The 57671-nt window shown below is 66.1% G+C and carries 40 protein-coding genes and 1 pseudogene (1 of these 41 running past the window's edge); 22 read left to right on the forward strand and 19 right to left on the reverse strand.

The window, feature by feature from the left end; all coding sequences use genetic code 11:
• Together ACLQI9_RS27715 and ACLQI9_RS27720 are read left to right on the forward strand one after the other, a co-directional pair.
• Window positions 1-615 (forward strand): aminoacyl--tRNA ligase-related protein (locus ACLQI9_RS27715; protein ID WP_442392451.1); only part of this gene is annotated, 615 nt, incomplete at its 5' end.
• Window positions 616-1025: 410 nt separating this feature from the next.
• Window positions 1026-1622 carry a GGDEF domain-containing protein gene (locus tag ACLQI9_RS27720; protein ID WP_442385013.1) on the forward strand — a complete coding sequence of 199 codons (597 nt, stop codon included), beginning with the start codon at window positions 1026-1028 and terminating at the stop codon, window positions 1620-1622.
• On the opposite strand, the gene ACLQI9_RS27725 is transcribed toward ACLQI9_RS27720, so the two are convergent.
• A complete protein-coding gene (locus ACLQI9_RS27725) occupies window positions 1619-2098 on the reverse strand; it encodes a DUF2834 domain-containing protein (protein ID WP_442385011.1) in 480 nt (159 codons plus the stop codon). The two genes, ACLQI9_RS27720 and ACLQI9_RS27725, sit on opposite strands and share 4 nt — an antisense overlap.
• Before the next feature lie 69 nt (window positions 2099-2167).
• Here ACLQI9_RS27725 and ACLQI9_RS27730 point away from each other — a divergent pair, with 69 nt between their 5' ends.
• A complete protein-coding gene (locus ACLQI9_RS27730; RefSeq protein ID WP_442385009.1) occupies window positions 2168-2794 on the forward strand; it encodes a TetR/AcrR family transcriptional regulator in 627 nt (208 codons plus the stop codon).
• Window positions 2795-2843: 49 nt separating this feature from the next.
• Window positions 2844-4406: a phytoene desaturase family protein gene (locus ACLQI9_RS27735; protein ID WP_442385007.1), complete on the forward strand. Its 1563-nt coding sequence runs from the start codon at window positions 2844-2846 to the stop codon at window positions 4404-4406.
• Window positions 4407-4414: 8 nt separating this feature from the next.
• Here the strand turns inward: ACLQI9_RS27735 and ACLQI9_RS27740 are convergent, their stop codons facing one another.
• Window positions 4415-4759: a hypothetical protein gene (locus ACLQI9_RS27740; protein WP_442385005.1), complete on the reverse strand. Its 345-nt coding sequence runs from the start codon at window positions 4757-4759 to the stop codon at window positions 4415-4417.
• A complete protein-coding gene (locus ACLQI9_RS27745) occupies window positions 4756-6318 on the reverse strand; it encodes a Rieske 2Fe-2S domain-containing protein (RefSeq protein ID WP_442385003.1) in 1563 nt (520 codons plus the stop codon). The genes ACLQI9_RS27740 and ACLQI9_RS27745 overlap by 4 nt, the downstream gene beginning before the upstream one ends.
• A 152-nt stretch (window positions 6319-6470) precedes the next feature.
• Between ACLQI9_RS27745 and ACLQI9_RS27750 the strand changes: the two genes are divergently transcribed.
• From ACLQI9_RS27750 to ACLQI9_RS27765, 4 genes and pseudogenes are all read left to right on the forward strand, one after another.
• On the forward strand, window positions 6471-7253 hold the full coding sequence (locus ACLQI9_RS27750) for a lysophospholipid acyltransferase family protein (RefSeq protein ID WP_442385001.1): 783 nt from the start codon (window positions 6471-6473) through the stop codon (window positions 7251-7253).
• Window positions 7254-7257: 4 nt separating this feature from the next.
• Entirely contained in the window at window positions 7258-8019 is a 762-nt protein-coding gene (locus ACLQI9_RS27755) for a lysophospholipid acyltransferase family protein (RefSeq protein WP_442384999.1), read from the forward strand.
• A 96-nt stretch (window positions 8020-8115) separates the two neighbouring features.
• Window positions 8116-8903 (forward strand): annotated as a pseudogene (locus ACLQI9_RS27760) (lysophospholipid acyltransferase family protein).
• A 34-nt stretch (window positions 8904-8937) separates the two neighbouring features.
• A complete protein-coding gene (locus tag ACLQI9_RS27765) occupies window positions 8938-9753 on the forward strand; it encodes an HAD family hydrolase (RefSeq protein ID WP_442384997.1) in 816 nt (271 codons plus the stop codon).
• On the opposite strand, the gene ACLQI9_RS27770 is transcribed toward ACLQI9_RS27765, so the two are convergent.
• On the reverse strand, window positions 9750-11354 hold the full coding sequence (locus ACLQI9_RS27770; protein ID WP_442385112.1) for an N-acetylmuramoyl-L-alanine amidase: 1605 nt from the start codon (window positions 11352-11354) through the stop codon (window positions 9750-9752). The genes ACLQI9_RS27765 and ACLQI9_RS27770 overlap by 4 nt on opposite strands.
• Window positions 11355-11553: 199 nt before the next feature.
• Window positions 11554-12531 carry a PirG gene (locus tag ACLQI9_RS27775; RefSeq protein WP_442392452.1) on the reverse strand — a complete coding sequence of 326 codons (978 nt, stop codon included), beginning with the start codon at window positions 12529-12531 and terminating at the stop codon, window positions 11554-11556.
• A 298-nt stretch (window positions 12532-12829) separates the two neighbouring features.
• Here ACLQI9_RS27775 and glf point away from each other — a divergent pair, with 298 nt between their 5' ends.
• The 12 genes from glf to glgX all read left to right on the forward strand — a co-directional run bounded on the left by glf (window position 12830) and on the right by glgX (window position 34517).
• Window positions 12830-14035 carry a UDP-galactopyranose mutase gene (gene glf, locus ACLQI9_RS27780; RefSeq protein ID WP_442384993.1) on the forward strand — a complete coding sequence of 402 codons (1206 nt, stop codon included), beginning with the start codon at window positions 12830-12832 and terminating at the stop codon, window positions 14033-14035.
• 79 nt (window positions 14036-14114) lie between these two features.
• On the forward strand, window positions 14115-16016 hold the full coding sequence (locus tag ACLQI9_RS27785; RefSeq protein WP_442384992.1) for a glycosyltransferase: 1902 nt from the start codon (window positions 14115-14117) through the stop codon (window positions 16014-16016).
• The gene (locus ACLQI9_RS27790; protein ID WP_442384990.1) at window positions 15997-16545 is read left to right on the forward strand and encodes a phosphatase PAP2 family protein; all 549 of its coding nucleotides are present in this window, start codon (window positions 15997-15999) and stop codon (window positions 16543-16545) included. The genes ACLQI9_RS27785 and ACLQI9_RS27790 overlap by 20 nt, the downstream gene beginning before the upstream one ends.
• Entirely contained in the window at window positions 16542-17465 is a 924-nt protein-coding gene (locus ACLQI9_RS27795; RefSeq protein ID WP_442384988.1) for a decaprenyl-phosphate phosphoribosyltransferase, read from the forward strand. The genes ACLQI9_RS27790 and ACLQI9_RS27795 overlap by 4 nt, the downstream gene beginning before the upstream one ends.
• A 1-nt stretch (window position 17466) precedes the next feature.
• On the forward strand, window positions 17467-19431 hold the full coding sequence (gene zomB, locus ACLQI9_RS27800) for a flagellar motor control protein ZomB (RefSeq protein WP_442384986.1): 1965 nt from the start codon (window positions 17467-17469) through the stop codon (window positions 19429-19431).
• 322 nt (window positions 19432-19753) lie between these two features.
• Entirely contained in the window at window positions 19754-20809 is a 1056-nt protein-coding gene (locus ACLQI9_RS27805) for an esterase family protein (protein WP_442384984.1), read from the forward strand.
• Between the two features lie 159 nt (window positions 20810-20968).
• Entirely contained in the window at window positions 20969-21865 is an 897-nt protein-coding gene (locus ACLQI9_RS27810) for an esterase family protein (RefSeq protein WP_442384982.1), read from the forward strand.
• 173 nt (window positions 21866-22038) lie between these two features.
• Window positions 22039-23061, forward strand: coding sequence for a carboxylesterase Culp6 (culp6, locus tag ACLQI9_RS27815; RefSeq protein ID WP_442384980.1), 1023 nt, complete (start codon window positions 22039-22041; stop codon window positions 23059-23061).
• A 310-nt stretch (window positions 23062-23371) separates the two neighbouring features.
• Window positions 23372-25267, forward strand: coding sequence for a long-chain-fatty-acid--AMP ligase FadD32 (fadD32, locus tag ACLQI9_RS27820; RefSeq protein WP_442392453.1), 1896 nt, complete (start codon window positions 23372-23374; stop codon window positions 25265-25267).
• Window positions 25268-25353: 86 nt separating this feature from the next.
• Window positions 25354-30630, forward strand: a complete 5277-nt coding sequence (gene pks13, locus ACLQI9_RS27825; RefSeq protein ID WP_442385110.1) for a polyketide synthase Pks13 — start codon at window positions 25354-25356, stop codon at window positions 30628-30630.
• Window positions 30631-32184, forward strand: coding sequence for an acyl-CoA carboxylase subunit beta (locus tag ACLQI9_RS27830; RefSeq protein WP_442384976.1), 1554 nt, complete (start codon window positions 30631-30633; stop codon window positions 32182-32184).
• A 170-nt stretch (window positions 32185-32354) separates the two neighbouring features.
• Window positions 32355-34517 carry a glycogen debranching protein GlgX gene (glgX, locus tag ACLQI9_RS27835; protein ID WP_442392454.1) on the forward strand — a complete coding sequence of 721 codons (2163 nt, stop codon included), beginning with the start codon at window positions 32355-32357 and terminating at the stop codon, window positions 34515-34517.
• 55 nt (window positions 34518-34572) lie between these two features.
• On the opposite strand, the gene mbp1 is transcribed toward glgX, so the two are convergent.
• The 3 genes from mbp1 to ACLQI9_RS27850 form a co-directional block, all read right to left on the reverse strand.
• Window positions 34573-34803: a microaggregate-binding protein 1 gene (gene mbp1, locus ACLQI9_RS27840; protein WP_442384972.1), complete on the reverse strand. Its 231-nt coding sequence runs from the start codon at window positions 34801-34803 to the stop codon at window positions 34573-34575.
• Window positions 34804-34946: 143 nt separating this feature from the next.
• Window positions 34947-38192, reverse strand: coding sequence for an arabinosyltransferase domain-containing protein (locus ACLQI9_RS27845; protein WP_442392455.1), 3246 nt, complete (start codon window positions 38190-38192; stop codon window positions 34947-34949).
• Window positions 38189-41470 carry an arabinosyltransferase domain-containing protein gene (locus tag ACLQI9_RS27850; protein ID WP_442392456.1) on the reverse strand — a complete coding sequence of 1094 codons (3282 nt, stop codon included), beginning with the start codon at window positions 41468-41470 and terminating at the stop codon, window positions 38189-38191. The genes ACLQI9_RS27845 and ACLQI9_RS27850 overlap by 4 nt, the downstream gene beginning before the upstream one ends.
• 330 nt (window positions 41471-41800) lie before the next feature.
• On the opposite strand from ACLQI9_RS27850, the gene ACLQI9_RS27855 reads away from it, so the two are divergent.
• The gene (locus ACLQI9_RS27855) at window positions 41801-43216 is read left to right on the forward strand and encodes an MFS transporter (protein ID WP_442392457.1); all 1416 of its coding nucleotides are present in this window, start codon (window positions 41801-41803) and stop codon (window positions 43214-43216) included.
• Between the two features lie 6 nt (window positions 43217-43222).
• Here ACLQI9_RS27855 and ACLQI9_RS27860 read toward each other — a convergent pair whose 3' ends face one another.
• The 11 genes from ACLQI9_RS27860 to ACLQI9_RS27910 form a co-directional block, all read right to left on the reverse strand.
• Window positions 43223-46534: an arabinosyltransferase domain-containing protein gene (locus tag ACLQI9_RS27860; protein WP_442381548.1), complete on the reverse strand. Its 3312-nt coding sequence runs from the start codon at window positions 46532-46534 to the stop codon at window positions 43223-43225.
• Entirely contained in the window at window positions 46535-48451 is a 1917-nt protein-coding gene (locus ACLQI9_RS27865) for a galactan 5-O-arabinofuranosyltransferase (RefSeq protein WP_442381550.1), read from the reverse strand. It abuts the gene before it with no gap.
• Window positions 48452-49228: a decaprenylphospho-beta-D-erythro-pentofuranosid-2-ulose 2-reductase gene (locus ACLQI9_RS27870; protein WP_442381552.1), complete on the reverse strand. Its 777-nt coding sequence runs from the start codon at window positions 49226-49228 to the stop codon at window positions 48452-48454.
• Entirely contained in the window at window positions 49229-50599 is a 1371-nt protein-coding gene (locus tag ACLQI9_RS27875; protein WP_442381554.1) for an FAD-binding protein, read from the reverse strand.
• Window positions 50600-50631: 32 nt separating this feature from the next.
• Window positions 50632-51051, reverse strand: coding sequence for a GtrA family protein (locus ACLQI9_RS27880; protein WP_442381556.1), 420 nt, complete (start codon window positions 51049-51051; stop codon window positions 50632-50634).
• Window positions 51052-51088: 37 nt separating this feature from the next.
• On the reverse strand, window positions 51089-51574 hold the full coding sequence (locus ACLQI9_RS27885; RefSeq protein WP_442381558.1) for a GreA/GreB family elongation factor: 486 nt from the start codon (window positions 51572-51574) through the stop codon (window positions 51089-51091).
• Between the two features lie 120 nt (window positions 51575-51694).
• The gene (wzm, locus tag ACLQI9_RS27890) at window positions 51695-52525 is read right to left on the reverse strand and encodes a galactan export ABC transporter permease subunit Wzm/RfbD (protein ID WP_442381560.1); all 831 of its coding nucleotides are present in this window, start codon (window positions 52523-52525) and stop codon (window positions 51695-51697) included.
• A gap of 126 nt (window positions 52526-52651) precedes the next feature.
• Window positions 52652-53557, reverse strand: coding sequence for a galactofuranosyltransferase GlfT1 (gene glfT1 / locus ACLQI9_RS27895; protein ID WP_442381562.1), 906 nt, complete (start codon window positions 53555-53557; stop codon window positions 52652-52654).
• Window positions 53550-54374, reverse strand: a complete 825-nt coding sequence (gene wzt, locus ACLQI9_RS27900) for a galactan export ABC transporter ATP-binding subunit Wzt/RfbE (RefSeq protein ID WP_442381564.1) — start codon at window positions 54372-54374, stop codon at window positions 53550-53552. Before wzt ends, glfT1 begins: the two co-directional genes overlap by 8 nt.
• Window positions 54375-54385: 11 nt before the next feature.
• Complete coding sequence (locus ACLQI9_RS27905) at window positions 54386-54928, reverse strand: bacterial proteasome activator family protein (protein ID WP_442381566.1); 543 nt, start codon at window positions 54926-54928, stop codon at window positions 54386-54388.
• A gap of 4 nt (window positions 54929-54932) precedes the next feature.
• Window positions 54933-56906, reverse strand: coding sequence for a DUF6541 family protein (locus ACLQI9_RS27910; RefSeq protein ID WP_442381568.1), 1974 nt, complete (start codon window positions 56904-56906; stop codon window positions 54933-54935).
• A gap of 108 nt (window positions 56907-57014) precedes the next feature.
• Here ACLQI9_RS27910 and ACLQI9_RS27915 point away from each other — a divergent pair, with 108 nt between their 5' ends.
• Window positions 57015-57671 carry the 5' portion of a cysteine desulfurase-like protein gene (locus ACLQI9_RS27915; RefSeq protein WP_442381570.1) on the forward strand. Its footprint extends 540 nt past the window's final position, so only the first 657 of its 1197 coding nucleotides appear in the window; its start codon is at window positions 57015-57017; its stop codon lies beyond the right edge, outside the window.

Consider the following 57671-nt stretch of genomic DNA (forward strand, 5'->3'; position numbering starts at 1 on the left):
CGGGTGGAGGCCGACGACCTCTATCTCGTCGGCACCTCGGAGGTGCCGCTGGCCGGCTACCACGCCGACGAGATCCTCGACCTGTCCGGTGGGCCGTTGCGCTACGCCGGCTGGTCGTCGTGCTTCCGTCGCGAGGCCGGCAGTTATGGCAAGGACACCCGCGGAATCATCCGGGTGCATCAGTTCGACAAGGTCGAAGGATTCGTTTACTGCACGCCGGACGACGCTGAGGCCGAGCATCAGCGGCTGCTGGGCTGGCAGCGTGAGATGCTGGCCCGCATCGAAGTGCCCTATCGGGTAATCGACGTGGCCGCAGGCGATCTCGGCTCGTCGGCGGCCCGCAAGTTCGATTGCGAGGCCTGGGTGCCGACGCAAGGGACCTACCGCGAGCTGACCTCAACGTCCAACTGCACCACCTTCCAGGCCCGCCGGCTGGCGACGCGCTACCGGGATGTCGCCGGCAAGCCGCAGATCGCCGCGACGCTCAACGGCACGTTGGCCACCACCCGCTGGCTGGTCGCCATCCTGGAAAACCACCAACGGCCCGACGGCAGTGTGCGGGTTCCCGACGCGCTGGTGCCGTTCGTCGGTGCCGAATTGCTGGAGCCGGTATAGGTCCGGCCTTTGCTGCCGCCGTCGGAAGCAAAGACCGGGTAGCGTTCTTTCTGCCTTATCATCTTTTGACCAACGTCCCGCGGGTGGCGCGTTGTTATGGGCCCTGCGCTGGTCGACCCGCGCGATGGCGATTCGGTTCGCCGTGGCGGCCACCGCCTGCGTCGCACTGATCGCGCTGGCCCAACACCACACCGTTATCGGCATGCTGACCTGTACCACCTTCGCGGCCACGGCCAGCTAAATTGCGCTGTTTCACACCGCACCCTTGATGGCCTACAACTTTGCGATCGCCGGCTCGGTCGGCGCCGTCGAAGCCATCCGTATGGCGGCCAGGTATAACATCGTCACGGGCGCGTGCGCTTACTTGCTGCTGCTAATCCTCAATCTGGTTGTGCCCCTTAGGTATCCAGGTGGTTGTGCACATTCTCGGCTCCGACGCCGTGCGGGCCGAACGCGACGAGCTCACCCGACTGCTGACCCGGCGCGCCTTTCGTCGGCGCGCGAAGGACCGCCTAGAGCAGGGTCGCGCCGAGCCGGCCCATTTCGTCATCGCCGTGATCGACTTGGACCGCTTCAAGCAACTCAACGACAACTACGGGCACGGCACCGGCGACGATGCGCTGGCCTCGGTGGCACACGCGCTGCGTGACACCACCCCCGCCGGCGCAGTCATCTGCGGTTCGGGCGGCGAAGAATTCGTCACCGCCGACATCTGGCATCCAGACGAGGTGGAGCCGCGATTACAGCACCTCTGCGATGTGATCGCCGCACTCCCGTTCGGCATCACCGCCAGCATCGGCACCGCCGGCATTCACCCTGCCCACCGGGCCGGTGACAGCGTCGACTTACTTGCGGAGTTGATCACGGCCGCTGACGGCGCCATGTATGCCGCCAAACGACGCGGTGGAAACCAGACCGGCCACCACCACCACTGGCCGCTTCCGCCGCGGCTGGACAGCTTCGATGCTGACGAAAGTGAACACCGCAGCGACGGACTCACCGCTTAGGCGGGCACCTTCTCGAGGGCGTGTTGGTGACGGCGCTGCCGTTCGATGGTGGCGAAGTAGAAGGCAAACGGAAAGGCAAAGCTGGTGAAAAAGCTGGCCGCAAAGAACAACCACGGGCGCCGCAGACCACGCCGATAGCCGTCGATGATGGTAAACACTGGCATGAGAATGACATTGGCGATGATGTAGTCCTGGCTGCCCGAACCGCAAGCCGGGTTGGCGAACTGCATCCGCACGAAATGCGTCCAGCTGCCTGGCCCCGAGACCAGGTTCCCCTGCCCGTGCGCGTCGAGCATGTAGTGGATGTTGAAGTAATAGCCCAGGGCGATCGACGCGATGCCGGCGGTGTAGTACACGCATTCCAGCGGCGAGAGCCACGGCCCGTCGGCCGGTCTCGCGTAGACCTTCGGGTTGGACGCGATGATCCAGCCGATGCAGGCAAGCCCGAGTAGAAAGTGGACGATGATGGAGATCATTGGCGCAGTCTCACTCCCACCATAAAGTTTTGTCAACATTGTCAAAACAACTCTTGGTACCTTCCTGCCATGGTCCGGCCGGCGCAGACCGCGCGCAGCGAGCGCACTCGCGAGGCGCTGCGTCAGGCTGCGCTGGTCCGATTCCTGGCCCAGGGCGTCGAAGACACCTCGGCCGAACAGATCGCCGCCGACGCCGGAGTGTCGCTGCGGACGTTCTATCGCCACTTCCGGTCCAAACACGATCTGCTGTTTGCCGACTACACCGGACTGCACTGGTTTCGCGCGGCGCTGGACGACCGGCCAGCCGATGAACCGGTCATCGACTCGGTGCAGTCAGCAATCTTCTCGTTTCCGTATGACGTTGAGGCAGTGACGAAAATCGCCGCGTTACGGGGCGGCGAGCTCGACCCGGGCCGCATCGTCCGGCACATCCAAGATGTCCAAGCCGACTTCGCGGAGGCCATCCAGGCACAGCTGCAACGTCGTAGCTGTGCAGCGGACGCGACGCCGGATGAGCGGCTGCGCACGGCGGTGACCGCGCGCTGCATCGCCGCGGCGGTCTTCGGGGCGATGGAAGTGTGGATGCTGGGTAACAACCGGTCATTGGGCGAGCTGGCGCGGGTCTGCCATGTGGCGCTGGAATCGTTGCGCGCCGGCATCACCGACGCCTGGGCACCCGACCCAGTTTCGTCATAATTGACAAAACTTTGGGCACATGCCAGCCTGCATTTCTGGAGGGCAGGACATGAGTGACTACGATGCGATAGTTATCGGCGCCGGACACAACGGGCTGGCCGCGGCGGTGCTGCTACAGAAGGCCGGCCTGCGGACCCTGTGCCTGGAGTCCAAGCTCTACGCCGGCGGGATGGCGTCCACCGTGGAGCTTTTCGACGGGTACCAGTTCGAGATCGCGGGCTCGGTGCAGTTTCCGACCGCACCGGTGGTCAGGCAGGAGCTGGGCCTGGACACGCTGCCGACGATCGACTTGGACGTGATGTCGGTGGCGCTGCGCGGCGTCGGTGACGATCCGATGGTCCAGTACAGCGACCCGATCAAGCTGTTCACCCACCTCAACGAGGTGCACGGTGCGGACGCCGTCAACGGCATGGCGGGGCTGATGGCCTGGGCGCAGGCGCCGACCCGGGCGCTGGGCCGGTTCGAGGCCGGTGCGCCGCCCAAGACGCTCGATGAGATGTATGCCTGCGCGACAAATGAATTCGAACGCTCGGCCATCGATGACATGTTGTTCGGCTCGGTCACCGACGTGTTGGACCGCTACCTTCCCGACCGCGAGAAGCACGGTGCCCTGCGCGGCTCGATGACCGTGCTGGCCGTCAACACCCTCTACCGCGGGCCGGCCACCCCGGGCAGCGCGGCCGCGCTGGCCTTCGGGCTCGGCGTTCCCGACGGTGACACCATGCAGATGAAGAAGCTGCGCGGCGGCATCGGCGCCCTCACGGCGTATTTGGCAGATTCGCTGGTGAGCGGTGGCGGCGAGGTTCGGCTGCGCACCAAGGTGACCGAGATCGTCGTCTCCGACGCCCATGTGACCGGGGTTCGCACCGAGGCGGGTGAGACCCTGACTGCCCCGATCGTCGTGTCCGGGATCGCACCGGACCTGACGCTCAACGCCCTGATCGACCCGGCCGCCTTGCCCGCCGACATCCGCGAACGATATGCGCGGATCGACCACCGCGGCAGCTACATCCAGATGCACTTCGCGCTGGACGAGGCCCCCGTGTTCGCGGCACCGTATGAGGCGCTCAACGACCCGAGCATGCAGGCTTCCATCGGCATCTTCAGCACGCCGGAGGAGGTCCAACAGCAGTGGGAGGACTGCCGGCGCGGGATCGTGCCCGCGGACCCGACGGTGGTCTTCCAGATCCCCTCGCAGAACGATCCTGACCTGGCGCCGCAGGGTAAGCACGCTGCGTCGGCATTCGCGCTGTGGTTCCCGATCGAGGGCGGCGCGGATTACGGTCAGGCGAAAGTTGAGATGGGCCAACGGGTGATCGACAAGATCACCCGGCTGGCGCCGAATTTCGAAGGCAGCATCAGCCGGCACACCACCTTCACGCCCAAACACATGGGCGTGATGTTCGGCGCCCCGGGCGGCGACTACTGCCACGGCTTGTTCCACGCGCAACAGATCGGCCCCAACCGGCCCGGCCCGAAAGGCTTTATCGGGCAGCCGATTCCGGTCGACGGGCTGTACCTGGCCAGCACCGGCTGTCACGGCGGGCCGGGGATCACGTTCATCCCGGGATACAACGCGGCGCATCAAGCGCTCGCCGACGCGGGCCGCTGATCGGCCCGCTAGTCCCGCTGATCTAGCAGCCGGTCTAGCAGCGCGGTGAACTCCTCCGGGTCCGCCGGTGTGAACGCCGGTCGCGGCCTGGTTCCCGGAACGTCCAGGGTGATCAGCGTTGACCGTAGCGGCCGCCGCATGTCCAGCGGCAGCCAGCGGCGCAGGTCCGAGCTGCCCCAGATGCGGAACCGGTGCACGAACAGCCCCAGCGGTTGGGCCCGGTACCCATGGATCTTGTCCAGCGCGATGATCTTCGATGTGCCAGACGGAAAGTGGTAGCGGCGCAACGTGATCGCCTCCCGGTCCAGCTGGACCAGGCCATCATCGTATGAGCCGTAGCTAGACACGCTCATAGCCGGGAGCGCCGAAGCTCGTGGCCGCGCGTGGTGAGGCAGCGGCCGTTCTCCAGGTTCCACTGCCACCCATGCAGATTGCAGGTCAGCGTGGTGTCCTCGACGACGCCGAACCTGGACAGGTCGGCTTTCAGATGCGGGCATCGACGCTGAATCTCCCAGCCGTCCATGGTGATCGACGCGGTATCGTCGTGTGCCTCGCCGAACCAGCCGTCGGCGTAGGCGATCCGCTCATCGGTCAGGCATTTGAAGAACGTATATAGGTACTCGTTGTAGCCGCCGACCCGCCACGCCTTGAACCGGGTGGACAGGAAGATGGTGTTGACCCAGTCGGGCTCGTTGTCGCGCAGCACCGTGCGCACCAGTTCGGGCGGGATGGCAAAGCCGTAGCGGAATTTCTCATCGGGGATCGCTTCCCGCACGGTGCGTTTGGGAAAGTCGAGCACAATTCTTTCTTGATGCGCTGCGGACCGTAGTACCAGTTCGACGGGGTAGCCGATACCGTCGCAGATCTCGTCGCCGGCCAACATGATCGGCTCGAACACCGCTCGCAGCGGCTCGAGCAGCGACTCGCCGGTGGCGGGGGCCCAGCTCGCTTTCTCCGCCTCCAGCACGGGTTGCATGCGGGCGGCATAGTCGGCGATATAGGCCGCCTTGCCGGTGGTGAAGATGGCCTCGACTTGGTCGGTGGGCAGCGGATGGTGCAGCGAGTTCAGTTGTGCACCAGAAAAATCAGCTGTCGACCCGGGCATCATCAGCAGTCCCCGGTCGTGTCCGTGCGTGCGCATCTGGTCGAGGAACACCATCTGGTCGGGGAAGATGTTGGCCGGGTCGTCGTGGTCGTCGTTGAGGTCACGCAGCTCGGGGTCCAGAAAGCACGGTGGGCCGGCCGACGGGATCACCCACGTCGCTGCGACCTGCGCGACGTACTGGCGGGCCCGGTCCATCTGGCGTTGCCGCTTCTGAATGCCGAACGACTCCTTGGCGCGTGACGGCATGTCGTAGACCATCGGGTACCAGATCGCGCCGGAGTACTGCAGCATGTGCACGTCGATGTGACCGAACTCGGACGCCAGCACGTCTAAGTCGACCGGGCGGGCGTCGTTCATGTTGAACGCTGTCGTCACGCCGTCGGAGACCACCAGCGCGGAATCGCCGATCGGGCCGTCGGCAGGTGCCCGCAGCGCGATGACCATGACGTCGAGGTCGCCTTTCGGCCCGCTGATCCGGTGTTTGACGGAGTCGGTGGTTTCGAAGAACCGGTGAAACCCGAGCATCTGCAGCGCATTTTTCAAGTCGGGCACCGGATAGTCCGGTAGCAGCACGACGGCGTCTTTGTTGACGTGCTCAGCCAGCAGTTTGGCGTCGAAGTGGTCCTTGTGCAGGTGCGAGACGTAGAGATAGTCGCAGTTCCCCAGGCTGTCCCAGTCCAGCCCGCTGTTGTCCGGGAAGGGGAACCAGGACGCGAAGTAGGCCGGATTGACCCAGGGGTCGCACAGGATGCTGCCTGCCTGGGTCTCGATGCGAGACCCGGCATGGCCGACACTTGTGACCTGCACTGATGCCCTTCACTAGCTATTTCCGCGACTCGATCTGTCGCCGATTCGCCGCCCCCGAGCTTAGCGGGAGGGCCGAGGGGAACGGTCGCGCGCGGATATCTGTGCACGGACGCGCCGCGCCGGCCCAGCCGGAAACACTAGGGTTGATCACCGTGGAACCGGTATACGGGACGGTCATCCAACTCGTGCGGCTGACGTGGCGTGTGCAGGGTTTGCGCTTCTCGGTCGTCGGGCAGGAGAACGTGCCTGCCACCGGCGGCGCCGTCATCGCCATCAACCACACCAGCTATTTCGACTTCACCCTCGCCGGGTTACCCGCATACAGGGAGCACCGCGCGCGCAAAGTGCGGTTCATGGCCAAGCAGGAGGTCTTCGACAACAAGATCACCGGGCCGATCATGCGGGGTTGCCGGCACATCCCGGTGGACCGGTCCAGCGGCACCGCGTCGTTCGAAGCGGCCGTGCAGCGGCTCAAGGACGGTGAACTGGTTGGCGTCTATCCCGAAGCGACGATCAGCCGCAGTTTTGAAATCAAGGAATTCAAGTCCGGCGCCGCCCGGATGGCGATCGAGGCCGACGTGCCGATCATCCCGCACATCGTCTGGGGGGCCCAGCGGATCTGGACCAAGGACCATCCCAAGAAACTGCTCCGTCCAAAAGTGCCGATCGCGATCGCGGTCGGCGAGCCGATCCTGCCGACGCTGCCCGCCCCCGAGCTGACCGCGTTGCTGCACTCCCGAATGCAGCACCTGCTGGAGCGGGTGCAGGATTCATACGGGCCGCATCCGGCCGGCGAGTTCTGGGTGCCGCACCGGCTGGGCGGCGGCGCCCCCACCCTGGCGGAGGCTGCCCGATTGGACGCCGAGGAAGCCAGTCAACGCGCGGCCGCCAGGACGGCGCGCGACCGGGCGGATTCGACGGGCGCGTCGGAGTAACGGCATGGAGCCGGTCTTCCGAACTCTCGAGATCGCGGCCAAGGCCCTGGTCGCGCTCACCGGCACCGAGATCACCTACCAGAACCTGCAGAACATTCCCCGCACCGGCGGTGCAGTGATGGCGATCAACCACACCAGCTACGTCGACTGGCTGCCGGCCGCCCTTGCCGTGCATTACCGAGGACGGCGCATCCGCTACATGATCAAGGCCGAGATGCAGCAGGTGAAGATCGTCAACTTCTTGATCAAGCACACCAAGACCATCGCGGTCAACCGTGGAGCCGGGTCCGAGGCCTACGCCGACGCTGTCCGGTTACTCAAGGCCGGCGAGGTGGTAGGCCTGATGCCCGAGGCGACGATCAGTCGCAGTTTCGAGCTCAAGGAGTTCAAGACCGGCGCGGCGCGGATGGCGCTGGAGGCAGGAGTCCCGATGGTTCCGTTGATCGTCTGGGGCGCACAGCGGATTTGGACAAAAGACCACCCGAGAAATATCGGCCGCCAAAAGATCCCGGTCATCGTGGCGGCGGGTCAGCCGGTGTTGCCGGCGGGCGACGTCGAGCAGCTTGACGCGGCGCTGCGCGACGAAATGACGTCCTTGTTGCACCGCGTGCAGGAGGAGTATCCGCACCCGGAGGGTGCGTACTGGGTGCCGCAGCGCCTTGGCGGCAGCGCACCTACGGTGGCGGAGGCGAAGATTCTCCAGGACACTGAGAACACCAAGCGAAAGACCGAGCGTGCCCGCAAGCGGGCGGAACGCGGTGGGTGACACGGCCAGCAGCTGAGGGCATCCGGGGCGCGCTTCGGGGAGGATAAAGCGAAGAGGGCACGTGCGGGGCCGGGCTGCACGAAAGGAGCGCCGAGCATGGCAGAGCCGTTCTACCGGTTTGGTGAGTGGATCGTGCCGTCCGTCGTCGCCGTGAATGGAACCAAGTTCACGTTTCGCGGCCTGGAGAACATTCCGGAGCGGGGCGGCGCGTTACTTGCCCAGAACCACACCAGCTACCTGGACTGGCTTCCGCCCTTGTTCGCCGTCCGTGTGAACGGGGCCGGCGGATGTACTTCATGATCAAGGCCGAGATGGCGGATGTGAAAGCGGTGAACTACGTCATCAAGCACGCCAGGCTCATCCCGGTGGACCGCAGGCAGGGACACGACGCTTTCGATGTCGCTGTGCAGCGGCTACGCGAGGGCGAACTCATCGGGATGCATCCCGAGGCCACCATCAGCCGCAGTTTCGAACTGAGGGAGTTCAAGACCGGGGCGGCAAGGATGGCCCTGGAGGCACAGGTGCCGATAGTCCCGCTGATCGTCTGGGGCGCCCATCGCATTTGGCCGAAAGACCACCCGAAGAAGGTGTTGCGCAACAAGGTTCCGATCACCGTGGCCGCCGGCCGGCCACTGCCCCCGGACGGCACCGCCGAACAACTCAACGTCGCTCTGCGTCGGGCGATGAACGAACTGCTGTACCGGGTGCAGGAGGAGTATCCGCACCCGGAGGGCGAGTTCTGGGTGCCGCGCCGGTTGGGTGGCGCAGCACCGACCCGGGAGGATTCCCAGGCGATCCGGTTGTCCGAATTGCAAGAGCGCCTGGACAGGTACGGAACCGACGGCGTGACGCGGCCGGGGCAGAGCCAAAGCGGAACGCATTGATCATTCCGGCCTGCTGCAAAGGCGGATCGGCCCAATGACTTTGCCCGCCCTGATCGCCTGCGATGTCGATGGCACCCTGATCGGCGACGACGAGAAGATCACCCCGCGTACGCGCAATGCAGTGCGCGCCGCCGTCGAGGCCGGTGCGCTGTTCGTGCTGGCCACCGGTCGCCCACCACGCTGGGTGCGGCCGGTGGTCGACGACCTCGGGTTCGCGCCGATGGCGGTGTGCGCCAACGGCGCTGTGATCTACGATCCCGCGACCGACCGCGTGGTGTCCGCCCAGACGCTGTCCGTCGCCACTCTGGCCGAACTGGCGGAGATTGCCGCGCGTGCCATCCCGGGCGCGGGGCTGGCCGTCGAGCGGATCGGCGCCAGCGCGCACGACACGGCGACGCCGCAGTTTGTCAGCTCACCGGGCTACGAGCATGCCTGGCTCAATCCCGACAACACCGAGGTATCCATCGAAGACCTGCTGAGCGCCCCGGCGGTTAAATTGCTGATCCGCAAGGCCGGTGCCCGCAGCGCCGATATGGCCGCCGAGCTCGCCAAGCATGTCGGCATCGAGGGCGACATCACCTACTCCACCAACAACGGTCTGATCGAAATCGTGCCGTTGGGCGTCAACAAGGCCACCGGTATCGCGCAGCTCGCCCGGCCGCATGGCATCACCGATGACGACGTGGTCGCGTTCGGGGACATGCCCAATGACGTGCCGATGCTGCTGCGGGCCGGCCACGGGGTGGCGATGGGCAACGCGCATCCCGACGTGCTAGCCGCCGCCGATGAGGTGACCACGCCCAACACCGACGACGGGGTGGCGCGGGTGCTGGAACGCTGGTGGCTTTAGCCGATCGGCGGCGAGAACCGCTCGAGCTGTATCGGCGGACCACTCGGCGGCGACGGCGGCAATTCCTGAGCGACACCGTCGATCACCCGGCTGACGCGACCGCTGAGCCGGTCGAAGTTCAGCGTCCCGTGCTGGAAGTTCTGCTTCACCCACTGCGGCTCCTGGAACTCGCCGCTGGTCGGCAATCCCAGGGCACCCCGCTCATAGCCGAGCAAGGCCCATGCGTCGTAGATGGCGCCGGTGACCGGTTCGGCACCGGTCTCCGGTGACCAGTACATCGCGCCCTTGTCGAAGGTCGCGTAGCGCGCCGAGCCCGCCCCGGTTGCTTCCGGTGATGTCGGCGCGCCCAGCGCGCTGTTGACGCCGCCGATCGATTGCCACCGGTCATAGATCGCGCCGCCCTGCAACGACAAGGCCAGGTCTTCGGGTCTGGGCGGGCCACTGAAGTGGGCCGCGGTATCGCGAATCTCGTCCAACAGCGCGTAGGCGACGTTGCCCGGGCAGTCGGTGGCGCCGACGTCGCGGTGGCTGAAGATGGTCGGCAGCGTGGCAGGGGCATCAACGGGATAGTTCGTGTTCTCTCCGCCGGCCGAGGCCAAAGTCACTGTCCCGTTGGGGTCGACGCGATCCAGTCCCAGCCGCCAGCCGAGCAACCGGCCGACATTGTGAAGCTGGATCGGCGTCGGCGCCACGTCGTCGAAGTTGCCGATCATCGCCACACCCCAGGTCTCGCGGTTGAAGCCGCCGGTGTGGTCACCCTGCACCGGCCCAGTCAGCGCGCCGGCCCTGCCCTCGAACACCTGGCCGTACTTGTCGACCAACGCGTTGTAGGCGATGTCGCACCAGCCGAGGATCTGGGTGTGATAGGCGTAAATGGACTGGACGATCGCCGCCGAGTCCTGCGGCTGATAGTCGTTGCTCTCGGCGGTGTGGTGGACGACCGCGGCGCGGATAGGCGCATTGAACGGCCGGTTGCCGCAACGCACCAATTCGTCGGCGCCCCATTGCGCGCGACCGATGATGCTGGGCGGCTGACCCGCCGCGATGACCGCGGTCGGCGCTGTCCACTGGGTGTCGGCCGGCGCTTGTGGCGGGGAGATGAGGACGGCGGAGATGTTCTGTGCCAGCGGTTGCTCCGCGGTGGCGGGGAGATAGCCCAGGCCGGGTGTGGTCGGCGTCGGGCCACTCGGCCGTGAGGTCAGCGGTGCGCCGGGCGGGCGGCTGACCGCGATTTGAACGGTCGTGGTCTTGCCTACGAACACCGGATCGGTGCCGTTTGGACCCGGTGTCGAGCCGTGGCCGGCCGGGGCCTGCAGCGCCTCGGTCTCGTACCACGGACCCCACGAGCCGTCGGTATGCCGGGCGCGTACCCGCGTGGAGGTGCCGCTGAGGTCTCCGCCGGTCACCGCGACCATGGAAAACGGTGTGGTTTGGCTGATTTCGCGAACCGTGACGCCTCCGCCGAGACCGACCAAGGGTTGTTGGGCGAGCTGGGTATCGGCGGGGCGGGCCGGCTGATGCCGCTGGTCCCGATGTCCGGTGGCCGGGTCAGTCGCCCACGGCAGGATGACCACGGTCGCCACGATGGCGGTGAAGAACATCGTCGGCGCGGCACGGCGGGGCGGCACGACCCGATGTTACGTATGTGTCTGATGTTGTAGATGATTCAACACGCTACGCAAGTGAATTAAGTCGACGAACCCGCCGAACGGCACCGCAGAGATTGGGCTGCGCAGATCGCGCTCGGTCCCACTTCTGCGGTGCCGTTTCGGGTGGCAGGTCGTTGCGGCCGGGCTCCGATCAGGGCGTCGGCACCGGCGGGGCCGGCAAGGCCGGTACGGCAGCAGCCGGAGCAGCGGCGGCCGGGCTGGCGCCGTGCATAGCCTGCGTCAGGCCCGGCATCACCAGGCCCTTGAGCAGGTCGATGGCCTGACCGGCGCCGAGCTGGTTGGCCGCGCTCATCATGTCGCTGACCAGCCCGCCGCTACTTCCGCCGGACGGCGCAGCGCCGAGCGACGGGTCGCCGAGGATCGGGTAGGTGCCGCCGGCGCCCGGGTCCAATCCGATCGGGTCGCTGATCGGATACTCACTCGGACTGGCGCCAAGACTCGGGCTGGTCAATGACGGATCGGAGCCGGTCGGGTTGGTCAGACCTGGCGTCGGACCGCCAGGGCTGGTCAGTCCGGGACTGGTCAGACCGGGGGTCGCGCCCGGCGTGAGACCTGGCGTCGTGCCCGGCGTCAGACCCGGAGTCGCGCCCGGCGTCAGACCTGGCGTCGTGCCCGGCGTCAGACCCGGAGTCGCGCCCGGCGTCAGACCCGGAGTAGCGCCCGGCGTCAGACCTGGCGTCGTGCCCGGGGTGAGACCCGGGGAAGTCAGACCCGGCGACGTCAGACCCGGCGACGTCAGACCCGGCGACGTCAGACCGGGGCTGGTGAGGCCTGGTGAGGTCAAGTCGGGCGAGGTGAGACCGGGCGAGGTCAGGCCAGGTGACGCCAGGCCGGGCGAGGTAAAGCCGCCCGGGCTGGCCGCACCGGTCAGGCTAGGCACTGGCGGGAGGGTAACCCCGAACTGCGACAGTCCCTGCGACAGCGCAGACATCAACTCGCCGGGCAGGTCGCTCATCCCCGCGGCCTTGACGAACTCGTGGTGCTCGACCGGGGGCTTGTGGTCGGTCAGCAGACCGCTGACGGCTTCGTAAGCAAATGGACTCGCGACCGCCAGAGCGGCGACTGCGCTCATGGCTGTCGAGAGCCTGCGTCGACGTCGGTTCGGCACGGAAGTCTCCTCAATACCTGGGCTATGTGGTCTGTCGTTTCATGCGCGCTCAGCACGCGCAAGGTGCCTGGAGAGGTGCTACTCGGGGCACGTGATCGATGGTACTGGCGTGATTGATGGGACTAGAGTGGCGAGATCGAATTGTGAGCCAATCGCGACCTTCGTCACTGAAATGCGCTCAACCGCCAGCACCGGCGCTGGTGTCCATGTCGTTGGCCTGCGCCGCACATAGAACACCCCGGCCGAACGCCGTTGCCAAGCGGGCTACGGTCGCGCGGTCGGATACCCTAGGCAACCGATGACCACTCGTTTCGACCTCTTCGTCGTTGGCTCCGGATTCTTTGGCCTGACGATTGCCGAACGCGCAGCCAGCCAGCTCGACAAGCGCGTGCTCGTCATCGAAAAGCGTCCGCATATCGGCGGAAACGCCTACTCCGAGGCCGAGCCGCAGACCGGCATCGAGGTGCACAAGTACGGTGCGCATCTCTTCCACACCTCGAACAAGCGGGTGTGGGACTACGTCCGGCAGTTCACCGAGTTCACCGGCTACCAGCATCGGGTCTTCGCGATGCACGACGGACAGGCCTACCAATTCCCGATGGGACTCGGGCTGGTGGCGCAGTTCTTCGGCCGCTACTTCACCCCCGACGAGGCGCGGCAGCTGATCGCCGAGCAGGCCGCGGAGATCAAGAGCGCCGACGCACAGAACCTCGAAGAGAAGGCCATCTCGCTGATCGGCCGTCCGCTCTACGAGGCGTTCGTCAAGGGCTACACCGCCAAACAATGGCAAACCGACCCCAAGGAATTGCCGGCGGCGAACATCACCCGGCTACCGGTGCGCTACACCTTCGACAATCGGTACTTCAACGACACCTACGAGGGGCTGCCGGTCAACGGCTACACGGCGTGGTGTCAGAACATGGCGGCCGACGACCGCATCGAGGTCAGGCTGGACACCGACTGGTTCGACGTGCGCGACGGCTTGCGAGCGGAAAGTCCCGATGCCCCGGTTGTTTATACCGGCCCGCTGGACCGCTACTTCAACTACGTGGATGGACACTTAGGCTGGCGCACTTTGGATTTCGAGGTCGAAGTGTTGCCGATCGGTGATTTCCAGGGCACACCGGTGATGAACTACAACGACCCCGACGTGCCCTACACCCGCATCCACGAGTTCCGCCATTTCCACCCCGAGCGGGACTACCCGACCGACAACACGGTGATCATGCGGGAGTACTCCCGGTTCGCCGACCATGACGACGAGCCCTATTACCCGATCAACACCGAGGCCGACCGCACCGTGCTGGCCGCCTACCGGGCCAGGGCCAAAGATGAAACCGCTTCGTCGAAAGTGCTTTTCGGCGGGCGGCTGGGCACCTACCAGTATCTGGACATGCACATGGCCATCGCCAGTGCGCTGAACATGTACGACAACATCCTGGCGCCGCACCTGCATGACGGTGCACCGCTAGACGAGAACAACAAAGGAACGATCCGCGGATGACGAAGACCACCGGCGACGATGCAGCCAGGGCAACGGCCAACGCGGGCGCCCGACCTCGCAAGAGCTTGGCGGTAAAGCCGTGAGCCTGCTGGCCCGCGTCATCCTGCCGCGTCCGGGCGAGCCACTCGACGTGCGCAAGCTCTACCTGGAGGAGTCGACGACCAACTCCCGTCGCGCGCATGCGATCAATCGCACCTCACTGCAGATCGGTGCCGAATCCGAGGTGTCATTCGCCACCTATTTCAACGCATTCCCGGCCAGTTACTGGCGGCGGTGGACGACGTGCACGTCGGTGGTGCTGCGGGCCGAGCTGACCGGCACCGGACGCGTCGACGTCTACCGGACCAAGGCCACCGGCGCGCGGATCTTCGTCGAAGGACGCGAATTCGCCAGTGCCGAGGACCAGCCGGTGACGGTCGAGTTGCAGGTGGGACTTCAGCCGTTTGAAGACGGCGGGTGGATCTGGTTCGACATCACCACCGACAGCAAGGTGACGCTGAGTAGCGCCGGGTGGTACTCCGACAAGCCCGCGCCGGGTGTGGCGAACATCGCTGTTGGCATCCCGACCTTCAACCGACCCAATGACTGCGTCAACGCCCTGCGGGAGCTCACCTCAGATCCCTTGGTGGACAAGGTTATCGGTGCGGTGATTGTGACTGACCAGGGCACGTCAAACGTGCGCGACCACCCCGACTTCGCCGCCGCCGCCGCGCCACTTGGCGATCGGCTTTCCATCCACGACCAGCCCAACCTCGGCGGCTCCGGCGGATACAGCCGAGTGATGTACGAAGCGCTGAAAAACACTGACTGCCAGCAGATCCTGTTCATGGATGACGATATTCAGCTGGAGCCCGACACCATTCTGCGGATACTGGCGATGAACCGCTTCGCAAAGGCGCCGATGCTGGTCGGCGGCCAGATGCTCAACCTGCAGGAGCCGTCGCACCTGCACATCATGGGCGAGATGGTAGACCGGGCCAACTTCATGTGGACCTCCGCGCCGTATACCGAATACGACCACGACTTCGCCGAATACCCGTTGAACGACAACGAACCTCGCAGCCAGCTGCTGCACCGGCGCATCGACGTCGACTACAACGGCTGGTGGACGTGCATGATCCCGCGGCAGGTCGCCGAGGAGCTGGGCCAGCCGTTGCCGCTGTTCATCAAATGGGACGACGCCGATTACGGGTTACGCGCCACCGAGCATGGCTATCCCACCGCCACGTTGCCCGGTGCGGCGATCTGGCACATGGCATGGAGCGACAAGGACGACGCAATCGACTGGCAGGCCTACTTCCACCTGCGCAACCGGCTGGTGGTCGCGGCCGTGCACTGGGACGGCAACGTGTCCGGACTGGTCCGCAGCCACCTCAAGGCGACGCTCAAACACCTTGCCTGCCTTGAGTATTCGACAGTAGCCATTCAGAACAGGGCGATCGACGACTTCCTCGCCGGCCCAGAGCACATCTTCTCGATACTGGAAACCGCGCTGCCCGAGGTGCACCGCATGCGCAAGGCATACCCGGACGCGGTGGTGTTGCCGTCCTCCGACGAGTTGCCTGCGCCGTCGGAGCGTAACCGTGAGATGAAGCCGCCGGTGCACCCGCTGGCCGTCGGGTATCGGCTGGCGCGTGGGACACTCCATCAACTCAAGCGGGCAGACCCGACGCACCATCAGCGCCCTCAGCTCAACGTGCCGACCCAAGACGCCCGGTGGTTCCGGCTGTGCACTCTGGACGGCGCCACGGTTACGACGGCTGACGGACGCGGGGCCGTCTACCGGCAGCGGGACCGCGCGAAGATGTTCGCGTTGCTGTGGCAGTCGCTGCGGCGTCAGCGGCTCCTGCTGAGCCGCTTTGACGAGATGCGCCGCGTCTACCGCGAGGCGCTGCCGGTGCTGTCCAGCAAGGAGAAGTGGGAGACGGTGCTGCTGCCGGCTCAAGACAACGTGTCCGGCAATGGCCGACATCGCAGCTGATTCGGCGCCGCCACGTGGTGAAGTGGCTGCCCTGGTAGCGATTCAATCGGCGTTGGGCGAACACCCCGGCGCGCTGGCTGCGGCGCGGGCCCTCTCCCACTTCGGTGAGCACAGCATAGGCTGGTTGGCGGTATCGGCGATCGGCGCGATCCTGCAGCCAGCGCGGCGCCGGGCCTGGCTGGTGGCGGGCGCCGGAGCCTTCACGGCGCACGCAGCCGCGGTGCTGATCAAGCGACTGGTGCGACGTCCACGGCCGCACCATCCGGCGGTCGCGGTGAACGTCGGAACCCCGAGCAGTCTGAGCTTCCCGTCGGCGCACGCCACCTCGACGACGGCGGCGTCCATTCTGCTGGCCCGTGCCACCGGAGCGCCGCTGCCTGTCATGCTGGTGCCGCCGATGGCGCTCTCCCGGGTGCTGCTCGGCGTGCACTATCCCAGCGACGTGGCCACCGGCGTGGCCGTCGGCGCGGCTGTCGCGGCCATTGCCGCTCGAATCGACGGCGCGATCACACGTGGAGCGAGCGAATGAGTGAGGACATCGAGGACAAAGTGCCGGTGACCGGACCGCCGGCCAACTTGATCGTCGGCGTGGTCAAGGCAATGCGCCCGCGCCAATGGGTGAAGAACGTCTTGGTGTTGGCGGCGCCGCTGGCCGCATTGGGCACCGACGTGCACTACAACTACCTCACAATGCTGGGCCAGGTCGTGGTGGCGTTCGTGGTGTTCTGCCTGGCAGCCTCCTCGGTCTATCTGGTCAACGACGTTCGCGACGTCGAGGCCGACCGCGAGCATCCCACCAAACGGTTCCGGCCGATCGCCGCCGGTGTGGTGCCCGAGTGGCTGGCCTACACGCTGGCGGCGGTGCTCGGGGTGGCCTCGCTGCTTCTTTCGTGGTGGCTCACGCCGAACCTGGCGCTGGTGATGGCCGTCTACATCGGCATTCAGCTGGGTTACTGCTTCGGTCTGAAACACCAAGCGGTGATTGACATTTGCATCGTCTCGTCGGGATTTTTGATCCGCGCCATCGCCGGCGGAGTAGCCGCCGGTATTTATCTATCGCAATGGTTTTTGCTTGTGATGGCTTTCGGGTCGCTGTTCATGGCGGCCGGCAAGCGGTATGCGGAACTGCAACTGGCCGAGCGCACCGGGGCCAGCATCCGCAAGTCGCTGGAGAGCTACACCAGTACCTATCTGCGCTTCGTCTGGACGATGTCGGCCACCGCGGTGGTGGTGTGCTACGGGCTGTGGGCGTTCGAGCGCGACCACGGCAGGGCTGGCTGGTTCGCGGTATCGATGGTGCCGTTCACGGTCGCGATCCTGCGGTACGCGGTGGACGTCGACGGCGGCCTGGCCGGGGAGCCCGAAGACATCGCGCTGCGCGACCGGGTGCTGCAACTGCTGTTCTTGGCCTTGATCGGAACCGTTGGTGCTGCGGTTATCCTCGGCTGACGTGGCCTCGAAGATCCCGGCCCCAACGCGCCGGCCGGTGGCCGTGGCGGTAGGCCGGCCGTCGTTCCCGTACGACGCCACGGTCCGGGTCAGTCTTTGGGCCAGTGTGGCCGTGGTCGCCGTGTTGTTCGGGTGGGGTGCCTGGCAGCGGCGCTGGATCGCCGACGACGGACTGATCGTCCTGCGCACAGTGCGTAACCTGCTGGCCGGCAACGGGCCGGTGTTCAACAAGGGCGAGCGGGTAGAGGCCAACACCTCGGTGGTGTGGACCTATCTGGTGTACGCGGGAAGCTGGCTGAATTGGCCGATGCGCCTTGAGTATGTGGCGCTGGTGTTGGCTCTTCTGCTCAGCGTGGTGGGCCTGGCCATGCTGATGCTCGGCACCGGCCGGCTGTTCGCGCCCGGCTTGCTGGGCCGCCGGGCGGTGATGCTGCCGGCCGGCGCACTGGTTTACATCGCGGTCCCGCCGGCGCGTGACTTCGCTACCTCCGGCCTGGAAAGCGGGCTGGTGATGGCCTATCTAGGGCTGCTGTGGTGGATGATGATCTGCTGGTCGCAGGCGGTGCGGGTGCGCCCGTCCGGGCGAGTATTCATCGCGACGCTGGCCTTTGTCGCCGGGTGCAGCGTGTTGGTGCGCCCTGAATTGGCTCTGGTCGGCGGCTTGGCGCTGATCATGATGCTGATCGCCGCAAAGGGCTGGCGGCGTCGAGTGCTGATCGTGGTGGCCGGCGGGCTGCTTCCGGTGGCCTACCAGGTCTTCCGGATGGGCTACTACGCGTTGCTGTTCCCCGGGACCGCCCTGGCCAAGGATGCGGCCGGCGACAAATGGTCGCAGGGCGTGATCTATCTGTCGAACTTCAACCAGCCCTACGCGCTGTGGGTGCCGGCGGTGTTGCTGGCGGGGCTGGCTCTGGTGGTCTCCGCCGGCCGCCGGAAAGGAATTCGGTATTCCCCCGCACCCACCCACGGACCGCTGGCCCGCTCGGTGCAAAGCCCAGCCGCCGTAGTGGTTTTCATCCTCGTCAGCGGGCTGCTGCAGGCGCTGTACTGGATCAGGCAGGGCGGGGATTTCATGCATGGCCGAGTTCTGCTGGCGCCGCTGTTTTGTTTGCTCGCGCCGGTGGCGGTGGTGCCCGTGGTGTTTCCCGACGGAACCAGGCTGTCCCGGGAGGCCGGCTACTGGTTGGCCGGTGCGGTGAGCGCGCTGTGGATGGCGCTCGCGGGCTGGTCGCTGTGGGCGGCCAATTCGCCCGGAATGGGCGACGACGCCACCCGGGTCACCTACTCGGGCATCGTGGACGAGCGCCGCTTCTATGCGCAGGCAACGGGTCACGCGCATCCCCTGACGGCCGCCGACTATCTGGACTACCCGCGGATGCGTGCAGTGCTGGTGGCGCTCAACAACACGCCGCAGGGGGCCTTGCTGCTGCCGTCCGGCAATTACGACCAATGGGATCTCGTCCCGCCCATCTCGCCGAACACACCGCCGGGCCCACCGGGCCCACCGGGCCCACACACGGTATTTTTCACCAACCTCGGCATGGTCGGCATGAATGTCGGACTGGATATCCGGGTGATCGACCAAATCGGATTGGCCAACCCGATAGCCGCGCACACCGCCCGTTTGCAGCACGGCCGGATCGGCCACGACAAGAACCTCTTTCCTGACTGGGTGATCGCCGACGGGCCCTGGGTGAAGTGGTATCCGGGCGTTCCGGGCTACCTGGACGCGCAGTGGGTCGCTCAGGCCGAGGCGGCTCTGCGATGCCCGGCGACCCAGTCGATGCTGAGCTCGGTGCGTGCTCCGATGGGTGTTCACCGGTTTGTGTCGAATTTCCTGAATTCCTATGAATTCACCAAGTACCGAATTGACCGGGTTCCGCGCTACGAACTCATCCGATGCGGCCTGGCCGTGCCGGAGTCCGGCGGTGTCCCGTACACCGGTCTGCCGGCTACCGGGCCGTAGCCGGCAGAGAATTTTCCGTACCTATTTCCGCCGGCTCGCTGCGACCGCTCCAGCAACCGCCCCGACCCGCGCCCAGCAACGCGGCATATGTAGTCTTACCGGCGGGCGACCGCTCATCGGCACATTCACGACGTGGTGATCCGCAGCCGAGCTGGGTGGGCCCGGCCGCGGCGTGGGGGCCGGTAAGGGACCCTCGCTGAGGAGAAGACACCCCCGAAGATGTGGTTGACTACACGGGCACAGCTGCGCCGCAAAGCAATCAAGCGGGCGCATGCAGTCCGACCCACCAAGTGTGGGCCCGACAAAGAATGAGGAAGCAACAATGAGGCTTGTTGACAGGTTTCGCGGCGCGGCAAAGAGGATGCCGCGCCGACTGGTAGTGGGAGCCGCCGCAGCGGCCCTGTTGCCGGGGCTGATCGGCGTCGTAGGCCAGTCCGCGACCGCGGGAGCGTTCTCCCGGCCAGGTCTGCCCGTCGAGTACCTGCAGGTGCCGTCGGCGGCGATGGGCCGTGACATCAAGGTCCAGTTCCAGAGCGGTGGGGCCAACTCGCCGGCCGTGTATCTGCTTGACGGCCTGCGCGCGCAGGATGACTTCAACGGCTGGGACATCAACACCCCCGCCTTCGAGTGGTACCTGCAGTCGGGTCTGTCGATTGTCATGCCGGTGGGTGGGCAATCCAGCTGGTACACCGACTGGTACAAGCCGGCCTGCGGTAAGGCCGGTTGCCAGACCTATAAGTGGGAGACCTTCCTGACCAGCGAGCTGCCGCAGTACCTGGCGACCCAAAAGCAGGTCAAGTCCACCGGCGGTGCCGCCGTCGGCCTGTCGATGGCCGGTGCGTCGGCGCTGAACCTGGCGAACTACCACCCCGAGCAGTTCATCGAGGTCGGCTCGTTCTCCGGTCTGATGGACCCCTCCCAGGGCATGGGACCGTCGCTGATCGGTCTGGCCATGGGTGACGCCGGTGGCTACAAGCCCGCGGACATGTGGGGCCCGAAGGAGGACCCGGCGTGGCAGCGCAACGACCCACTGGTGAACGTCGGCAAGACCGTCGCCAACAACACCCGCGTGTGGATGTACTGCGGTAACGGCAAGCCGTCGGACCTCGGTGGCGACAACCTGCCGGCCAAGTTCCTCGAGGGCTTCGTGCGGACCAGCAACGTCAAGTGGCAGAACGCCTACAACGCGGCCGGTGGCCACAACGCGGTGTTCAACTTCGACGCCAATGGCACGCACGACTGGCCGTACTGGGGTTCGCAGCTGCACGCCATGTTGCCCGACTTGCAGCGGACGCTCGGTGCGACGCCGGGTGCGGGTCCTGGCCCGGGTGCGGCTCCGGGTGCTCCCGCGGCCTCCCCGACCGGCCAGCACACCTGACGGTTGCAATAAATAGCAAGACTGACGGCGACGACCTCCCGGGGTCGTCGCCGTTAGTCATTTCCGGCGTCCGGTTTAACCGAGTGTGATTAGCTACCTTGCGGAACGGGGGCGATCTGCATTCCCCGGGTTGGTGGTCGAGCGACGAGTGAGGTCGGTATGAAGGGTCTGTCGATGCTGCTAAGGCTCCTGTGCGCCGCCGTGCTGACGATCGGGGTCGGAGGCCTCGCTGCCGTCAACGGCGGATCCGCCCGCGCCGCTGGCTACGAGACGCTGATGGTGCCGTCGGCGTCGATGGGCCGTGACATCCCGGTGGCCTTCCTGGCCGGTGGTCCGCACATGGTGGTTCTGTTGGATGCATTCAATGCCGCCCCGGATGTCAGCAACTGGGTGACGGCGGGTAACGCGATGGGCACGCTGGCCGGCAAGGGGATTTCGGTGGCGGCACCGGCCGGTGGCGCCTTCAGCATGTACACCAACTGGGAGCGAGACGGCAGCAAACAGTGGGAGACGTTCCTGTCCACCGAGTTGCCGGACTGGCTGGCCGCCAACAAAGGTCTGGCGCCGGGCGGCCACGCGGTGGTGGGCGCATCCCAAGGCGGATACGGCGCCATGGCCCTAGCCACCTTCCACCCCGACCGTTACGGCTACGCCGGCTCGCTTTCGGGCTTCGTCTACCCGTCGAACACCACGACAAATGGCGCGATCCTCGCCGGTCTGCAGCAATTCGGCGGCGTTGACGGCAACGGCATGTGGGGCGCCCCGCAGCTCGGTCGATGGAAGTGGCACGACCCATGGGTGCACGCCGGATTGCTGGCCCAGAACAATTCCAGGATCTGGGTGTACAGCCCGGCGAACATGGGCGGTGATGCCGGCGCCATGATCGGCCAGGCTGGCGAGGCGATGGGCAACGCCAGATTCTTCTACCAGCAATACCGCAACGTCGGTGGGCACAACGGCCACTTCGACTTCCCCGGCAGCGGCAGCAACGACTGGGGCTCATGGAGCGGCCAGCTGGGCGCGATGTCCGGCGACATCGTCGGCGCGATCCGCTAAGCTCGCCAACCCGCCGCCTGTCGCAGGCTTGGCGCACCGGAGGCGGTGCCGCGAACCGGTACCGTTAAGGGGTGCAGCAGACGTTACGGCCCGTGCAGTGGCCGGGACGTGGCGCGCGAAATACATTGCCCGCCGCCGACTGTGCGACCGAACGACTCTGCTAGCAGGAGACCATGGCTGTTAACTCGCGGCGTAATTCCCGACGGAAGCGCCACCGCACCCTGGCGTTGATCGCCGCTGCGTCCGTGGCGCTGGTCGTGGGGCTGGTCATCTTCGCTGTGGTCGCCGTCCTGCGGCAAAAGGAAACCCCGCCGAGCGCGGTGCCGCCCAGCATCGTGCCGCCGACCAGCAGTTCGACCTACCCACACAAGCCACGGCCGGCCTTTCAAGACGCCAGCTGTCCCGATGTGCAACTGATCGCGATTCCCGGCACCTGGGAGTCGTCGCTGCAGGACAATCCGCTGAACCCGGTCGAGTTCCCGAAGGCGTTGTTACTCAACGTCACCCGCCCGATCAGCGAGCAGTTCAACTCCAGCCGAGTCGAGACGTACACCGTGCCATACACCGCCCAGTTCCACAATCCGCTGAGCGGGGACACCCAAATGTCCTACAACGACAGCCGCGCGGAGGGAACCCGCGCCGCGGTCAAGGCGATGACCGACATGAACGCCAAGTGCCCGTTGACCAGCTATGTGCTGGTCGGCTTCTCGCAGGGGGCGGTGATCGCCGGCGACCTCGCCAGCGATATCGGCAATGGCCGCGGACCGGTCGACGACGATCTGGTGCTCGGTGTGACATTGATCGCCGACGGCCGTCGTGGGCAAGGGGTAGGCCAGGACATCGGACCTAATCCGCCCGGCGAGGGTGCCGAGATCACCCTGCAGGAGGTGCCGGTGCTGTCGGGGCTCGGTTTGACCATGACCGGACCGCGACCGGGCGGTTTCGGTGCGCTCAACAGCAAGACCGACGAGATCTGCGGGGTCGGCGACTTGATCTGCGCCGCCCCCCAGGACGCGTTCAGCCTGGCCAACCTGCCCAAGACGCTGGATGTGCTGGCCGGCGGCGCGGGCCAGCCGGTTCATGCGCTGTATGCCACCACACAGTTCTGGAGTTTGAACGGACAGCCGGCCACCGAGTGGGCATTGAATTGGGCGCACGATGCGGTCGACAACGCGCCACACCCGAAACACGGTTAACAGGCAATACGACACGGCCCGGCTGCAACGGTGACGCGTGCGACAAGCGGTACTTTCGGATTTGGTCCGCGGCGCAGCACCAACTAACATTAAGAGATAACTAAGAACAGCTGTGTCGGCCTATCGCGTCGATGCGTCGCGGATCGCCGGACGTCCTTTGAGTACCATCTGTGAGGTTTGCCGTTCGCGACAGCCCTGCGCAGGCGAAACGTGCGGTGTCCGATTGGCCGGCCCGCGTCGGATGTAACCGCCGATACAGCTCGCATAGCTGCGGCCCGACCTAGAACTGTTGCGACAGGAGAAGAGTGGCATGGCGTACCACAACCCATTCATCGATAAGAACGGGCGGATCAGGTTCCCGGAAAACACCGACCTGGTTCGTCACGTCGAGAAGTGGGCGAAGGTGCGCGGAAACCAGCTGGCCTACCGGTTCCTGGACTTCTCCACCGAACGCGATGGTGTCGAGAGGGACATCTCATGGGCCGATTTCGGTGCCCGCAACCGTGCGGTGGGCGCGCGGCTGCAGCAGGTCACCCAGCCCGGTGACCGTGTCGCCATCCTGTGTCCGCAGAACCTGGACTACCTCTCCGCCTTCTTCGGCGTCTTGTACGCCGGCCGGATTGCGGTGCCACTGTTCGACCCGGCCGAGCCGGGTCACGTCGGCCGATTGCACGCGGTGCTCGACGATTGCGAGCCGTCGGCGATCCTGACCACCAGCGACTCCGCCGAAGGCGTTCGCAAGTTCATGCGCAGCCGGCCGGCCAACGAGCGGCCGCGTGTCATCGCCGTCGACGCGGTGCCCGCAGAGGTCGGTTCCACCTGGGAGCACGTGCCCGCCGGGCACGACACCGTTGCCTATCTGCAGTACACCTCCGGCTCCACCCGCACCCCGACGGGCGTTCAGATCACGCACCTGAACCTGCCCACCAACGTGGTCCAGGTGATCCATGCGCTGGAGGGCCAGGAAGGCGACCGTGGTGTGAGCTGGCTGCCGTTCTTTCATGACATGGGCCTGATCACCGCCTTGTTGTCGACGGTAATCGGCTACCGTTTCACCTTCATGACGCCCGCCGCCTTCGTGCGCCGGCCCGGCCGGTGGATCCGCGAGCTCGCGCGCAAGGACGGCGAGACCGGCGGGACCATCTCCGCCGCCCCGAACTTCGCCTTCGAACACGCCGCGCTGCGTGGCGTGCCCAAGGACGATGAGCCGCCGCTGGACCTGAGTAATGTCAAGTGCATCCTCAATGGCAGCGAGCCGGTGTCGGCGGCATCGATACGCAAGTTCAACGAGGCATTTGCGCCGTTCGGCTTCCGGGAGACGGCGATCAAGCCGTCCTACGGTCTGGCCGAGGCCACCCTGTTCGTCTCGACCACCCCGATGGCGGCGGCGCCCAAGATCATCCACGTCGAGCGGGAGGCATTGAACAACAGGCGGTTCGTCGAGGTGCCCGCCGACGCGCCGAACGGCGTCCCGCAGGCCTCCGCCGGCAAGATCGGTATCGACCAGTGGACGACCATCGTCGACGCCGAGTCCGCCAGCGAACTGCCTGACGGGCAGATCGGTGAAATCTGGCTGCACGGCAACAACATGGGTGCCGGTTACTGGAACCGCGAAGAAGAGAGCTCCGAAACCTTCAAAAACATCCTCAAGTCGCGCACCAACCCGTCGCACGCCAAGGGAGCCGCCGATGACGGGCTATGGGTGCGCACCGGCGACTACGGCACCTACCACGACGGTGAGCTGTACATCACCGGCCGGGTCAAGGATCTTGTCATCATCGATGGCCGCAACCACTATCCGCAGGATCTGGAGTACTCGGCGCAGGAAGCCAGCCGGGCCTTGCGCACCGGTTACGTGGCCGCCTTCTCGGTGCCTGCCAACCAGCTGCCCAAAGAGGTGTTCGACAACCCGCACGCCGGCCTGAAATACGACCCCGATGACACCTCCGAACAGCTGGTGATCGTCGGGGAGCGCGCCCCGGGTGCGCACAAGCTCGACTACCAGCCCATCGCCGACGACATCCGGACGGCCATCGCCGTCCGCCACGGGGTCACCGTGCGCGACGTCCTGCTGGTGCAGGCCGGCTCGGTTCCCAGGACATCCAGCGGCAAGATCGGCCGCCGCGCCTGCCGCACCGCCTACATCGACGGCAGCCTGCGCAGCGGCACCGCAGTCCCGAATGCCTTCCCCGACCAGGCTGACTGAGCCCCAACATGACTGACACAGAGATCGATTCCCAACCATCGGCCGAAGGCGCTGCTGGGCCCGCCAGTAAACCCGCCCGCACCGACATGACCGTCACCGAGGTGCGGCAGTGGCTGCGCAACTGGATCGGCACCGCCACCGGGCGGTCGCCCGACGTGATCGACGAGGTCACGCCGATGGTGGAACTGGGTCTGTCGTCGCGCGATGCGGTGGCGATGGCCGCCGACATCGAGGACCGCACCGGGGTCACGGTGTCGATCGCCGCCGCCTTCGAGCATCCGACCATCGAGACGTTCGCCACCTGGATCGTCGAGGGCGACCCGGAAGACGACGTGACTACCGACGACACCGACTGGACCCGCAGCGGGCCGGTCGAGCGGGTCGATATCGCCGTGGTGGGGCTGGCTACCCGGTTGCCCGGTGACATGAACAGCCCCGAGGAGACCTGGCAGGCGCTGCTGGAGGGTCGCGACGCCATCACCGACCTGCCCGAGGGCCGCTGGTCGGAGTTCATGGAGGAGCCGCGGCTGGCCGAGCTGATCAACAACGCCCGCACCCGCGGCGGCTACCTGAAAGACATCAAGGGCTTCGACTCCGAGTTCTTCGCGCTGTCCAAGACCGAAGCCGACAACATCGACCCGCAGCAGCGGATGACGCTGGAGCTGACCTGGGAGGCGCTCGAGCACGCACGCATCCCGGCGTCGAGCCTGCGCGGTGAATCCGTCGGCGTGTACGTCGGCACTTCCGTCATGGACTACAGCTACCTGGCGATGTCGGACCCGACGGTCGCTCACCCGTATGCGATCACCGGTACCGCGAGTTCGATTGTGGCCAACCGGGTTTCGTACTTTTTTGACTTCCACGGCCCGTCGGTGGCGGTGGACACCGCCTGCTCGAGTTCACTGGTCGCCACCCACCAGGCCGTGCAGGCACTACGTAGTGGCGAATGCGACGTAGCCGTCGCCGGTGGCGTCAACGCGCTGATCACCCCGGCGGTGACGCTCGGTTTCGATGAGATCGGCCAAGTGCTCGCACCCGACGGCCGGATCAAGTCGTTCTCGGCCGACGCCGACGGCTACACTCGCTCCGAGGGCGCCGCCATGCTGGTGCTCAAGCGGGTCGACGACGCCCGCCGTGACGGCGACCAGATCCTCGCGGTGATCGCCGGCAGCGCGGTCAACCACGACGGCCGGTCCAACGGCCTGATCGCCCCCAACCCGGACGCGCAGGCCGATGTGCTGCGCCGGGCGTACAAGGACGCCGGCATCAACCCCCGCACGGTCGATTACATCGAGGCGCACGGCACCGGCACGGTGCTCGGCGACCCGATCGAGGCCCAGGCGCTCGGCCGGGTTATCGGCCGCGGACGTGCCGCCGACAAGCCGGCCTTGCTGGGTGCGATCAAAACCAACGTCGGGCACATGGAGTCGGCGGCCGGCGCGGCCAGCCTGGCCAAGATGGTGCTGGCCCTTGCGCACGACAAGCTTCCGCCGTCGATCAACTACGCCGGACCCAACCCCTACATCGACTTCGACGCGGCGCATCTGCGGTTCCTGGACACCGTCGCCGACTGGCCGCGCTACGGCGGGTATGCGGTCGCCGGAGTGTCGAGCTTCGGCTTCGGCGGCGCCAACGCGCACCTGGTGCTGCGCGAGGTGCTGCCGCGTGACGTCGTCGAGCGTCAACCAGACGCGGAGCCAGAGGCGGAGCCCCGCGCCGAAGCGAAGGCCGCGGAGCAGGCGCCCGCCGAGTACGTCGGTGGGGTGCGCTTCGACGAGTACGGCGAGTTCATCGAGTCCGGCGAGTCCATCGAGTCCGGCGAGTCCATCAAGGACGGGGGCGCAGCGGCGGCGGTCGAAGAAGAACCTGAGCTGCCGGGCATCACCGACGAAGCCAAGCGACTCAAAGAGATCGCGTTGGAAGAGCTTGCGGCCGAAGAGATACCGGCGCCGCTGGTGCCGCTGGCGGTGTCGGCGTTTCTGACGTCGCGCAAGAAGGCCGCCGCCGCGGAGCTGGCCGATTGGATGGAGACCCCGGAAGGCCAAGCGTCTTCGCTGGAGTCGATCGGCCGTTCGCTATCGCGGCGTAACCACGGCCGTTCACGCGCGGTGGTGCTGGCCAGCGACCACGACGAAGCCATCAAGGGACTGCGCGCGATCGCCGACGGCAAGCAGAAGCCGAACGTGTTCAGCACCGACGGGCCGGTGACCAACGGCCCGGTGTGGACAATGGCCGGTTTCGGCGCACAGCACCGCAAGATGGGCAAGAACCTGTATCTGCGCAACGAGGTCTTCGCCGAGTGGATCGAGAAGGTCGACGCGCTGATCCAGGACGAGCGGGGCTACTCGGTGCTCGAGCTGATCCTCGACGACTCACACGATTACGGCATCGAAACCAGCAACGTCACCATCTTCGCGATCCAAATCGCGCTGGGTGAGGTGCTCCGCCATCACGGCGCTAAACCCGCTGCGGTGGTGGGTCAGTCGCTGGGCGAACCCGCGTCGGCCTACTTCGCCGGCGGGCTCTCGCTCGAGGACGCCACCCGGGTGATCTGCTCACGCTCGCATCTGATGGGCGAAGGCGAAGCGATGCTTTTCGGCGAGTACATCCGGTTGATGGCGCTGGTCGAGTACTCCGCCGACGAGCTCAAGACGGTCTTCGCCGACTTCCCCGACCTGGAGGTGTGCGTCTACGCCGCGCCTAGTCAGACCGTGATCGGCGGCCCGCCCGCGCAGATAGACGCGATCGTCGCCCGCTGTGAGGCGGAGGGCCGCTTCGCCCGCAAACTTCAGACCAAGGGCGCCGGCCACACCTCGCAGATGGATCCGCTGCTCGGCGAGTTCTCCGCGGAGCTGCAGGGCATCGCGCCGATGAGCCCGACCGTCGGGATCTTCTCGACCGTGCACGAAGGGACCTACATCCGGCCTGGTGGTGAGCCGATCCACGATGTCGCGTACTGGATCAAGGGGATGCGGCATTCGGTCTACTTCACCCACGGCGTCCGCAACGCGGTCGACAACGGGTACACCACGTTCTTGGAGCTCGCGCCCAACCCGGTCGCGCTGATGCAGGTAGGTTTGTCCACCGCCGCCGCGGGATTGCCGGATGCGCAACTGATCCCGACGCTGGCCCGCAAGCAGGACGATGTCGATGCGATGACGTCGGCGATGGCGCAGTTGTTCGTGTTGGGGCATGACCTCGACGTCCGCACTTTATTTCCCCGCCGTCCCGCCGGGCCGGCCGCCCCCGAGGACTACGCGAACGTCCCGCCGACCCGATTCCGTCGCAAGGAGCACTGGCTCAACGCGCACTTCTCCGGCGACGGATCGGTGCTGATGCCCGGCACCCACGTAGCGATGCCGGACGGCCGGCACGTGTGGGAGTACGCACCACGTGAAGCGACCGACCTGGCTGCACTCGTGAAAGCTGCTGCAACACAAGTGCTTCCGGACGCGCAACTCACGGCCTCCGAGCAACGGGCAGTGCCCGCCGAGAACGCCCGACTGGTGGCGACGCTGACCCGCCATCCCGGCGGAGCGGCTGTTCAGATCCACGCGCGCATCGACGAGTCCTTCACGCTGGTCTACGACGCACTGGTGTCGCGGGCCGGCCAAGCCTCGGTGTTGCCGACGGCCGTTGGCGCGGGTGCGGCGATCGCGCCGACGGTCAACGCGGCGCCGGCCGAAGCGGCGGCACCAGCCGCCGAGCCGGCGGCCGCCGAGGACGGCGACGTCGGCACCCTGAGCGACAGCCTCACCGCACGGCAGCTGGGTGGTGCATTGCAGCGCTGGACGCCGGATACCGGTGAGACCGTGCGTGATCGGCTGGCCTCGATCGTGTCGATGGCGATGGGCTATGAGCCAGAGGACCTGCCCTGGGAGGTGCCGCTGATCGAGCTCGGCCTGGACTCGATGATGGCGGTGCGGATCAAGAACCGCGTCGAGTACGACTTCGACCTGCCACCCATTCAGTTGCAGGCAGTTCGCGACGCCAGCCTCTACAGCGTCGAGAAGCTCATCGAGTACGCGATCGAGCACCGCGACGAGGTGCAGGATCTGCACGAACACCAGAAGACCCAGACCGCCGACGAGATCGCCAAGGAGCAGGCGGCGATGTTGTCCGGGGCGACGCCGGCTGCGGTGACGGCACCCGCGCGGGCTTCCGACGCGCCGATCCCGCCGCCGCCGACTAACCCCTCTGGCCCGGCCGCGCCCGCCGCGCAACCCAACCTGGCGGCTGCCGCGCAGGCGCTCAACCAACAGGCCGTCGCCGAGGCGCTCAGCTCCGACATTCCCCCACGGGACGCCGCCGAGCGGGTCACGTTCGCCACCTGGGCGATCGTCACCGGCAAGTCACCGGGCGGCATCTTCAACGCGTTGCCGAAGCTGGACGACGACGCTGCCGCCAAGATGGCGCAACGGCTTTCCGAACGGGCTGAGGGCCCGATCAGCGTCGACGACGTCAAAGCCGCCTCAACCATCGAGGAGCTGGCGACCACGGTGCGCGAGTATCTCGAGGCCGGCCAGATCGACGGCTTCGTGCGCACCATCCGCCCCCGGCCCGAAGGTTCCACCAAGCCACCGGTATTCGTGTTCCACGCCGCGGGCGGGTCCACGGTGGTCTACGAGCCGTTGCTCGATCGCTTGCCGCCGGACACCCCGATGTACGGTTTCGAGCGGGTCGAGGGCACCATCGAAGAGCGCGCCGCCCAGTACGTTCCGAAGCTGCGCGAACTGCAGGGTGACGGGCCGTTCATCCTGGTCGGCTGGTCGCTGGGCGGGGTGCTGGCCTACGCGTGCGCGATCGGGCTGAAGCAACAGGGCTGCGACGTCCCGTTTGTCGGCCTGATCGACGCGGTGCGCGCCGGTGAGGAGATCCCGCAGACCAAGGAGGAGACCCGCAAGCGCTGGGAGCGTTACGCCCGCTTCGCCGAGCGGACGTTCAACGTCGAGATTCCCGCAATCCCTTACGCGCAGCTCGAAGAGCTCGACGACGAGGGGCAGATCAAATTCGTGCTGGAGGCAGTCCGACAGAGCGGTGTGCAGATCCCCGGCGGCATCATCGAGCATCAGCGCACGTCGTATCTGGACAACCGTGCGATCGACACCGTCCAGGTCCAGCCCTACGACGGTCACGTCACGCTGTACATGGCCGACCGCTACCACGACGACGCGATCACGTTCGAGCCGCGCTATGCCACCCGCAAGCCCGACGGCGGCTGGGGCGACTACGTCTCGGATTTGGAGGTCGTGCCGATCGGTGGTGAGCATATCCAGGCCATCGACGAGCCGATCATCGCCAAGGTCGGTGCGCATATGACCCAGGTGCTCAACAAGATTGACGCAGAGCAGAAAGAGGCCTAAGTGACGACCAAGACCACCGCCGAGCTGCTGGCCGAACTCCGCGAAAAGCTGGAGCTGGCCAAGGAACCCGGTGGTGAGAAGGCCGCCGCCAAGCGCGACAAGAAGGGCATCGCCAGCGCCCGCGCCCGCGTCCACGCGCTGCTGGATCCGGGCAGCTTCCTCGAGACCGGGGCCCTGGCCCGCACGCCGGGGGATCCCAACGCGCTCTTCGGCGACGGCGTGGTCACCGGCCGCGGGACTATCGACGGCCGACCGGTCGGGGTGTTCTCGCACGACCAGACGGTGTTCGGCGGAACGGTCGGAGAGATGTTCGGCCGCAAGGTCGCTGCGCTGATGGAGTGGTGCGCGATGGTGGCCTGCCCGATCGTCGGCATCAACGACTCCGGCGGCGCCCGCATTCAGGACGCGGTGACCTCGCTGGCGTGGTACGCCGAGCTGGGCCGCCGCCACGAGGTGCTGTCCGGGATTGTGCCGCAAATCTCCATTATCCTCGGTAAATGCGCTGGGGGAGCGGTGTATTCGCCGATTCAGGACGATCTTTTGGTGGCCGTGCGTGACCAGGGCTACTTCTTCGTCACCGGTCCGGACGTGATCCAGGAAGTCACCGGTGAGGAGGTCAGCCTCGACGAGCTCGGCGGCGCCGACGCCCAGGCCCGCTACGGCAACCTGCACCAGGTGGTCGAATCCGAAGCCGCAGCGTTCCAGTACGTCCGCGACTTCTTGTCGTTCTTGCCGTCCAACTGCTTCGATAAAGCACCGATCGTCAACCCCGGACTAGAGCCGGAGATCACCCCGCATGATCTGGAGCTCGACTCGATCGTGCCGGATTCCGACAACATGGCCTACGACGTGCACGAGATCCTGCTGCGGATCTTCGACGACGGCGATTTCCTTGACGTCGCAGCACAACACGGCCCGGCCATCGTCACCGGGTTCGCCCGGGTCGACGGTCGCCCGGTTGGCGTGGTCGCCAACCAGCCCATGCACATGTCCGGCTCGATCGACAACGAGGCCTCCGACAAGGCGGCCCGGTTCATCCGGTTCTGCGACTCCTTCGATGTGCCGCTGGTGTTCGTTGTGGACACCCCGGGTTTCCTCCCCGGTTTCGAGCAGGAGAAGAACGGCATCATCAAGCGCGGCGGCCGGTTCCTGTACTCGGTCGTCGAGGCCGATGTACCGAAGGTGACGATCACCGTGCGGAAGTCCTACGGCGGCGCTTATGCCGTGATGGGATCCCGGCAGCTGACCGCCGACTTCAACTTCGCCTGGCCGACCGCGCGCATCGCCGTGATCGGCGCCGAGGGTGCCGCGCAATTGCTGATGAAGCGGTTCCCCGACCCGACCACGCCCGAAGCGCAGGCGATCAAGAAAGACTTCATCGAGGGCTACAACCTGAACATGGCGATCCCGTGGATCGCCGCCGAGCGTGGCTTCATCGACGCCGTCATCGAACCGCACGACACCCGGCTGCTGCTCCGTAAATCGCTACACCTGTTGCGGGACAAGCAAATCTATCGACGCGTTGGTCGCAAGCACGGGTTGATCCCGGTCTAGACCGGCGCGACGATTTCGGACGTGTAGAACTCGGCCGGCAAGGCTGTGGAATTAACCCGACGGTGACTTGCCCCACGACTTTGTCCACGAACTCCTCTCATTGGGCTAACGCCGCGAACATGTGCAGCGCCCCGGTGTTTCCCGCCACGGCGATCGGGTATTGACCTGCCATGACACCCGCCGATGCCGCGAGCGGCTCCACACCTGCCACGGAGATCTGGCGGGGCAAGGCTTACCCGATGGGCGCGACGTATGACGGTGCAGGCACCAACTTCGCGGTATTCAGCGAGGTGGCCGAGCGGGTCGAGTTGTGCCTGTTCGACGCGGACGGGACGGAAAACCGGATCACCCTGCCCGAGATCGATTCATTCGTCTGGCACGGATTCGTCCCGGGTATCGAGCCCGGTCAGCGTTACGGCTACCGAGTCCACGGCCCCTACGATCCCGGCGCGGGCCTGCGGTGCAACCCGAACAAACTGCTCGTCGACCCGTACTCGAAGGCCATGGACGGCAACTTCGACTGGAACCAGTCGCTGTTCAGCTACACCTTCGGCGACCCCGACAGCCGCAACGACGACGACTCGGCGGCCAGCATGCCCAAGTCGGTGGTCATCAATCCCTTCTTCGACTGGGCAAACGACCGCCCACCGGACCATCAGTACGCCGACACCCTCATCTACGAAGCGCACGTCAAAGGCCTGACCCAGACCCACCCGGACATCCCCGAACACCTGCGCGGCACCTACGCCGCCGTCGCGTACCCGGTGATCATCGAGCACCTCAAAAGCATCGGAGTCAACGCGATCGAACTGATGCCGGTGCATCACTTCGCTAACGACTCCACCCTGATCGACAAGGGCCTGTCCAACTACTGGGGATACAACACCATCGGATTCCTCGCGCCCGACGCGAAGTACTCCAGCGCCACCACACCGGGCGGCCAGGTGCAGGAATTCAAGGCGATGGTGCGCGAATTGCACGAAGCCGATATCGAAGTCATCCTCGACGTCGTCTACAACCACACCGCCGAGGGCAACCACCTGGGCCCGACGTTGTCGATGCGCGGGATCGACAACGCCGCCTACTACCGGTTGGTCGACGACGACAAGCGCTACTACATGGACTACACCGGCACCGGCAACAGCCTCAACGTCGGGCATCCGCACACGCTGCAGCTGATCATGGACTCGCTGCGCTACTGGGTGACCGAGATGCACGTCGACGGCTTCCGGTTCGACCTCGCCTCCACTCTGGCCCGAGAGTTCTACGACGTGGACCGGCTGGCAGCGTTTTTCGAACTCGTGCAACAAGATCCGATAGTCAGCCAGGTCAAGCTGATCGCCGAACCGTGGGACGTCGGGCCGGGCGGCTACCAGGTGGGCAACTTCCCACCGCAGTGGACCGAATGGAACGGCAAATACCGCGACACCGTCCGCGACTTCTGGCGCGGTGAACCTGCCACCCTCGACGAATTCGCCTACCGGCTAACCGGATCGGCCGACCTCTACGAAGGCACCGGTCGCCGGCCGGTCGCCTCGATCAACTTTGTCACCGCCCACGACGGGTTCACGCTGCGAGACCTGGTGTCTTACAACGAGAAACACAACGAGGCCAACGGCGAGGACAACAACGACGGGGAAAGCCACAATCGGTCGTGGAACTGCGGCGTGGAGGGCCCAACCGACGATGCCGAGGTCGACGAGCTGCGCGCCCGCCAGCAGCGCAACTTCATCACCACGCTGCTGCTGTCGCAGGGGGTTCCGATGCTCTGCCATGGCGACGAGCTCGGCCGCACCCAGGGCGGCAACAACAACGGGTTCTGTCAGGACAACGAAATCACCTGGATCGACTGGGGCAAGGTCGACGACGGTCTGCTGGAATTCAGCTGCGTGGTTTCAGCGCTGCGCGCCGAGCATTCGGTGTTCCGTCGGCGACGGTTCTTCAGCGGCAAGCCGTTGGGCCGTCGCGGCGAGGCGGGTTTGCCTGACATCGCGTGGTTCACCCCGGAGGGTGCGGAGATGACTGGCGAAGACTGGGGCGCAGGCTTCGCGAAATCCGTCGCGATCTACCTCAACGGCCAGGGCATCCCTGACCGCGACAACCGCGGACAGCGGGTGACCGACGACTCGTTCATGCTGTGCTTCAACGCCCACCACGAACCGCTTCAGTTCACCATGCCGCCAACAGATTTCGGCGCCAGCTGGGAACCGGTCGTCGATAGCGCCGACCCGGTCCACGTCGCCGCCGCCAAGCCGATCGACGCCGCTCAGCCGGTCACCGTGGAGGCGCGCTCTGTCCTGGTTCTGCGCGCGCTACCCGTCGCTGAGCCGTAAGCAGGAACTGGGCGGCGAGGCTGTAAAGACCTCGCCGCCCAGTTTAGTGCCGTGATTATTCTGCCGACTTCTGCCGAGCCTCGGCAGCCTTCTCAGCGGCCCTCGCGGCCGCTGCCTGGGCCTCTTTTTTGGCCGCGTCCCGCGCGGCTTGGGCCTTTTCCTGTTGAGCGCGACCTTCTTTGCGCAGACCGTCGCGGTTGGTGACGATCCCGATGATTTCCTTGGTCTTGCCCTTGACATCCTCGACGATGCCCTTGATGGCTTCTTCTGGTCCACTGCCGCCCATGAATTTCCTTTCTTTTGGGGTGGATAGGGTGTCAGTAGCCAGCAGCCGCCGATTTCGAACGGCCCGTGACGCTCAACAAGTCGCGCTCCGAGTGTGACGATGGTCACGATGGATGACGCTGCGCGTCCCGCATCGTCGCCGGGCTACGGCTTGATTCGGATCTGGCCCGGCGACCACCACCCGCTGCGGGTCGCGGTGCCCAGATCGAGTTGCGCGGGATGGGCCTCGGCGACGGTGTCGAACTTGCGCAGTGATCCCCAGTCCCGGCCCCAGTCGCGGGACAGGTAGGTGGACATGACGTGGGCCCGCAACAACAGGTCGGTGATGCCCAGCAGGCCGCCGTTGACGCCGTCCTCCCAGGTGTCGGTGTCCTGCTTCTTGGCGTTGTAGTCCGGCGTGATGCGGAACTTCGGGATCTCGGTGACGCCGTTGGCGTGCAGCATCGGGTGCTGGCACGGGAACGCCAGCCCAACCGCCCAGTCCATCAGCACCGGCTGCGACGAGCCGACGTACTCCTGCAGGGAACGCAGTTCCGGCACCCGCGGTGGGGTCACCGCGATCCAGTCGTCCGGTGTCAGGGAGAGATCTTCGGCCACCAACCGGACCCCAGTCGCGTCCGCGGGCATCTTGTCTCGGGCGAAGCGCAGATTGCGCCACGCCTTCGGCTGTTCCCCGTTCAGGTCGTAGGGCACCATCCGCCCGGCCGGCACTATGTCACCGCCGGGGCCGGGCTTGCCATATTCCAGCACCACGGTCTGCCCGCCGGTGTGCCCGTGCAGCACGCTGTTGCCGGCGATCTTGCCCGCGGCGGTCACCACCAGGAGGGGATGCCCGTCGTCGGGTTTGGGCAGCTGGTACCACGCCGAGGTGAGTCTGCTCTGCTGTTGGGCGCCGGTGGTGTAGCTGCCGGCCAGCGGAACCTCGTCGGGGTTGAGGCCGTAGGGCAACGGCACCAGGGATCCGTTGATACCTGGCGCCTTCAGCTTGGTCGGCGCGCGCCAGTCGTACGCGTACCAGTCGTAGTCGGTGCCGGGCTGCGGCACCGACGTCTCCTGGACAGCCTCGGCCACGGTATGGTCCGGTACGCCGTTGGGGGTGAACCCTATTGGGTTGGCGCCGCCCAACGGACCCAACGGGCCGTAATTGCCGGGCACGGGCGCCATAAAGCCGGCGTTGCTGTCCGGCTCGACGAGCACGTCGTCGGCCAGTGCGCAGCCCCCGGCGAATTCGCGCAAGTTGGCCCAGCCATTGGAATAGGTAGGGTACTGGCGCACGATTCCGGCGACCATCGATGCGATGAACACCAGCACCATGAATCCGGCCGCGATCGGCACCGGCGCTGCCGTCACCGCCCGCGCCAGCCGGCCCTCGCCGTGATCCGGCGACGCGAAGTGCAACCAGATCGCCCAGAGTGCCGCGATCACGAACAGGATGAAAAAGATTGTGCTGATGGTGATTCCGGCGAGCTTCGGCATCGCGCTGTTGAACGGGACGCCGTAGCTAGAGACGTACCACCAGCCGTTGGTGGTGGCGAAACAGAGCGCCAACACGAACAACACCGCCGCCACGAACGCCATGCGGTTGCGTGACCAGCGCAGCACCTTCGGTGACACCAGCACCGTGGTCAGCGCGGCCATCGCCGCGCCCACCGCGGCGAACAGCCCGAAGTGGTGCACCCACTTCGTCGGCGTGAACATCAGGAAGAACATGGTGCCGAATATGACGCCCATCAGCCGCCATGCCGGGCCGCGGGCCACGCCGGGGATTCGCTTGCGCCGCAACATGATTAACACGGCGGTGAACAGGCATAACGCGGTGATAAGGAAGCCGAAGCGGCGCGACAGTGAACCGTCGACGGTGGGCAGGATGAGGTAGTAATAGCGCAGGTTCTCGGTGTACCAGGCCTGGCTCGGCCCGATCGCGGTGCGAATCCTGGTGGCTTCCAACACCGTTGACAGGGTCTGGTCGGCGAACACCACAGTGAGGATGACGAAGCCGGCTGCCAGCATCGGGGCCACCAGCGGCCATGTGCCGACCACACGATGGCGGTGCACCAAAATTCGCAGGATCGGACGGCCACCGGCGACCAGCGCGGCCACCGCAATCAGGCCGGTGGGCTGCACCCCGAGGGTGAACGCGGCGGTCACCACTGCCAGCGCCGCCGGCGTCACTCGGGAGGCGCACATCGACCGCTCGATCAGCACCCAGGTGATCAGTGAACCGAGCGCGATGATCGGCTCCGGGCGCAGACCGTTGTTGAACGGCATCCACGCGGTCAGCAGCACCATGCCCGCCGCCCAGTTCGCGGCCTTGCTGGATGTCACCGCCGGCCCCAGCCGGGGCAACACCTCACGCGACAGCAGCAGCCAGCAGACCAGCCCGGCGACCAGGTCAGGCAGTCGCATCCACAGGCTGCCGTCGCTGACGTGGGTCATCAGCGCCAGCAGGTTGTAGTACCAGCCGAACGGGTCCTCTGGGCTGCCGAACCAGCGGAAGTAGTTGGACATGTAGCCGGCGTGGCCGGCGACCCGGGCCATGCCGAGGATGTAGCCGTCGTCGGACGAATTCGCGCCGATCAGGTGCCACAGCAGGAAACCGAATATCACTGTGGCGTCGATCAGGGTGAACTTCCGCCAGCGCTTCGGGATCAACCGGTGCATACGGCGGCCGTCGAGCTGGTCGAGGCGCCACAGCGCGACCAGTGCGACGATGGTGGCCACGATCGCCACCACCATCGCAACAAGTTTCAGTGTCGTCGGGGTGGTGGAGTACCGGGTGTCGATGGTCGCCGACAGCCGCAGTCCGGGCGGCGCGGGACCGGTCAGATCGGTGAACACACCGACGATTTGGGGGCGCAGGTTGGGGTCGGGGAAGCCACCGCTCACCGGCTTTCCCGCCGAATCGGTCAACCCGACAAAGGTGGCGAAGGTGCCGGCGCGTGTGGAGGTGATGTCGATGTGCTGGCACTGCGCGGACATCGCCTGATCCCGCGGCACGCTGGCGATGACCACGTTGCGGTCGGTGACGTCGACGCGCTGGCGGTTGGCAACGACGAACAACGCGTTGAGCGCGGCATCCTTGCCCTTCTTGGGCGCGGTACTCAGCACGACCCCACCTTCGCGCGGCAGGCCACCCACCGAAGAGCACGGCACGGTGGCCGTCAAGTCCACTGGAGACAGCGAAATAAGCGGTGCCGTAACGCTATTCAGCTGGCCGTTCTGTGGCCAATTGAGCATCGCAGTCGTCTGCACGACGGGCAGCAGCGGTGTCGCGACCGATAGGACGAAACCGATCAGCCCCGCGATCGTCGCGACCCAGCGCGTCACCCGCACATCGCGATGGGTGTCGTGCGCGGTGGCCGCTTGCCGTTCGTGGTTGATGACGCTCATGGCAGGGCCCTAATCGGTCCTTGCCGGCTCCAGCCGCGCACTGTGGTCACGCCCTGTTCGACGACGGCATCCGGTGCCTGATCGGCGGGCACCAACGCGTAATACTGTTCGACCGATCCCCAGTCGCGGTACCAGTCGCCGCGCAGGTACGTCGAGATCGTCGAGGTGACCAACAGCGCCTGAGTGAACAGGAACGGACCGCCGTCCTCGCCGGCCTCCCACCCGTTCGACGACGCCGCCGTCTGTTTATGATCGGGCAGGATGCGGTACTGCGGAAGTTCGGCAACGCCAAGGTGTTCGGAGAACGGCCGCTGACAGGGGAAGTTCGCGGCGGTCGCGATGTCCATCAGCACGGGTGTGTGCGATCCGATCAATTGCTGCAGAGTCTGCAGCACCGGAACGCGCGGCGGCGTGAACGCGAACCACTGCTCGGAGCTCAGATTCGGGTCATAAGCGACGATGCGTGCCACGTTAGCCTCCGGGGGCGCCCAGGCTAGCGGGAAGCGCAGATTGCGCCATGCCGGCCACGGCCCGATGTCGATCGGCTGCACCTCTGCGAGCGGCTGGGTGGTGCCGTCGGGGCGAGCGACACCCCACTGCAATTTCAGCGACTGCCCGTATGTGAAAGTGCCGTCCTCGTTATACGACCAGATAGCGCCCGCGGCGGAAACCACCACCAGCGGCCGGTCGCCGGTGCGCGGCGGCAGCTGGTACCACGCCGAGGTCGCCGTGGCGGCCAGCGAATTTTCGCCGTAACTGCCCATCACCGGGGTGCGGGCCGGATTGAGTCCGAACGGTAGGGCCGCGTGCGACCCGTTCACCCCGACCGGGCCTTTCCCGCCGGCCGTGCCCGCGGAGTCACTCATGGTGGCGTTGGGCTTGTTGGGTGACCCGGTGGAATTCACCACCCCCGGTTTGGTCACCACCGGGTTGGACCTCAGGTCGTCGCCCACCCCTTCGGGTTTGAAGCCGACGGGGTTGATTCCCCCGAGCGGGCCGTCGGGCCCGAAGGTTTGTCCCGGAGCCGGTTGCAGCATGCCGGCGTTGGGATCGGGCTCGGTCAGCACGTCATCGGCCATCGCGCAACTGGTCGGGGAAAGGCCCGAGCTGAGCGCCGCCAGGTTGGCTTTGGCGGTGGTGTAGAGGGGGTAACGGAAAACCGCACCCTTGGCCAGCGAACCGACTTCGCCCAGGACCATGATCACCGCGACCACCAGCAGCGGTGTGGACGCCAGCACGCGGTTGCGCCGGTTGTCCTTGACCTCGGTGTGGCCGGCGTAGTCCATCCGGAAGTGGTACCAGGCGGCCAGCAGCCCGGTGAGGATCGACAACGTCAGGAACATTGACGTCACCGGATGGCTGGCGATGACGGGCGGGATGTCATACCACGGCACCCCGTAGTTGTTCACGTAGAACCAGCCGTTGACCCCCGAGGTGGCCACCGCCAGCACGAACAACAACGCGGTGATGTACAGCGTCAGGTTGCGGCGGCTGTGCAGGCCGATCCGGGCAAAGATGAACGCGGTGACCGCGCCCAGGGCGCCGGCCAGCCCGGCGAACGCACCAAACTGGATGGCCCACTTCGTGGGCGTGAACGTCAGCAGCAGCAGGCCAATCGCGGTGGTGCCGATCAGCCGCCACGCCGGGCCACTGGCCAAGCCCGGCACCCCGCCGCGCCGAAGCAGCACTACCAGCACTCCGAACAGGCACAGCAGCAGCACCAGCACCGCGAATCGCCGTGTCATCGACCCGTCAGCGTTGGACTCCACCGTCAGGAAGTAGTAGCGCAGGAAGTCTTGGTACCACGCGATCGTGGGACCGACCTTGTACTTGATGCGGGCAGACTCGGCGACCGTGGCCAGCGTCTGGCTGCGGAACACCACCACGGTGATCAGCGAAAACGACGCTGCCAGCACCGCCAGCGGTGCCAGCAATCCGTCGGTCGGCCTGCGCCGCCGGATCGCCTGGGCGATGGCCCGCGCACCGGTCAGTAAGGCGGCGACGGCGATCAGCCCCTGCGGCGCCAGAGCCGCGGTGAGCATCGCGACGATGATGGCGACCGCGGCCGGAGCCAGTCGCTGCAACGCGATCGCGCGTTCCACCAGCATCCAGGTGACCAGCACGCCGAGGGCGATCAGCGGTTCGGGCCGCAGACCGTTGTTGAACGGCAGCCACGCGGCCAAAAACACCGCGCCCGCGGTCAACACCGCCACCCGGTTGGATGCCAGGCCACCCCTTCCAGGTCCCAGCCGCCGCAGCACCCAATGGCTGATGATCAGCCAGCCCGCGATCCCGGCCAGCGTGGCCGGGATCCGCATCCATACGCCGGCGGTGCTCACCGACGCCAATTTGGACAGCACCCCGAGGTACCAGTCGAACGGCGCTTCCGTCGTCCCGAAGTACCTGTAGTAATTGGCCACGTACCCGGCCTTCGGCGCCACCCGGGCGATGGTCAGGTTGTAGCCGTCATCCGATGAGGTGGCGCCGATGAGATGCCAGAGCAGCAGCGTCGCGATCACACCCGCATCGGCGAGCCAGGTGGCGAGCCCAGGCCGTCGCCAGCGTCGCCAGTTGCGCGGCACCCGCGTTCCCGACTGCCGGTCCAGGACGGCCAGCGCGACGATCGCAGTCACCACCGCGAGCCCACCCAGGGCCATCACGGCTCTCTTGAGCATGGTGGCGGTGACGATGAACCGGGTGTCCACGTCGATACGAGCCGATAATCCCGGCTGCGCAGGGACCTTCAGGTCGGTGAAAACGCCGCCGACCGCCGGCTTCTTCTCCGGCGCGAGGGTTCCCGTGGCACCAGGTATGCCGACGAAGTCCGCGCCCGCCACGCCGGCGTCGGCCCAGATGCGCAGGACACTGCAGGCGCCACCATTCACGGCGGGGCGGGCCGCTACCGCCGCCACCGAGTCCCGGAACGCGACGACGACGGCATTCTTATTGGCCCGGACAAACAACCCGTTCTTGCCGGTCTGGAACCCATTGACCGGCAACGTTGAGAACACCAGGCCGCCGTCAGCGGGCAGGGTGGCGATCGCCGCGCAGGGGATGGAAACGTCCAGCGCCCGCGGGGCCCCGGACACCAGTGGCGCGGTGATATCGGTCACGTGGCCGTCGCCGTTAAGGCCCTGCGGCCACAGGATTGTGGCTGTGGTCTGCTTCACCGGAAGCAGTGGAACCAGCGCGCACAGCAGCGCTCCGGCGATTCCCGCGACGACGGCGATCCAGCGCGGGAGCTGACGCGTCGATCGCTCGTTTTCGTCATGGGGCACGAGGGACGATGGTAGGCGACTAGTTACGTCCGGCGACGATGCAGGCTGCGTGGCGGCCTGAGGAGGAGCTGGACAATCGGCTCCGTCGGCGACGATGCAGGCCGCGTGGCGGCCTGAGCAGCTGGACGATGCCGGCTGGGTGGCGGCTTGGAGAACAGCCGGACACGCGATTTTTAACTTCGCCGATGAGACAAATCTCAACGGCCCGGCACTATCCGGTGATGGTGCAGGTCCGCGTGCCGAACGCGCCGGATAGGTCGGGCACCGAGGCCTGACGCACCTTTCAGGTGGTTCGACTCCTCCGCCCAAACATGGTTTAGTGGGCCAGCGGTGGTGCATTTAACGGATACGAAACAAATCACCACCGGCCACTGGCGTGAGTTGTGGAGCACCCGGTATTTGCGGACGTCAGCTGTGGTCGCCGGGGGCGTGGTGCTTTATTCCACCAACGAGTTCCTGACGATCAGCATGCTGCCCAGCACGATCAATGAGATCGGCGGCGAGCGAATCTATGCCTGGGTGACCACCTTGTACCTCGTCGGGTCGGTGGTCGCCGCGGCGACGGTAAATTCGCTGCTACATCGTGTCGGCTCATGCGTGTCTTATCTGCTGGGTTTCGCGGTGCTGGGCGCCGGCAGCCTGGTATGCGCGGCGGCGCCGAACATGGAGATCTTGCTGGCCGGCCGCTTCCTGCAGGGCCTGGCAGGCGGTCTGCTGTGCGGCCTCAGTTTCGCGGTGATCAACGCCGTGCTGCCGCGCTCGCTGTGGAGTCGCGGTTCGGCGATGGCGTCAGCGATGTGGGGCGTCGGTGCGTTGCTCGGCCCCGCACTGGGCGGGATTTTCGCGCAGTTCGGCGCGTGGCGGTGGGCGTTCGGCTTGCTGGCCATGCTGAGTGTGGCGATGTCCCTGCTGGCACCGGGCGTACTGTCCGTGGACAACTGCGAGCAGCACAGCGACCGCGCCGCGACACGGATTCCGGTGCCGTCGGTAGTCCTGCTGGGCGCTGCGGCGCTGACGGTCAGCGTGGCATCTCTTCCGCATAACACCGTCGCAATCGTCGGACTGCTGATAGTCGGCGCCGCGCTGGTGGGAATGTTTCTGGTCGTTGACCGGCGGATGGACACGGCGGTATTGCCCGCCAGCGTCTTCGGGTTCGGCCCGTTGAAGTGGGTCTATCTGACCCTGGGCCTACTGGTCGCCGCGACCAAGGTGGACCTGTATGTGCCGTTGTTCGGCCAGCGGCTCGCACATTTGGGGCCGATAGTTGCCGGGCTGTTGGGCGCGGCGTTGTCGATCGGCTGGACGATCAGCGGATTGGGCAGCGGCTCACTGAACAAGACCCGCTCAATCGTGGGTGTGGTGATAGGGGCGCCGCTGGTGATGGCGATCGGCCTGGCGCTGGCCGGAGTCAGCCATGTCCAAGGCGCAACGGTTGGCATCATCATCTTGTGCGCGACGGCGTTGCTGGCCGTTGGGATCGGTATCGGCGCCGCTTACCCGCATCTGTCGGCGTGGGCCATGACCGACATCGACGATCCGGCTGAGGGCAGCACGGCGGCTACCGCGATCAACTCGGTGCAGTTGATTTTCGGTGCGTTCGGGGCAGGGCTGGCCGGTGTCGTGGTGAACATCTCCGACGGCGGAGGTGTCGCAGCGGCGCACTGGGCGTTTACCGTGTTCGCCTTGCTGGCCCTCACCGCCACCGTCACCGCCTTTCGGGCCGGCCGACGGCAGGTCGCGTTTTAAGCGCGGTTACTGCCGTAATGGCGCGGGGCTCCACAGGCCGCTGCGTGTTGCCGAACCGAGGTCGAGGCGGGCCGGCTGGGCATTTGCGTAGTAGGGCGTCAACTGCTGCAGCGCACCCCAGTCGCGGGACCAGTCGTCTTTCAGATAGGTCGAGACGGTGTTTGCGCGCACCAGTAATTCGGTGACGCCCAGTGGGCCGCCTCCGTTGTTATCCATCACCGGCGAGTTGGCCTCGGCGCCGAACCGATCGGGCAGAATCCGCCACTTGGGCATCTCAATCACACCGTTTTGATGCCCGAATGGCCGCTGGCAGGGGAAGGCCAGCCCCACCAGCCAATCCAGCAGCACCGGGTCGGTTGAGCCGACGACGTCCTGCAGTGTGCGCAGCCGCGGGATCCGCGGCGGGGTGACGGCGATCCAGTGCTGCGGCGCAAGGTCGTCATCGGTGGCGACCAATCGCACCTGGGTGGCGGTCGACGGCACCGCAGATAGCGGGGCCCGCAGGTTGCGCCACGCGGGCGCCGCTCCGACGTCGGCGAATCCCATTGAACCGCCGGGCTTATTGGCGGCGGCTTGTTCGTCGGTGGCCCACTGGATTGCCACTTCGCCGTAGTCGAACCGGCCCGCCGCCGACACCACTAGCAGCGGACCCGCCTGGTCACGCGGTGGCAGCCGGTACCAGGCCGACCGCAGCAGGGCCGGTACCTGCACGCCGGATCGCCAACTGCCGGACACCGGCGTACGCGCCGGGTCGAGGTTGTAGGGCAGCCGCGCGCGCGACCCGTTGATGCCGGGCGCGGGCGTGGTTCCGCCCTCGGTGCCGGCCTCGCTGCTGGTGACCATTCCGTCGTCGCTGACGAAGCTGCGGTCGCCGGGGCGTTCCATCACCGGGTCGGCCGATACGTCGGCGGGGATCCCGTTCGGATCGAAGCCGTCGGCAAAACCGGAGCCCAGCGCGTCCTTCACAGGCACCCCGATCGGGGACAGCATCCCGGCGTTGGGGTCCTGCTCGACGAGTACGTCACTGGCAAGTCCACAGGTCTTGCCCGTCAGCGCCTGCAGATTGGAGCGGCCGACCGACCACGCCGGGTATTGATCGGTCATCCCAAGCGTGAGCGACAAGACCTCGAAGAAGACCAACGCCCACGCGGCAATCCCCAACGGGGACCGGGCGATTCGGGCGAGCCGCGATTCGCTGGCTGGCCCGGCATCGTCGCCGTTGTTGACGAAGTGGAACCAGGCGGCCAGCAGCAGTACCAGCACCGTCAATCCGAGCAGCCCGGTGGTGAACCCAAAGTGCCACTCCGGGAACGCATTTGACCACGGCACACCGAAGTTGGAGACGTACCACCAGCCGTTGACGCTGGCGAACGACAGCGCCACCACGAACATCACGACGGCGGCGAACACGGTGCGGTTGCGTCGTGAGTGCATCGCGGCCGCGGTCACCGCCACCGCGGCCAACGCCCCCAGCGGACCGGCCAGCCCGGCGAACACCCCGAAGTGGTGCGTCCACTTGGTGGGCGTGAACATCATCGCGATGAACGAGATGATCGTGATGCCGACGATGCGACGGCTGGGTCCTACGGCGGTGCCCGGAATTCGACCCTTGCGCAACGACATTGCCACCGACACCGCGAGTGCGACCAGCAGCGCCAGCAGGGCGAAGCGACGGGCGATCGAGCCGTCCGGGCTGGCCATGAACAGCCGCTCGTAGCGAAGGTGCTCGTCGAACCAGCTCAGGCTGGGCCCGAGAGCACGCTTGAGCGCGGTCGCCTGCAGTTCGCCGGCCAGGGTCTGGTCCCGGAAGATCAGGATCCCGGTGACGGTGACCGCGGCCAGAATGGGCGCGAGCAGCGGCAGCAGACCGAATCGTCGCGTGCGGCGGTGCAGGATGGTGCGCAGCGGGCCGATCGCCACCAGCAGTGCGCCGATCGAGGCGATACCGGTCGGCCCGGAGAACAGCGTCAGGGCGCCGACGATGCAGGCAACCGCCACCGGCAGCAGCCGACTGGTGGCTACCGCGCGCTCGACCGAACACCAGGTCAGCAGGATGCCCACGGCGATGATCGGCTCCGGTCGCAGACCGTTGTTCAGCGGCAGCCAGAATGCCAGGAACAGACCCGCCGCCGTCCACGCCGCAGCTCTGCTGGTCTTGACGGCATGCCCGAGCCGTGGGATGACTTCCCGGCTAATCACCCACCAGCAGGCCAGCGCCATCAGCAGGGTGGGCAACCGCATCCAGATGCTCGCGGTGGTGACGTGAGCCCACAGCGCCAGCAGGTCGTAATACCAGCCGAACGGCGCCTCGGGGGTTCCCAGCCAGCGGTAGTAGTTGGCCATGTACCCGGCGTGTTCGGACACCCGGGCCATGGTCAGGATGTATCCGTCGTCGGCGGTGTTGGCTCCGACGAAGTGCCACCACACCAGCACCAGCGTGACCAAGGTATCCAGCCCGCTGATCGACCACCAGCGGGGCGGTAGGAAGCGGCGGTGTCGGGTGCCGTCTGAGGTGTCCAGGATGTGCAGTGCGATCAACGCGGCGATGGTCGACGCCACCCCGAGGATCATCACGGCCATCTTCAGCGGGGTCGGCGAGCTGCTGTAGCGGGTGTCGACGGTGGCGGAGAAAGTCAGGCCCGGCGGAGCCGGCCCACTCAGATCGGTGAAGACTCCGACGATCTGCGGCCGAAAGTCGTATCCGCTGCGTTCGCCACGCAGCGGAGCGCCGGGATGCTCGGCATCGGGACCCTGTTTCAGCCCGACGAATTCGCCGGTGACCCTGTCAGCGTGCGCGGTGAAGACCAACTTCTGACAGGCGCCGCTGAGTACCTGGCTGATCGGCGCGACAACGACCGGGGTATTGCGCACCACGACCACCAGGTCGTCGTTGGGGGCGCGCTCGATCAGCAAACCGCGGTCCACGGCCTTGGGTGCCTGCTTGGGCACCGTGGACAACAGCACCGTCTTGCCGGTGTTGCCGGGCCCGGCCAGTCCGGCGGCGGCCTGGCACGGAATGCTGATGGTGAGGTCGGTGGCCACGTAGCCGATCAGCGGCGCTTCAACGCTTCCGAGCACGCCGTTTTGCGGCCAGTTCAGTTGGGCGGTGGTCTGTTTGACCGGCAGCAGCGGCGTCGCAATCGCCAGCAGGGCCCCGAGCAGGCCGGCGACGACGGCCGCGACCCGGGCGACCCGGTAGTTTGCTCCCGCGTCGGTCGATGGGCGCCCCTCCACAGCATCGCTTCGCTCTGCAGCGTCGACGGGGAGGCCCACGGAGGTAGATGGTAATTGCTCGACATGTGGCGTTTCTGTAGCCATCTACGGCCCCGGTCCAGGCTTGCGGATGGCCAACACGAACGGGCCGATGGTGGTGACGGTGAACCGGGAGTCGGCGAACAACGCGGCCTCGAGCTCCACCGTGTAACGGCGGACGTTGGGCTGGTTGGGGTAGACGTCTTCGGCCAACCGCAGGGTGTAGCTGCTTGTCGCGCCGGCCGACCCGCCGTGGCGCATCAAGAACACCGTCGGCGCCGCCCAGGGCAGCGTGTCCAGCGCGTGGATGAACTGATCGGGGGCTTTGAGCTTCGACCAGCTCCTGATCGCGGCAGCCCGCTTGTCGAACTGCGCGAGCGGATTGGCGTAGTGCGACGTCAGTCCCTGAAATCCCCAGTAGGGGTAGTAGGACAAGAAGCTGTAGTCGGCCGTCAGCACCACGGTCTCTTCTCGGGACTTTCCAGTTGCCTTCGTGATCGCGGCATCGATCGACGGGTAGAACTTCTCGGAGCCGGGCGGACGGCGGTCACCGCGCTGGCCGTGGCCGTCGGTGTCGGTGTAGGCGATGGTGAGGTCCGGTCGCAGCACGTCGGGGATGTCCTGACTGAACGCGATCGCCCCGGCCAGCCCGATCGCCGCCGCGACCGGTAGCACGCTGCGGCCCCAGGCATGGTCTCGTCCGCGGGCGGCAAGCGCGAGGGTGACTTCGATGAAGCCGAAGACGCCGGCGGCGGCCAGCAACACCGTGAGTGTCGGCTGCAGCCGAAACGACAGCAGCGTGGTGCGCGCCAGCGTGGCGAGCATCGACAGCACCGACCACAGGTACACCGCGACCACGCCGATCGCCAGGCCGGCCGCGCGCACCGACGAACGGACCCGCACCACCAGCCACAGCGTCCCGAGCATGCACAGCGCGCCGAGCAAGGTGAACTTCAGCATCGGGAACGTCAACTCGGCGCCGTCGGCCGGCAGGTAGTGATAGGCGCTGCCAGTGTTGCTGACCGGATCCCGGGTGGCCCGCAACAAAAACGGCAGCCACGTGGTCGCCGCGATGGCCGCCGCGATGACGGCGATGACAGCCAGCCGGCCCAGCGGATCCAGTGCAGCGCGGATTCCCTGACGCCAGCGGGAGGCCATCAGGATCAGGGCCATCAGCACCACGGTGAAGGCGCTGTAGGCCAGCAGCAGGGTGTAGAAGGTCGCCGCGAAGCCCAGGAATATCCCGGCCCCGACCACTGCGGCCCACCCACCCGATCCGGCGCCGCTGCGCAGACCCGACCAGGTCAGGATCAGCACCGGCGGCAGCAGCACGGTGATCATCGCGGAGTACGGCTCCGGCGAGCTGTAGGCCAGCGTCACCGCGGCGGTCGCCGTCGTGACCATCAGCGCATACTCAAAACGAATCATCCGCGACCACAACACCAGCGCAACCGCGACCGCGATCGTGATCGAGGTGATCGCCCACGGCTTGTACATCTCCCAGCCCGGAGTGCCGGTCAACGCCGCGATGCGCCCGCCGAGCCAGAACCAGCCCGGCGGATAAAACGGCGGCAACCCGATGTAGGTCATGTCGTGAAGGGCGGCGCTGTCGGTGAGCCGGGTCAGATATTCGGTGCGGAACTGCTGGTCGACGGAGATACCGAACAGATAGAGCTTGGTGGCGCCCAGCGGCATCGCCAGCGTCACCACCGAGAACGCGGAGACGAACACCAGCGTGAACAGTCGGGCCAGGAGGCGGTTCCGAACGTTGGTGCGACGACCACGCCCCCACAGCCAGCCGGCGGCCAGCAATCCGATGATGCAGCCGACCTGGCCGACCGTGGTCAGCGCGTGCAGCTGATTCGACGACGGGTAGGCGGGCCATTCGACCCGTGCGATGGCGATCAGGGAGATCACCGACACCATTGCGGCAATCGCCGTCGCGAATGCCATGTGGCCGACGGTGGCCAGCGCGTTCCGCATCTAGATGGGCAACTTACGGAAGATGGGCCGCGGGATGTGCCGGAGCACCATCATCACGTAGCGGAAAGCGCCTGGCGCCCAGACGAGTTCCTTGCCCTTGGCCGACGCGGTCACCGCCAGGTTCGCGACGTATTCCTTGTCGACGGTCAGCGGCGCTTCCTTGATGTGCGCGCTCATCCGGGTCCGCACCTGGCCGGGCCGGATGACCAAGACGCGGACGCCGAACTCCTTCAAGGCTTCACCGAGGCCGAGGTAGAAGCCGTCCAGGCCGGCCTTGGTGGAGCCGTAGACGAAGTTGGACCGCCGGACCCGCTCACCGGCGGCCGAGCTCATCGCGATGATCTGGCCGAAGCCCTGCGCGCGCATCTTCTCACCCAGCAGCACGCCCACGGAAACCGCTGCGGTGTAGTTGATTTCGGCGATCTGAACCGCCTTGCGCTGGTTCTGCCACAGTTCCTCGGCGTCGCCGAGCAACCCGAACGCCACGATCGCGACGTCTATATCTCTAGATCCGCCGCCATCGCTGAATGCGGCGTCGATCACTTTTGGGTGGCTGTCGGGGTCGGTGGCTTCGAAGTCGATCAGCTCCACCGAGCGCGCGCCCGCGGCCTTCATCTGCGCGACGGCGTCATCGCGACCCGGGTCTTCGGGCATGGCGGCCAGCAGAATCCGCGCGTGCGCGTTCTGAAGGTAGCGCTCGCAGATGGCCAGCCCGATCTCAGAGGTGCCGCCGAGCAGCAGGATGGTCTGGGGATTACCCACGGCGTCGAGCACCATTTAGAGCAGCTCCAAACGTCGGGCCATGTCCGAGACGAAGACCCGGGTGGGGTCAACCTTGCGGCGCAACGCGATCCATTCGTCGATGCGCGGGTACATGGCGTGAAAAGTGTCCGCGGTGGTGCGATTGTCTTTGCCGGTGTAAAGCCGGCCGCCGAACTCCAGCACTCTGCGGTCGAGTTCGTTGAGAAACTCGTTGAGTCCCGGCTTGATCGGAAAGTCGACGCAGACGTTCCAGCCCGGAATTGGGAAGCTAAGCGGCGCTTGGTTTCCGGGACCGAACAGCTTGAACACGTTGAGGAACGAGTAGTGACCCGAGCGCTGGATGTCGTACATGATGCCCTTGAATTCCTCGACCGCCTCGGTGGGCACCACGAATTGGTACTGGCCGAAACCCGCTGAGCCGTAAGCCCGGTTCCATTCTCCCAACATGTCCAGCGGGTGATAGAACTGCGTTAGGTTTTGGATCTTGCCGCGATAGCTGCCCGACTTGCGGTACCACAACTCGCCGATCGGAACGAAGGTGTACTTGTTGGCCAATCCGTTGGGGAATATGTCGGGGAGTGTAAGTAGTTGCGGCGCATCGAATTTCAGCGGATTCTTCTGTAACTTCTTCGGCAGCTGGTCGACCGTTGCCAGCGAGCCTCGCGAGATCGCGGCCCGGCCCAGCTTAGGTGGCGCACTGATCGCGTCGAACCAGGCCGACGAGTAGGTGTAGTTGGCTTCGCTGCCGTCGCTGTGGAATGCGATGGTCTCGTCCAGGGTGTGCGTGACGTCGCCGTCGGCGATGAAATACGCCGTCTCCGTCGGGGTCATCTCGACAGTGGCGCGCAGGACGATCCCGGTCAGCCCGTTACCGCCGACGGTGGCCCAGAACAACTCGGCCTCATCGCCGTCCGGGGTGAGGTGACGGATCTGCCCGTCGGCCGTCAGCAGCTCCATCGAGCGGACGTGATTGCCGAAGCTGCCCGCGCTGTGGTGGTTCTTGCCATGAATGTCGGAGGCGATGGCGCCGCCGATGGTCACCTGCCGGGTGCCGGGCAGTACCGGTACCCACAGTCCGAACGGCAGTGCGGCCCGCATCAGCTGATCGAGGTTGACCCCTGCGTCGGCATCGACCAGATGGCTGTCGGCGTCGATCGAGTGGATCCGGCTCAGGGCCGTCATGTCGATGACCAGCCCGCCGCCGTTTTGCGCGTTGTCGCCGTAAGAGCGGCCCAGCCCGCGGGCGATGACGCCACGGCCGCCGGCGTCGGCTGCCCAGGCAACCGCCTTGGCGATCACCTCGGGATCCGGGGTGGCCAGCACCTGCGCCACTGATGGCGCGGTGCGGCTCCACCCGGTCAGCAGCTTCGGGGTCGTTGGAAACATCGTCAAAGAGGCTACCGCCTGCGGTGGTCGGTTCAGCGCAGCCGGAAGATCACCGAGCGCTGCACGACGAAGTTGATCACCGAGGCAGTGCCCTGCGCGATCACGAAAGCGACCGGCTTCGCCCACGAATGCTGGTGGTAGTCGAAGGCATGAAGGCAGACATGGTTGATCCCGACCTGCGTGATGAAGGTGATCCCGTAGAGCACCATCACGGCGACGAACCGGGCGATGCTAGGCGCAGCCTGGAAGGTCCACCTGCGGTTGATCAGATATGCGGTGATCGTGCCGAAGATGAAACTGATCGCTTTAGCCGCGTCGATCTGGACATGCGTCACTAAATCCAGGAACTGGTAGAGGCCGTAATCGACGATCGCCGACAGGCCGCCGGTGACGACGAATCGCCAGACCTGCGTCTTGAGGGTCAGCGGCGCACTCGCCGCGATCTCGGCCATCGGCCGAATTCTACGGGCCGACCAGGCTCGACCAGGACTACGACGGGTACTTCACGTCCAGCAGCTCGACCTGGTTTTCGCCTTGGGGCGTGGTGTAGGTGACGGTGTCGCCGGGTTGCCGTCCGGCAAGTGCGAGCCCCAACGGGCTGCCCGCCGTCAACGCCTCGTCTTCGCCGCCGGCAGGAGCTTCCTCGATGACGGAGATCACCTGCATCTTGACGACCGAACCGTCGGAAAACCGCAGCGTCACCTTGGTGCCGAAGGGCAGCGTGTCGCTGCCGTTCGACGGCAACGGTCCGGTGCGCAGCAGGCGGTCGAGCTCGATGATCCGCTCGTCGAGGCTGGCCAATTCGTCGGCCCGTTGGATGGCATCGGCGGCGTCGGCGTGATCGCTCACCGCGCCGCGGTCGCCTCGGACCTCGGCCTCCAAGCGATCGCGACGTTCCCGTATCCGGCCCAACTCGGCGGCGATGCGCTCGCGTGCCTCATCGGCAAGCCCAGAGGGCTCGACTTCTTCGCTCACCTGCGTCGACCTGTCTTCCCGGGCGCGACGGCGATTGCCACCGCGGAGCGCCTCGAATGTTGTGGATATTGTTCGCCAAATATTCCTACGCGGCCAACCCGATTTGTGAGGTTTCGCTGTCTAAACCCAGTAGGGAACGCGGGCGCGGTACTGGCGCATCGCGAAAGCCGCTAGCAGCCAGCCCACCACCGTCAACCCCACCACGACCGCCCAGTGCCGTAGCTCCTGGTGTGAGCCCAGCAACGGGGCGCGCACGATATCCAGGTAATGCAGCAGCGGGTTAAGCTCGACGATCTTCGACCACTGTCCGGCGCCCTGCTGTCGCAGCGTGTCGTCGTTCCAGATGATCGGCGTCATGAAAAACAGCAACTGCACGATGGAGAACAGCAGCGGGCCGATGTCGCGGAAGCGCGTCGCCAGGATGCCGAAACACAGCGACACCCACACGCAGTTGAGCACAATCAGCCCCAACGCCGGGATCACCGAGAGGTCGGCCCACGACCACGGCTTCGGGTAGACGATCGCGATGACGACGTAGATGACGATGTTGTGCGCAAACAAGATCATCTGCCGCCACACCAGCCGATAGACGTGCACGCTCAGCGGCGTCGGCAGTTGTTTGATCAATCCCTCGTTGGCGACGAACACCTCGGCGCCCTCCAGGATGGAGGCGTTGATGAGATTCCAGATGATCAGGCCGAGCGTGACGTAGGGCAGGTGCACCGACAGCTGGAGGTGGAACAGCTTGGAGTACAGGCCGCCCATCGCAACGGCCGTGGTGCCGGTGGCGATGGTGATCCAGAACGGCCCCAACACCGAGCGGCGGTACCGCTGCTTGATGTCCTGCCATCCCAGGTGCAGCCACAACTCGCGGCGGCGATACCCGTCGACCAGATCACCCCAGGCCCGGGTCATCGTTTTGGACTGCGCGGCAGTGTCGACGATCGTCATTGGCGCCGCTCTCCCCCGCAAGCGGGTGGTACCCCCACCTCATCGCTCCAATTTGTTTCGTCGCCGGCGTGGGTCATTGGCGCCGCTCCTCCTCATCGCTTCGCTGTGCATCGTCGCCGGCGTGCATCATCGGCCTTCAGGCCTTCCGAACTTCTCCCGACGCCCCAACCGGCGTAGCCGCTGCCACTCCAGCAGACCCTTCGGGTCGCGGCGAGACACCAGGAAGAACCAGCCGAACCGCAACCATTCCTGAACCAGGAGCTTGCGCAGACCCGGCTGCGACATCAGGTAGCCGCGATTGCGGTAGGTGTAGTACCGCTTGGTGGGATCGTCGGGATACTGGGTGTACATTCGGCCCGCAAGAATTGGCTTGAACTCGGCCGACCCACATGGGTGCAGATAAACGGTGTTCAAGCATGTTCCGAACGGCAGGCCGGACCGGACCAGCCGGCGGTGCATCTCCACCTCGTCGCCGCGGACGAACAGCCGTAGATCGGGGACACCGATCGACTCGAACGTCGACGCTGCAAACAGTGCACCGTTGAACAGCGATGCGATACCCGGCAGCAGTTCCTGATCCTCGGCGGTCCGCAACTCGCTGACCCGCCTGCGCCAGACCAGGCCGCGTCGCAACGGAAACGCCAGGCGCTGCGGGTCATCGGCGTTGCACACCATCGGCGACACCTCGGCCAGCCGGTGCGTCTCCGCGCACGCCAGCAGTGTCGCCAGTACTTCGGTGTCTTGCGGACGGCCGTCGTCGTCGGCCAGCCACACCCAATCGGCGCCGGCGGCCAGCGCGTGAAGGATGCCGAGCGCGAAACCACCTGCGCCACCGAGGTTTCGGCGTGACGGCAGATACGTCGTGGGGATGGGCTGACCGCCCACCAGATCGCGAACCCGGTCGTCATCATCGTTGTCGACGACGATGAGCAGGTCGGGCAGCCGACTTTGGGTGCTCAACACATCCAGCGACTTGGCCAGTTCGTCGGGGCGCCGGTGGGTCACCGCCACGGCGCACACCATGTCAGTCATCCGCGGCGGCTTTATGCGCGAGCTGGTCGGTTGCGGTCTCGGCAAGCACCTCACGCACATGCCGGGCGGCGTCTTCGCCCTCGTAGGCGCGCACGACGTCCTCGATGCTGCCGGTGAGCTTGATGACGCCGTGGTCGATCCACATCGCGGTCTTGCACAGCCGGGCCAAGAATTCGTTGGAATGGCTGGCGAACACCAGGATTCCCGAGCGTTCGACCAGGCGCTGTAGCCGGGTCTGGGCCTTCTTGAGGAAGTCGGCGTCGACGGCGCCGATGCCTTCGTCGAGCAGCAGGATCTCCGGGTCGATGCTGGTGACCACACCCATCGCCAGCCGCACTCGCATACCGGTCGAATAGGTGCGCAGCGGCATCGACAGGTAGTCACCCAGCTCGGTGAACTCGGCGATCTCGTCGACCTTCGCCAGCATCTGCCGCCGCGTCTGCCCGAGAAACAGGCCGCGGATGATGATGTTCTCGTAGCCGGAGATCTCCGGATCCATGCCGACGCCCAGGTCGAAAACCGGTGCCACCCGGCCGGTTACCGCGGCGGAGCCGCGCGTCGGCTCATAGATCCCCGAAAGTAGGCGCAGCAGTGTCGATTTCCCGGCGCCGTTGTGGCCCACCAGCCCGACGCGGTCGCCCAGGTCCAACGACATCGTGATGTCCCGCAACGCCTCGATGACCACCACGTTGGAGGCGTTGCGCCCAATCGTGCCGCCCAGGAAGGTCTTCTTCAGCGAGCGCGATTTGGCGTCGAAGATGGGAAACTCCACCCACGCGTTGTGCGTCTCGATATGCGGACGGCGGGGACTCGTCACCGGTTGTCTGCCTAGAGGTACTGCCCGGTGCCCGAACCCCCGGGCCCGCCGGACCTGCCCATACCCGGGGGCAGCGCCCCCTGCCGCATCTGCTCCAGCTGCGCACGAGCGGCCATCTGCTGGGCGAACAGCGCGGTCTGGATCCCGTGGAATAGCCCCTCCAGCCAGCCGACCAGCTGAGCCTGCGCGATTCGCAACTCGGCATCAGACGGAACGGTGCCCTCAGTGAACGGCAGGGTGAGACGGTCGAGTTCGTCACGCAGTTCCGGCGCCAGCCCTTCTTCGAGTTCGCGGATGCTGGTGGCGTGGATCTCGCGCAACCGGTTGCGGGTGGCGTCGTCGAGCGGGGCCGCCCGTACCTCCTCGAGCAACTGTTTGATCATGGTGCCGATCCGCATCACCTTGGCCGGCTGCTCGACGAGGTCGGTCAGCGACCGGTCATCGGAGTCGTCATCCTTCGCGGCCGCCATCAGCCGCGGGTCGAGGCCACCGATGATTTCGATGTCGTCGTCGTTGCCGTTACTCAATGCAGTCACTCTCCTTGCCGCTGGCATCTGTTCATGTTTTGGGTGTCGGGGCGCCACGCCATTCGTAGATCCAGGCCCCACCGTTGTCGTAGATCTTCGCCCACGACTTCGATTGGTCTATTGACACTAGTCCGTCGGGCACCTTGAAACCCCGAACCGTCGGGACGCTGGTCAGGATGTAGCGAATGTTGAGCGCCCGCACCGCCTCGGCTACCCGCGGATCGGTGTCGACATCGGCGAAGGCCCAGAAAATGTATCGGTAATAGCCCGGGCCAGTTTGCTGCGGGAAGTCGTAGTGGGTCCACAGCGGGTGCAGGTCGGCCACCGCATACATCCACGCCGTGCCGTCGACGTTCGAGTCGCCGATCAGGGTATTGCGCGCTCCCGGCAGGGTCGCCAGGTAGGCCATGGCGTCGAGGTCTTTCTGGTTGATGATCACCGAGTCGTATTTGTCGCCGAACAGCACCAGGTGCCGGTAGAGGTAGTGGCGGGCAGTGAGCACGGTGGTTGCCACCAGCAGGACCACCGTGGCAGAAACCCACACAGCTGGGGGCAGTCGGGCGAACCGCTGGGTGAGCCGTTGCGCCGCGGCGACCACTGCCAAGACCATTGCGAATACCGCGATCCCCGCCATCGGCGTGACGAGCATCGTGACCACGCCCGAAAGCCGTCGGGGATCGTTGTAGAAGAACTGGCTGAATTCCTCGATGGTGGCACCGAACAGGTTGTGAAACGGCGCCCCCGAATAGATGGTCGCCACGGTCAGCACCAGCCACAGCACCGGCGGCCACCAGATTCTCTTGTACAGCAGGATCGCCATGCCGATCGCGCTTAACACGAGCAGGCCGTACTGGGTCGGGAAATCGTTGAGGTGGCGGGTGTGCAAGAGCAGCGCATCGATGACGCCCTGCTTGACGCTCTTGAAGCTGGGGAACGCATGCCCGGCGATGATGTCGGCCTGGTGGGCCACCCCGATGAACTGCGGGGCCAATATCAGCGCCGTCGGCACGGCCACTACAGCCAGGATCAGGATGTCGGCGAGCCGTCCACGTACCGGATGCCGCCTAGCGTCGAAAAGCCACCAGGCCAACAGGAACAAGATGACGACGAACCCACCGGTGAGGTGTACCGACAGGATGCCGACGAGCGCCAGCACGGCCGCCGGGATGCGGTCGCGATGCCGCAGCGTCGAAGTGATCAAGACAAAGGTCGGTATAGCGACCCCGTAGGCCGCCAGGTTGGGCATCGCGGCGACGCCGAACTCGACGTAGGGCACCGACGTGAACGACGCCGACATCACGGCCGACGTGGCCGCCGCTCCCGCGGTCGTCCATTGGGTGGTCATGGGCCTGAACAGAAACCAGGTCAGCATGGCCGCGCTGGACGGAAACAGCCAGACCGAGGCCGCCACCGAACTCAGGGTGTAGCCGGTGGTGGGCGCCGCCCCAGTGAGCTGACAGAACACCGCGGTCAAGGCGTGAAACACCGAAGGGTAGTAAAGCGGTTGGTGGGTTTCGACGTTGCGCAGCTCGCCCATGTGGGTGGACGACGCCTGGCCGGTGTCGAGGATGAAGCGCACCTCGTTGGCATGCCACACCGCGTCCCAAGTGCTGGGGATGGACTGCCAATGCACGAGGCCGCGGTACGCCGCCCACATGATCAGCAAGGCACCCAGCAGCACACCCGCGGCTACCGTCAGCGTCGGCCAGCCAGTTAGCCCTCTGGTCCCTTGGGTCTTGGCCTCGCTGTCGCGGTAGCGGCCGAGCAGCAGCTGCAAACCCGTCATCAGTAGGCACACCGCGGCCAGCGCGATGAGCGCTGTCCAACCGTTCCAAGGGATTCCGAGCGCGCCGAAGGGGATTATCGCCAGAGCCACCACGCCGTAGGTCAGCGCCGGGCCAACTGCGACGGCGACCGGCCAAGTTAGCTGGGTGATCCTCGCGACGATTGCCCCCGGCGCGATCAGCAAAAACAATGCGATCAGCGTTCCGAACCACAGCCCCACTGGACTAGTATGGCTGGCCGGGTGACCTGGCTCGGGACGGCGGGACGTATCTGGGCGCCCGCTACCGTCATGGTTTAGCTGAATCTGCGGAACTCTAAGGTGGCTGGCATGGCATACGACGTCGCCCGGGTGCGGGGATTACACCCCTCGCTCGGGGACGGTTGGGTGCACTTCGACGCGCCGTCCGGGATGCTGATTCCTGACTCGGTGGCGACCACCGTGTCGACCGCATTCCGCGGATCGTTCCCCACCACCGCCGGTCCGCATCCGGCTGCTAAACGCAGCGCAGCCGTGCTGGAGGCGGCGCGCCAGGCGACGGCAGACCTGGTTAATGCCGACCCGCGCGGCGTGGTGCTGGGCGCCGATCGCGCGGTGTTGCTGTCGTTGTTGGCCGAGGCGTCGTCCTCCCGTGCGGGACTGGGCTACGAGATGATCGTCACCCGGCTTGACGACGAGGCGAACATCGCGCCCTGGCTGCGCGCAGCAAACCGCTTCGGTGCAAAGGTGAAGTGGGCCGAGGTCGACATCGAGACCGGTGAGCTGCCGACCTGGCAGTGGGAGAGCCTAGTCGGACAGCCGACGCGTCTGGTCGCTGTGACTTCAGCGTCGGGGACCCTTGGCACCGTCAACGATCTGCGCCCGGTGACCAAACTGATCCACGACGTGGGCGGGTTCGTGATCGTCGACCATTCCGCTGCCGCGCCATACCGCATGATCGACATCGACGAAATCGACGCAGACGTGGTGGCCGTGAACGCTGTTGGG

The organism is Mycobacterium sp. (assembly GCF_052143115.1).
GTDB lineage: Bacteria > Actinomycetota > Actinomycetes > Mycobacteriales > Mycobacteriaceae > Mycobacterium.

Bases quoted from the DNA above. Each gene is read 5' to 3' on its own strand.
- ACLQI9_RS27725 (WP_442385011.1), bottom strand. From the start codon at position 2,098: ATGATCTCCATCATCGTCCACTTTCTACTCGGGCTTGCCTGCATCGGC.
- ACLQI9_RS27730 (WP_442385009.1), top strand. From the start codon at position 2,168: ATGGTCCGGCCGGCGCAGACCGCGCGCAGCGAGCGCACTCGCGAGGCG.
- ACLQI9_RS27735 (WP_442385007.1), top strand. From the start codon at position 2,844: ATGAGTGACTACGATGCGATAGTTATCGGCGCCGGACACAACGGGCTG.
- ACLQI9_RS27740 (WP_442385005.1), bottom strand. From the start codon at position 4,759: ATGAGCGTGTCTAGCTACGGCTCATACGATGATGGCCTGGTCCAGCTG.
- ACLQI9_RS27755 (WP_442384999.1), top strand. From the start codon at position 7,258: ATGGAGCCGGTCTTCCGAACTCTCGAGATCGCGGCCAAGGCCCTGGTC.
- ACLQI9_RS27765 (WP_442384997.1), top strand. From the start codon at position 8,938: ATGACTTTGCCCGCCCTGATCGCCTGCGATGTCGATGGCACCCTGATC.
- ACLQI9_RS27770 (WP_442385112.1), bottom strand. From the start codon at position 11,354: ATGTTCTTCACCGCCATCGTGGCGACCGTGGTCATCCTGCCGTGGGCG.
- glf (WP_442384993.1), top strand. From the start codon at position 12,830: ATGACCACTCGTTTCGACCTCTTCGTCGTTGGCTCCGGATTCTTTGGC.
- ACLQI9_RS27790 (WP_442384990.1), top strand. From the start codon at position 15,997: ATGGCCGACATCGCAGCTGATTCGGCGCCGCCACGTGGTGAAGTGGCT.
- ACLQI9_RS27795 (WP_442384988.1), top strand. From the start codon at position 16,542: ATGAGTGAGGACATCGAGGACAAAGTGCCGGTGACCGGACCGCCGGCC.
- ACLQI9_RS27805 (WP_442384984.1), top strand. From the start codon at position 19,754: ATGAGGCTTGTTGACAGGTTTCGCGGCGCGGCAAAGAGGATGCCGCGC.
- ACLQI9_RS27810 (WP_442384982.1), top strand. From the start codon at position 20,969: ATGAAGGGTCTGTCGATGCTGCTAAGGCTCCTGTGCGCCGCCGTGCTG.
- culp6 (WP_442384980.1), top strand. From the start codon at position 22,039: ATGGCTGTTAACTCGCGGCGTAATTCCCGACGGAAGCGCCACCGCACC.
- fadD32 (WP_442392453.1), top strand. From the start codon at position 23,372: ATGGCGTACCACAACCCATTCATCGATAAGAACGGGCGGATCAGGTTC.
- pks13 (WP_442385110.1), top strand. From the start codon at position 25,354: ATGACCGTCACCGAGGTGCGGCAGTGGCTGCGCAACTGGATCGGCACC.
- glgX (WP_442392454.1), top strand. From the start codon at position 32,355: ATGACACCCGCCGATGCCGCGAGCGGCTCCACACCTGCCACGGAGATC.
- mbp1 (WP_442384972.1), bottom strand. From the start codon at position 34,803: ATGGGCGGCAGTGGACCAGAAGAAGCCATCAAGGGCATCGTCGAGGAT.
- ACLQI9_RS27845 (WP_442392455.1), bottom strand. From the start codon at position 38,192: ATGAGCGTCATCAACCACGAACGGCAAGCGGCCACCGCGCACGACACC.
- ACLQI9_RS27860 (WP_442381548.1), bottom strand. From the start codon at position 46,534: ATGGCTACAGAAACGCCACATGTCGAGCAATTACCATCTACCTCCGTG.
- ACLQI9_RS27865 (WP_442381550.1), bottom strand. From the start codon at position 48,451: ATGCGGAACGCGCTGGCCACCGTCGGCCACATGGCATTCGCGACGGCG.
- ACLQI9_RS27870 (WP_442381552.1), bottom strand. From the start codon at position 49,228: ATGGTGCTCGACGCCGTGGGTAATCCCCAGACCATCCTGCTGCTCGGC.
- ACLQI9_RS27875 (WP_442381554.1), bottom strand. From the start codon at position 50,599: ATGTTTCCAACGACCCCGAAGCTGCTGACCGGGTGGAGCCGCACCGCG.
- ACLQI9_RS27880 (WP_442381556.1), bottom strand. From the start codon at position 51,051: ATGGCCGAGATCGCGGCGAGTGCGCCGCTGACCCTCAAGACGCAGGTC.
- wzm (WP_442381560.1), bottom strand. From the start codon at position 52,525: ATGACGATCGTCGACACTGCCGCGCAGTCCAAAACGATGACCCGGGCC.
- glfT1 (WP_442381562.1), bottom strand. From the start codon at position 53,557: ATGACTGACATGGTGTGCGCCGTGGCGGTGACCCACCGGCGCCCCGAC.
- ACLQI9_RS27905 (WP_442381566.1), bottom strand. From the start codon at position 54,928: ATGCCAGCGGCAAGGAGAGTGACTGCATTGAGTAACGGCAACGACGAC.